Source organism: Maribacter caenipelagi (genome assembly GCF_004364175.1).
Classification (GTDB): domain Bacteria; phylum Bacteroidota; class Bacteroidia; order Flavobacteriales; family Flavobacteriaceae; genus Maribacter; species Maribacter caenipelagi.
The window spans coordinates 134,326-191,996 of sequence record NZ_SNZW01000015.1 but is presented as its reverse complement, the minus strand read 5'-3'; the positions used below and the strand labels follow the sequence as shown (position 1 = coordinate 191,996).

55 protein-coding genes and 1 tRNA gene (1 of these 56 running past the window's edge) are annotated in these 57,671 nt (G+C 35.0%); 50 read left to right on the top strand and 6 right to left on the bottom strand.

Annotation, left to right across the window (positions count from 1 at the left end; translation table 11 throughout):
- The 4 genes in view from DFQ03_RS11390 to DFQ03_RS11375 are tightly spaced (at most 23 nt apart) and all read left to right on the top strand, a layout consistent with a single transcriptional unit that may run on beyond the window.
- Nucleotides 1-180, top strand: partial view of a thioredoxin family protein gene (locus tag DFQ03_RS11390; protein WP_133673308.1) — the end only. The gene continues 261 nt to the left of window position 1, outside the view; only the last 180 of its 441 coding nucleotides appear in the window; its start codon lies off the left edge, out of view; it ends in the stop codon at nt 178-180.
- 1 nt (nt 181) lies between these two features.
- Nucleotides 182-1,162, top strand: coding sequence for an FAD:protein FMN transferase (locus DFQ03_RS11385; RefSeq protein ID WP_133673307.1), 981 nt, complete (start codon nt 182-184; stop codon nt 1,160-1,162).
- Nucleotides 1,159-1,371: a DUF4266 domain-containing protein gene (locus DFQ03_RS11380; protein WP_133673306.1), complete on the top strand. Its 213-nt coding sequence runs from the start codon at nt 1,159-1,161 to the stop codon at nt 1,369-1,371. The genes DFQ03_RS11385 and DFQ03_RS11380 overlap by 4 nt, the downstream gene beginning before the upstream one ends.
- Nucleotides 1,372-1,394: 23 nt before the next feature.
- Nucleotides 1,395-2,720, top strand: a complete 1,326-nt coding sequence (locus DFQ03_RS11375; RefSeq protein WP_133673305.1) for a DUF3570 domain-containing protein — start codon at nt 1,395-1,397, stop codon at nt 2,718-2,720.
- Nucleotides 2,721-2,815: 95 nt separating this feature from the next.
- Here DFQ03_RS11375 and DFQ03_RS11370 read toward each other — a convergent pair whose 3' ends face one another.
- Nucleotides 2,816-3,226: a hypothetical protein gene (locus DFQ03_RS11370; protein ID WP_133673304.1), complete on the bottom strand. Its 411-nt coding sequence runs from the start codon at nt 3,224-3,226 to the stop codon at nt 2,816-2,818.
- Between the two features lie 91 nt (nt 3,227-3,317).
- Between DFQ03_RS11370 and mqo the strand changes: the two genes are divergently transcribed.
- Nucleotides 3,318-4,793: a malate dehydrogenase (quinone) gene (gene mqo / locus DFQ03_RS11365; protein WP_133673303.1), complete on the top strand. Its 1,476-nt coding sequence runs from the start codon at nt 3,318-3,320 to the stop codon at nt 4,791-4,793.
- Nucleotides 4,794-4,901: 108 nt separating this feature from the next.
- On the top strand, nt 4,902-5,780 hold the full coding sequence (locus DFQ03_RS11360; RefSeq protein ID WP_133673302.1) for a DUF6268 family outer membrane beta-barrel protein: 879 nt from the start codon (nt 4,902-4,904) through the stop codon (nt 5,778-5,780).
- A 69-nt stretch (nt 5,781-5,849) separates the two neighbouring features.
- Here the strand turns inward: DFQ03_RS11360 and DFQ03_RS11355 are convergent, their stop codons facing one another.
- Together DFQ03_RS11355 and DFQ03_RS11350 are read right to left on the bottom strand one after the other, a co-directional pair.
- Complete coding sequence (locus DFQ03_RS11355; RefSeq protein WP_133673301.1) at nt 5,850-8,054, bottom strand: xanthine dehydrogenase family protein molybdopterin-binding subunit; 2,205 nt, start codon at nt 8,052-8,054, stop codon at nt 5,850-5,852.
- A gap of 48 nt (nt 8,055-8,102) precedes the next feature.
- Nucleotides 8,103-8,567, bottom strand: a complete 465-nt coding sequence (locus tag DFQ03_RS11350) for a (2Fe-2S)-binding protein (RefSeq protein ID WP_133673300.1) — start codon at nt 8,565-8,567, stop codon at nt 8,103-8,105.
- Nucleotides 8,568-8,901: 334 nt separating this feature from the next.
- On the opposite strand from DFQ03_RS11350, the gene sbnA reads away from it, so the two are divergent.
- From sbnA to hpf, 5 genes are all read left to right on the top strand, one after another.
- Nucleotides 8,902-9,906: a 2,3-diaminopropionate biosynthesis protein SbnA gene (sbnA, locus tag DFQ03_RS11345; RefSeq protein ID WP_133673299.1), complete on the top strand. Its 1,005-nt coding sequence runs from the start codon at nt 8,902-8,904 to the stop codon at nt 9,904-9,906.
- An 8-nt stretch (nt 9,907-9,914) separates the two neighbouring features.
- The gene (locus tag DFQ03_RS11340; protein WP_133673298.1) at nt 9,915-11,732 is read left to right on the top strand and encodes an FAD/NAD(P)-binding protein; all 1,818 of its coding nucleotides are present in this window, start codon (nt 9,915-9,917) and stop codon (nt 11,730-11,732) included.
- Entirely contained in the window at nt 11,689-13,176 is a 1,488-nt protein-coding gene (locus tag DFQ03_RS11335) for a type III PLP-dependent enzyme domain-containing protein (protein ID WP_243834484.1), read from the top strand. The genes DFQ03_RS11340 and DFQ03_RS11335 overlap by 44 nt, the downstream gene beginning before the upstream one ends.
- 102 nt (nt 13,177-13,278) lie before the next feature.
- A complete protein-coding gene (locus DFQ03_RS11330) occupies nt 13,279-13,677 on the top strand; it encodes a VOC family protein (RefSeq protein WP_133673297.1) in 399 nt (132 codons plus the stop codon).
- Nucleotides 13,678-13,774: 97 nt separating this feature from the next.
- On the top strand, nt 13,775-14,077 hold the full coding sequence (gene hpf / locus DFQ03_RS11325) for a ribosome hibernation-promoting factor, HPF/YfiA family (protein ID WP_133673296.1): 303 nt from the start codon (nt 13,775-13,777) through the stop codon (nt 14,075-14,077).
- 56 nt (nt 14,078-14,133) lie between these two features.
- Here hpf and DFQ03_RS11320 read toward each other — a convergent pair whose 3' ends face one another.
- Entirely contained in the window at nt 14,134-14,586 is a 453-nt protein-coding gene (locus DFQ03_RS11320; RefSeq protein ID WP_133673295.1) for a ferritin-like domain-containing protein, read from the bottom strand.
- Between the two features lie 238 nt (nt 14,587-14,824).
- Here DFQ03_RS11320 and DFQ03_RS18825 point away from each other — a divergent pair, with 238 nt between their 5' ends.
- The 7 genes from DFQ03_RS18825 to DFQ03_RS11290 all read left to right on the top strand — a co-directional run bounded on the left by DFQ03_RS18825 (nt 14,825) and on the right by DFQ03_RS11290 (nt 23,748).
- Complete coding sequence (locus tag DFQ03_RS18825; protein ID WP_157486566.1) at nt 14,825-14,968, top strand: hypothetical protein; 144 nt, start codon at nt 14,825-14,827, stop codon at nt 14,966-14,968.
- 155 nt (nt 14,969-15,123) lie between these two features.
- Nucleotides 15,124-16,350 (top strand): TolB family protein, encoded by a 1,227-nt coding sequence (locus DFQ03_RS11315; protein ID WP_133673294.1) that lies wholly within the window; start codon nt 15,124-15,126, stop codon nt 16,348-16,350.
- Nucleotides 16,351-16,415: 65 nt separating this feature from the next.
- A complete protein-coding gene (locus DFQ03_RS11310; RefSeq protein ID WP_133673293.1) occupies nt 16,416-18,200 on the top strand; it encodes a PorP/SprF family type IX secretion system membrane protein in 1,785 nt (594 codons plus the stop codon).
- A gap of 684 nt (nt 18,201-18,884) precedes the next feature.
- A complete protein-coding gene (locus DFQ03_RS11305; RefSeq protein ID WP_133673292.1) occupies nt 18,885-19,526 on the top strand; it encodes a response regulator transcription factor in 642 nt (213 codons plus the stop codon).
- A 234-nt stretch (nt 19,527-19,760) separates the two neighbouring features.
- Entirely contained in the window at nt 19,761-21,248 is a 1,488-nt protein-coding gene (locus tag DFQ03_RS11300; RefSeq protein WP_133673291.1) for a xylulokinase, read from the top strand.
- Between the two features lie 10 nt (nt 21,249-21,258).
- Nucleotides 21,259-22,575, top strand: coding sequence for a xylose isomerase (gene xylA / locus DFQ03_RS11295; RefSeq protein WP_394346267.1), 1,317 nt, complete (start codon nt 21,259-21,261; stop codon nt 22,573-22,575).
- Nucleotides 22,576-22,731: 156 nt separating this feature from the next.
- Entirely contained in the window at nt 22,732-23,748 is a 1,017-nt protein-coding gene (locus DFQ03_RS11290) for a LacI family DNA-binding transcriptional regulator (protein WP_133673289.1), read from the top strand.
- A 1-nt stretch (nt 23,749) separates the two neighbouring features.
- On the opposite strand, the gene DFQ03_RS11285 is transcribed toward DFQ03_RS11290, so the two are convergent.
- Entirely contained in the window at nt 23,750-25,123 is a 1,374-nt protein-coding gene (locus DFQ03_RS11285) for a Gfo/Idh/MocA family protein (protein ID WP_133673288.1), read from the bottom strand.
- 144 nt (nt 25,124-25,267) lie between these two features.
- Between DFQ03_RS11285 and DFQ03_RS11280 the strand changes: the two genes are divergently transcribed.
- The 4 genes from DFQ03_RS11280 (at nt 25,268) to DFQ03_RS11265 (ending at nt 30,059) form a co-directional block, all read left to right on the top strand.
- Complete coding sequence (locus tag DFQ03_RS11280) at nt 25,268-26,647, top strand: sialate O-acetylesterase (RefSeq protein WP_133673287.1); 1,380 nt, start codon at nt 25,268-25,270, stop codon at nt 26,645-26,647.
- A gap of 131 nt (nt 26,648-26,778) precedes the next feature.
- Nucleotides 26,779-28,500 (top strand): GMC family oxidoreductase, encoded by a 1,722-nt coding sequence (locus DFQ03_RS11275; protein ID WP_133673286.1) that lies wholly within the window; start codon nt 26,779-26,781, stop codon nt 28,498-28,500.
- Nucleotides 28,501-28,503: 3 nt separating this feature from the next.
- Entirely contained in the window at nt 28,504-29,226 is a 723-nt protein-coding gene (locus tag DFQ03_RS11270) for a gluconate 2-dehydrogenase subunit 3 family protein (RefSeq protein WP_133673285.1), read from the top strand.
- Nucleotides 29,227-29,237: 11 nt separating this feature from the next.
- Nucleotides 29,238-30,059: a sugar phosphate isomerase/epimerase family protein gene (locus tag DFQ03_RS11265; protein WP_133673284.1), complete on the top strand. Its 822-nt coding sequence runs from the start codon at nt 29,238-29,240 to the stop codon at nt 30,057-30,059.
- 186 nt (nt 30,060-30,245) lie between these two features.
- Here the strand turns inward: DFQ03_RS11265 and DFQ03_RS11260 are convergent, their stop codons facing one another.
- The gene (locus tag DFQ03_RS11260) at nt 30,246-31,370 is read right to left on the bottom strand and encodes a glycoside hydrolase family 130 protein (RefSeq protein WP_133673283.1); all 1,125 of its coding nucleotides are present in this window, start codon (nt 31,368-31,370) and stop codon (nt 30,246-30,248) included.
- Nucleotides 31,371-31,486: 116 nt separating this feature from the next.
- Here DFQ03_RS11260 and DFQ03_RS11255 point away from each other — a divergent pair, with 116 nt between their 5' ends.
- From DFQ03_RS11255 to DFQ03_RS11135, 28 genes are all read left to right on the top strand, one after another.
- Entirely contained in the window at nt 31,487-32,218 is a 732-nt protein-coding gene (locus DFQ03_RS11255; RefSeq protein WP_243834483.1) for a M15 family metallopeptidase, read from the top strand.
- A 15-nt stretch (nt 32,219-32,233) separates the two neighbouring features.
- Nucleotides 32,234-33,145, top strand: a complete 912-nt coding sequence (locus DFQ03_RS11250) for an alpha/beta hydrolase (protein WP_133673282.1) — start codon at nt 32,234-32,236, stop codon at nt 33,143-33,145.
- Nucleotides 33,146-33,318: 173 nt separating this feature from the next.
- Nucleotides 33,319-33,392 (top strand) — tRNA-Pro (locus DFQ03_RS11245).
- Between the two features lie 226 nt (nt 33,393-33,618).
- The gene (locus DFQ03_RS11240) at nt 33,619-34,866 is read left to right on the top strand and encodes a site-specific integrase (protein WP_133673281.1); all 1,248 of its coding nucleotides are present in this window, start codon (nt 33,619-33,621) and stop codon (nt 34,864-34,866) included.
- A gap of 373 nt (nt 34,867-35,239) precedes the next feature.
- A complete protein-coding gene (locus tag DFQ03_RS11235) occupies nt 35,240-37,027 on the top strand; it encodes a KAP family P-loop NTPase fold protein (RefSeq protein WP_133673280.1) in 1,788 nt (595 codons plus the stop codon).
- Nucleotides 37,028-37,030: 3 nt separating this feature from the next.
- Nucleotides 37,031-37,849, top strand: coding sequence for a hypothetical protein (locus DFQ03_RS11230; RefSeq protein ID WP_133673279.1), 819 nt, complete (start codon nt 37,031-37,033; stop codon nt 37,847-37,849).
- 2 nt (nt 37,850-37,851) lie between these two features.
- Nucleotides 37,852-39,174: a Qat anti-phage system QueC-like protein QatC gene (gene qatC, locus DFQ03_RS11225; protein WP_133673278.1), complete on the top strand. Its 1,323-nt coding sequence runs from the start codon at nt 37,852-37,854 to the stop codon at nt 39,172-39,174.
- A gap of 96 nt (nt 39,175-39,270) precedes the next feature.
- Nucleotides 39,271-40,215 carry a phosphoribosyltransferase-like protein gene (locus DFQ03_RS11220; protein WP_133673277.1) on the top strand — a complete coding sequence of 315 codons (945 nt, stop codon included), beginning with the start codon at nt 39,271-39,273 and terminating at the stop codon, nt 40,213-40,215.
- A gap of 6 nt (nt 40,216-40,221) precedes the next feature.
- A complete protein-coding gene (locus DFQ03_RS11215; RefSeq protein ID WP_133673276.1) occupies nt 40,222-40,548 on the top strand; it encodes a hypothetical protein in 327 nt (108 codons plus the stop codon).
- Nucleotides 40,549-40,718: 170 nt separating this feature from the next.
- Nucleotides 40,719-41,756, top strand: a complete 1,038-nt coding sequence (locus tag DFQ03_RS11210) for a reverse transcriptase family protein (RefSeq protein ID WP_133673275.1) — start codon at nt 40,719-40,721, stop codon at nt 41,754-41,756.
- A 339-nt stretch (nt 41,757-42,095) separates the two neighbouring features.
- On the top strand, nt 42,096-42,767 hold the full coding sequence (locus DFQ03_RS11205) for a hypothetical protein (RefSeq protein ID WP_133673274.1): 672 nt from the start codon (nt 42,096-42,098) through the stop codon (nt 42,765-42,767).
- 120 nt (nt 42,768-42,887) lie between these two features.
- Complete coding sequence (locus tag DFQ03_RS11200) at nt 42,888-43,178, top strand: helix-turn-helix transcriptional regulator (RefSeq protein ID WP_133673273.1); 291 nt, start codon at nt 42,888-42,890, stop codon at nt 43,176-43,178.
- A gap of 271 nt (nt 43,179-43,449) precedes the next feature.
- On the top strand, nt 43,450-43,746 hold the full coding sequence (gene mbpA, locus DFQ03_RS19200; protein WP_133673272.1) for a mobilization protein MbpA: 297 nt from the start codon (nt 43,450-43,452) through the stop codon (nt 43,744-43,746).
- A 5-nt stretch (nt 43,747-43,751) separates the two neighbouring features.
- Nucleotides 43,752-44,612, top strand: a complete 861-nt coding sequence (locus DFQ03_RS11190) for a relaxase/mobilization nuclease domain-containing protein (protein WP_317128173.1) — start codon at nt 43,752-43,754, stop codon at nt 44,610-44,612.
- A 4-nt stretch (nt 44,613-44,616) separates the two neighbouring features.
- On the top strand, nt 44,617-45,084 hold the full coding sequence (locus DFQ03_RS11185; protein WP_133673270.1) for a DUF6730 family protein: 468 nt from the start codon (nt 44,617-44,619) through the stop codon (nt 45,082-45,084).
- A gap of 200 nt (nt 45,085-45,284) precedes the next feature.
- On the top strand, nt 45,285-45,572 hold the full coding sequence (locus DFQ03_RS11180; protein WP_133673269.1) for a helix-turn-helix domain-containing protein: 288 nt from the start codon (nt 45,285-45,287) through the stop codon (nt 45,570-45,572).
- Nucleotides 45,573-45,579: 7 nt separating this feature from the next.
- Nucleotides 45,580-46,836: a type II toxin-antitoxin system HipA family toxin gene (locus DFQ03_RS11175; RefSeq protein ID WP_133673268.1), complete on the top strand. Its 1,257-nt coding sequence runs from the start codon at nt 45,580-45,582 to the stop codon at nt 46,834-46,836.
- A gap of 203 nt (nt 46,837-47,039) precedes the next feature.
- Entirely contained in the window at nt 47,040-49,856 is a 2,817-nt protein-coding gene (locus DFQ03_RS11170) for a hypothetical protein (RefSeq protein WP_133673267.1), read from the top strand.
- A gap of 27 nt (nt 49,857-49,883) precedes the next feature.
- Nucleotides 49,884-51,539: an IPT/TIG domain-containing protein gene (locus DFQ03_RS11165; RefSeq protein ID WP_133673266.1), complete on the top strand. Its 1,656-nt coding sequence runs from the start codon at nt 49,884-49,886 to the stop codon at nt 51,537-51,539.
- Nucleotides 51,526-52,887: a WD40 repeat domain-containing protein gene (locus DFQ03_RS11160; RefSeq protein ID WP_133673265.1), complete on the top strand. Its 1,362-nt coding sequence runs from the start codon at nt 51,526-51,528 to the stop codon at nt 52,885-52,887. Before DFQ03_RS11165 ends, DFQ03_RS11160 begins: the two co-directional genes overlap by 14 nt.
- A 284-nt stretch (nt 52,888-53,171) precedes the next feature.
- Nucleotides 53,172-53,741, top strand: coding sequence for an outer membrane protein (locus tag DFQ03_RS11155; protein ID WP_133673264.1), 570 nt, complete (start codon nt 53,172-53,174; stop codon nt 53,739-53,741).
- Between the two features lie 65 nt (nt 53,742-53,806).
- Complete coding sequence (locus tag DFQ03_RS11150; RefSeq protein WP_133673263.1) at nt 53,807-53,995, top strand: hypothetical protein; 189 nt, start codon at nt 53,807-53,809, stop codon at nt 53,993-53,995.
- 398 nt (nt 53,996-54,393) lie between these two features.
- Nucleotides 54,394-54,540, top strand: a complete 147-nt coding sequence (locus DFQ03_RS18945; RefSeq protein ID WP_208295912.1) for a hypothetical protein — start codon at nt 54,394-54,396, stop codon at nt 54,538-54,540.
- A 6-nt stretch (nt 54,541-54,546) separates the two neighbouring features.
- The gene (locus DFQ03_RS19260; protein ID WP_208295911.1) at nt 54,547-54,711 is read left to right on the top strand and encodes a Fic/DOC family N-terminal domain-containing protein; all 165 of its coding nucleotides are present in this window, start codon (nt 54,547-54,549) and stop codon (nt 54,709-54,711) included.
- Between the two features lie 45 nt (nt 54,712-54,756).
- Nucleotides 54,757-55,155: a Fic family protein gene (locus tag DFQ03_RS18935; RefSeq protein ID WP_208295921.1), complete on the top strand. Its 399-nt coding sequence runs from the start codon at nt 54,757-54,759 to the stop codon at nt 55,153-55,155.
- Nucleotides 55,156-55,214: 59 nt separating this feature from the next.
- Nucleotides 55,215-55,463, top strand: coding sequence for a hypothetical protein (locus tag DFQ03_RS18930; RefSeq protein WP_208295910.1), 249 nt, complete (start codon nt 55,215-55,217; stop codon nt 55,461-55,463).
- A gap of 591 nt (nt 55,464-56,054) precedes the next feature.
- Complete coding sequence (locus tag DFQ03_RS11140) at nt 56,055-56,813, top strand: phage integrase SAM-like domain and Arm DNA-binding domain-containing protein (protein WP_166637464.1); 759 nt, start codon at nt 56,055-56,057, stop codon at nt 56,811-56,813.
- 635 nt (nt 56,814-57,448) lie between these two features.
- The coding region (locus tag DFQ03_RS11135) for a DUF1905 domain-containing protein (RefSeq protein ID WP_133673527.1) at nt 57,449-57,671 on the top strand (223 nt) is incomplete at its 3' end.

The following is a 57,671-nucleotide window of genomic DNA, read 5'->3' as shown; positions in this document are numbered from 1 at the left end:
AATGCATTGCCAGAAGAACAATTGAACAAGAACAAAGCATTGGCTGAAAGTTATAACAGACAAGGAATTTTTCCTTTTGTAGTAGTTATGAATGCCCATGGTAAAGTTTATGGTGAAACTAGTTACAAGAAATTGACTCCGAAAGAGTATATCGAAGAATTAAATTCATTTATAAAATAGATTGAAGAAACTACTTCTCATATTATTAATATTTTCTGTTGGTCAACTGTATGGTCAAGAGCCTTATAAGCGTACCCTTGAATTAATGGGTAGCCGTTTCGATATTACTGTAGTGGCTAAAGATCCTGTTGAAGGCGATGAGTATATTAATTTGGCTATCAGTGAAATAACAAGAATTGAGAAACTAATTTCTTCATGGGATTCAAACTCGCAGACATCAGAAATTAACAGAAATGCCGGTATTAAGCCAGTACAAGTTGATATTGAATTGTTCAATTTAATACAACGGACAATAGGTATTTCTAAGCTGACAGATGGGGCTTTTGATATTAGTTATGCCTCTATGGACAAAATTTGGAAGTTCGATGGTAGCATGACTGATATGCCTTCAGAAGATGCCATAAGGGCATCTGTGGCTAAAGTTGGATATCAGAATATCATATTGGATAAAGAGTACCATACGGTCTTTCTAAAGTTAGAAGGAATGAAAATTGGTTTCGGAGCCATTGGTAAAGGGTATGCCGCAGATAAAGCAAAAGAGCTGTTAAAATCTAAAGGCGTGGTATCAGGTATCATAAATGCATCGGGCGATATGAATACATGGGGAAAACAGCCTGATGGCACAGAATGGAAGGTTGCCATTACCAACCCGATGAATAAGAATAAAGTATTCGCATTATTACCAATACATAATGGGGCGGTGGTAACATCGGGCAATTATGAGAAGTATGTAAACTTTAATAATATCCGGTACAGCCATATAATTGACCCTAGAAGTGGTTATCCGGCAACGGGCATTATTAGTGTTACTGTATTTGCTCACAAAGCGGAATTGGCAGATGCCTTGGCAACATCTGTATTTGTAATGGGTATAGAGGTTGGTTTAAATAGAATAGAACAGTTGCCACAAGTTGAATGTATTATCATAGACGATAAAGGAAATATTATAACATCAAAGAATATAGAAATAGAGAAATCATGATGAAGAAGTTTTTAATATTTACTCTGATAGCTGGTTCATTTAGTAGCTGTACAGTGTTGAAGGAGTATGAGAAAATAAATATTAATGATCCAGATATGGTTTTGCAAGATAAAAAGGCAGACCGAAATCTAACGACCATGCATTCGTATAGAGAAGCGGCAGTTGGCGCAAACGGAGGTAAAACTGGAGGAGGCTGCGGCTGTAATTAATATAGGATTGAATAGTACAAAAGATGAAAAATAGTAAAATATTATTTTTAATTATAGCCATACTTATGTCTTCCATAAGTTTTGCGCAACAATCGCAAGATTCTGTAAAGACCTATAAAAAGCGTGTTTTAGAAACTACTGAAGTAGATTTTTTGACAAGTTATTATTCTCAAGATGGCGACAATGCGGCTGTAAGTGGTGGTTTAGGAACAGAAGAGTTAACCGATTTTACAGGTACCTTCGTAGTTGCAATACCTTTAAACGATGATGATGTTCTTACCATAGATGCGGGTATTTCGGCATATACTTCTGCTTCTTCAAGTAATGTAGACCCTTTTGATGGTGGCGAGCCGGCAGATCCTTTTGTAGCAAGTTCTGGTGCTTCTAGTTCAGATACTTGGGCAAGTTTATCTGGTTCTTATAGTCATAGTTCAGATGATAGAAATACAATAGTTTCAGGTAAAGTATCCGTATCCAGAGAATATGATTATACCTCTTTAGGTTTCGGTGGTGGATTAACAAAGTTATTCAATGAAAAGAATACAGAAGTCAGTGTAAATGCCAATGTTTATTTAGATAATTGGACCGCTATTTACCCTCAAGAATTAAGACCTTTCGCGAGTGGAGCAAATGGTTTAGCTAATGGCTTTTTTAGCAATAAAACAATTACGGGCAATACAAATTACAATCCCATATTCAACGAGTTTTCTGATGAATCAAGAAATTCTTATTCCGTAGGATTCGGATTTTCTCAAATTCTGAGCAAAAACCTCCAGGGTTCCTTGGCATTAGATTTTATACAGCAAGATGGCTTGTTGTCTACTCCGTTTCAAAGGGTTTATTTCAGCGATGTCGCAGATTCGTTTATAGATAATTTTCAATTGGCAGATGCCATAGAGCAATTACCGGATACCAGATTTAAGGTTGCTGCTGGCGGTCGTTTAAACTGGTATATTAACGAAACAGTGGTTGTAAGAAGCTTCTATCGTTATTACTACGATGATTGGGGAATTAATTCCCATACGGCAAGTGTAGAGGTGCCAATTAAGCTTACAGATAAGTTTACCATATATCCATCGTACAGATATTATCAGCAGACCGCCGCAGATTACTTCTTTGGTTATGAAGAAGCACTTTCTACTGATACGTTTTATACCTCTGACTATGATTTATCTAAATATTCGGCAAACCAATTTGGTATGGGCGTTTCGTATACAGATATTTTTACAAAAATGCATATATGGAAACTCGGGCTTAAAAGCATTGACCTAAAATTCTACAAATATGATAGAGACACCACTTTTAGCTCTAGTATTATCACCGCAGGATTTAAGTTTGTGATGGACTAGGTTAAGTATTGGTATTTTGATTTTTACGTATTGGTAATACTCGTTTACTACTTAAAAATTTTACTTGAATTTTAGACTCAGGTCTTAAAAACACCCTATTGTTGGGAATTATTTTTGCTTTTTACAATGGCAGGGCTGGTTTTAAAAATGTACAGGTAAAATAGCGCAAATATTATATAAATAACTGTTAGAGGAATAATGATTTCTGAATAATTAGCACTGTTAGCGGCGATTTTTATTAATGCAATTGCCCCAACACCAAAATGCATTAAATTCCCCATAGTAATTGGTCTATTGTATATTCCTCCAAATAATGTTCCTCTCGCCATCCAATTTAAAATTCCAAACGCCATATACAATGCACCCAAGATTTTTATGAAGAGTATTGTTATAATATTTGATTCAATGTCTAGATAGTCAATTATTTCATTAGGTAAAAAAGAAATAGTTAGCCCCATAATTGCTGAAAACAAGGAGCTTAAAGTCATTATTATTTTTGTATTCAATTATATTTATTTTAGATTAATAACTAATTGGTCGGTTAAATAAAATTTTGTTACAAATTGTTACCAACTTAGAAGTATAAATGTAGAGATAATGGAATTGAGAAAAGAGTACGACCTTATTTGTGTAGGCGCAGGTATCATGAGTGCTACGTTAGCCTTATTGGTAAAACAGTTAAAGCCAGATCTTAATGTACTGATCGTTGAACGATTAGATAAAGTAGCACAAGAAAGCTCAGCCGCTTGGAACAATGCTGGTACAGGTCATTCTGCCTTATGCGAGCTTAATTACACACCCGAAGATGAAGAAGGGCATGTGAATATAAAAAAGGCGATAGACATTTGTACGCAATTTGAAACCTCTAAACAATATTGGTCATTTTTAGTGGCTGAAGGATTAATTAAAGATCCTAAATCATTTATTACTCCCGTGCCCCATCACAGTTGGGTAAAAGGGAAAGACAATGCCGACTATCTTGAAAAACGATTTGAAGCTTATAAAGAGCACTTTATGTTCGATACTATCGAGTTTACCAGAGAGGCTGAAAAGATGCAAGAGTGGTTTCCTTTGATGATGCATGGTAGAACTGAAGATGAGGTAATGGCAGCTTCTAGAATAGATAGGGGAACAGAAATGAATTATGGTTCGTTAACAGCGCAATTATTCGATATTCTAGAAAAGAAGTATGATACTAAGGTATTGTTCAATACCGAGGTTGAAGATATTGACCCTGATCATGATGTAGACTGGTTGGTAAAAATGGAAAATCTTACAACGGGGAAGAAAGGTACTGTAGATTCAGAGCATGTTTTTATAGGTGCTGGCGGTGGTAGTTTGTTATTATTACAAAAAGTAGAGATTGATGAAAAGGATGGTTATGGTGGTTTCCCGGTAAGCGGGGAGTGGTTGGTATGTAAAAATCCAGATATAACCAACCAACATAATGCTAAGGTATATAGCAAAGCAGGTATTGGTGATCCACCTATGTCCGTACCTCATTTAGATACGCGCTTTATCAACGGAAAAAAAGAATTGTTGTTCGGTCCGTTTGCAGGGTTTAGCCCTAAGTTTTTAAAAGAAGGTTCTTATTTAGATTTATTGAAATCTATCAATTTTGAAAATATACCATCAATGTGGGGTGTGTTTTGGCACAATTTACCGCTAACAAAATATTTGGTGGAACAGGTAGCTATGAGCTTTGAAGATAGAATGGACTCGTTAAGAGTATTTCTTAAAGATGCCAAAAACGAAGACTGGGAGATAATGGTAGCCGGTCAACGAGTACAAACGATTAAGAAAGATGAGTTTGAAGGCGGTTCGTTGGAATTTGGCACACAGCTAGTAAGTAGTAAAGATGGTAGAATTACCTGCTTGCTAGGGGCATCGCCTGGTGCATCAACATCGGTGAAGATTATGTTAGATGTACTTGAAAAGGCATTTCCAGAATTAACAACGTCTGAAAAAGGAAAAGAACAATTGAATATAATGGTCCCTTTTTACAAAAAAGAAGTATCCAAGGTTTTGTTTGAAAAAGAATTAGAGAAGGTTTCTAAAATTCTTGAATTATAGAAAGCAATTTTTATTTAAGATAGTTTTAAACTTAATAGCACTAAGTCAGTACAATAATATTAAGGATCTTGCATTATCATTCTTTACCACAGATGCAATCAATAATAAATGCGATTTATATTCCTTATATTTTTTCTTTTAATTATAAGTTTTGCCGGGCATGCACAATTAAATGATTTAACTCGTTTAGATTTTACATTCATCCCCAATAAAGGTTCAGATGTTGAGTATACGCGATCACGATTTTTAGTCAATTACCCATTAAAACTTAAAAAGGAAGGTGAATATTTACTCTTAGGAATAGATTATAGTAACGTACATCTACGTTTTAAAAATGATGAGCTTCCTTTTGATAGAGATTTATTAAATGATTTTAAATTATTGGATTTTACTTTTGGGTACACAAAACCTTTAAAAAATGAATGGCGATTGGGAGTACGATTTCAACCAGGGATTAGTACTAACCTAACTGCCAAAAGTTTAAATGCCAATGACTTTGTTTTTTCAGGAGACGTTGTGTTCATTAAAAGTTTTGAAAATGATATAGGTAGGCTATCTCGTTTAATTGTTGGATTATCATACTCACAAAATAGGGGGTATGTTTTTCCTTTACCCTTTATAAGCTATTACAAAAAATTTAGACCTGATTGGTCATATAATATAGGTATACCAAAAACTAATTTACAATATCACCTTTCTGATAAACATCGCCTTAAGCTATTCACGCAATTAGATGGGTTCACTTCTAACATACAAAACGGGGCATTGGTAAACGGTGAGGAATATGCAGAAATAATAAATATGTCTTTAATCAACGGTGGTCTACAATACGAGTATCATTTTACGGATCATTTGCAATTAGATGTTCGTGCCGCTTATAATTTCAGTTTGAGCAATAAACTAAAAGACGGAAAAAATAATACATTACTCACCATTGATAATGACTCTAGAAGTTATTTTAGAGCAGTATTAAAGTTCAAAATATAATCAACTAGTAGAAAAAAAACGCCGAAATCTTATATTTCGGCGTTTTCGTTTTACAATAGCATAAGGGCATTAGCCAATTACCGATTTTTCAGTAATAAATGGTTGATTATAATGTCTTTGACCTGTAGCTTTATATAGGGCATTTGCCAAAGCTCCGATAATAGGAGGCAAAGATGGCTCTCCCAATCCGGTTGGGTCTATTCCATTATCCACGAAAAAGCTTTCAATTTCTTTCGGTGCTTCTTTGTGTCGTATTAAGCGATACGTATCAAAATTTTTATGTTGAGGTTTACCATCTTCAAAAGTCATTTCGCTATAGGTAGCGTGACCGATGCCATCAATGATTCCGCCTTCAATTTGATTTTTAGCAGCCATTGGGTTTATGACAATTCCGCAATCTACCGCACACCATACTTTATTAACCGTTGGTGACTTTGTATCGGTAGACATATCTAAAACTTGTGCAACATAAGAGTTGTGGCAGTAGTAAGCAGAAACACCCCTTGCAGCACCGTTTTTCTCACTTCCGTCCCAACCAGATTTTTCTCTCACTAATTTAAGTACACCTGCATAACGAACAGGGTCGTAGTCATTATTTTCTGGTTCACCAACAGGGTTTTTAAAAGCCCTATCAAATAATTCTAATCTAAATTCTATCGGATCTTTACCAGCAGCTTCGGCAACTTCATCTAAGAATGCTTGTTCTGCACCGGCAATAAAATTAGAACGTGGTGCACGCCATGCACCTGTAGTAACATTTGTTTCTAGACTGAATTTTTCAGCTAGGTAATTATCTACTGCTCCTGCCGGAAATCTATTTTCAAAAAGTAAATCATCATTAGATCCCGCACCTTTAACGTGCCATGCAATTAAATTACCTTCCTTATCTAAACCTGCTTTATATTTTACTTTATAAGTTGGGCGGTAGGTACCTTGGGTCATATCATCTTCACGGGTGTACACCAATTTAATTGGTGCTTGCATGTGTTGAGAAATTACTGCAGCTTCCACACCGAAAGTTCCATACAGACGACGACCAAATCCGCCACCCATACGGCTCATTTTAATATCTATTTTCTCCACTGGCATACCTAATCTCGAAGCCAAGGTCTTTTCTAAAAATTCAGGAGTTTGTATTGGTCCGTTGAATAAAGCTCTTTCAGCAGTAACATCTGCATAAAAGTTCATCGGTTCCATCGTATTGTGTGCTAAAAAAGGAGCGCTGTATGTGCGTTCTATAACTTTATCCGCTTTTTTAAAAGCACTAGCTACATTACCATCTTTACGAGCAGGTTGTTTAGAAGAAGTGTTCAATAACTTTGTCAATGCTACATTATGACCTTCTGTACTTTCTAAAGCCGAAGATTCTTCCCACTCTACATTTAAAGCTTTTTTAGCCTGCATACATTGCCAAGTACTCTCGCCAACAATAGCAACTAGTTTATCGATACCACCTGCATCAGACCATTGTTTTTCCGTTTCATCTTTATATACATCAATAGGAAAAACATCTTTAATACCTGGCATAGATTTTACAGCATCGGCATTCATAGATTTAAAAGTCATGCCAAACGCAGGAGGGTGTACGATCATGGCAATCATCATTCCTTCTTCTTGAATATCAATTCCGAATAAAGGCTTTCCGGTTATAATATTTGGACCGTCAACATTTAGTCTATCAGTTCCAATAATATCAAAATCATTTGTTTCTTTAAGTTTCACTTCTTCAGGAACTGGCATCGTTGCTGCTTTCGAAGCCATATCCCCAAATCCGGCTGAGTTATTTGATGCGGCGTGACTTATAACACCGGCATCAACTGTAATTTCAGATGCATCAACCTGCCAAGCATCTGCAGCTGCGGCAACTAGCATATGTCTAGCAGTAGCACCTGCCATTCTTAAGCCTGACCAACCAACACGAATAGATTGACTACCACCTGCCAATTGTCTTTGAAAAATATCGGTATTTAAAGGCGCTTGTTCAACGATTACATTTTTCCAATCGACATCTAATTCATCTGCCACGATCATGGGCATAGAGGTTTTTACATTCTGTCCAATTTCTGGGTTAGGCGACATAATAGTTACCATACCATTATCTCCAATTTTAAGAAAGCTATTAATATCGAACCATTCTTTTGGTATGTTGCTTACCTGCTCTGGGGTGGGCTTGCATGATGCTAGCCAACTGAATCCTAAAATCATACCACCACCGGCAAGCGAACCGCTTTTTAAGAAAGAACGTCTATTATATGTTGTTTTAATAAGTGTCATCTGTGTTTTTTTTGAAGGTTAATATCCCAAAACTGTGGGGCAAAGTGTTTACGCGTTAGAAATACTTGAAGCATTTTTAATTGCTTTCTTAATTCGCGTATATGTGCCACAACGACAGATATTACCGTTCATAGCATCTTCAATTTCTGTATCTGTAGGGTTAGGGTTTCGTTTTAAAAATGCACTAGCATTCATAATTTGACCTGCTTGACAATAGCCACATTGGTAGACATCTTCTTCTAACCAAGCCTTTTGAACCGGATGGTCTCCGTTTTCAGAAAGTCCCTCAATTGTTGTAATTGATTGCTCTCCAACGGCAGAAACCGGCAGTTGGCAAGAGCGTACAGCATTATCGCCTAAGTGAACGGTACAAGCACCACATTGTGCAATACCACAACCAAATTTTGTACCTACCAATTTTAAATTATCTCGTAATACCCAAAGTATTGGTGTAGTGGGATCTACATCTACTTCTTGAGTTTTTCCATTTACTTTTAAACTGAAATTTGCCATTCGTTTATCCTATTTATTTGAGTCCCTTGAAATTAGGAATTTTTTTAGAGTAAAACGGAGCAATGAATCATAAATTATCAAATTTTTATTTTTCCTACTTTTTAATCCAACGTTATAAAATCATAAAAGCGCAGTTTTTATTTTCGAGAATCGGTTTTAGTAAGTGGTAGTTCGTTCTTTCAGTCGCCTTATTAGAGCATATTCTAGAGCGTAAAACGAAAAGAGCTATTTAAAAATTCTATTGTGATATTCCTTTACTGTTGACCTAAGTACTTTTAACATGCATAATTACATAATGCTTATTTCTGGGCATTTTAGTTAAAAATATTAGACGATGATCACGCAACATATTTCAGACACTGTTTCTGAATCCATTATACATACCATAGGCGATACGCCTTTGGTACAACTAAATAGAATTTTCAAACAAAATAAATTTAACCTTTTTGGAAAGTTAGAAGCAGCAAACCCTGGCGGAAGCATAAAAGATAGAACGTCACTTTTTATAGTACAACAAGCACTTGCCAATGGTAGAATTAAAAAAGGAGATACGGTAGTGGAATCAAGCTCAGGTAATATGGCGGTTGGCTTGGCGCAGGCATGCTTGTATTATGGTCTTAAATTGATTGTAGTAGTAGATCCGAAATTGAATTCGCACACTGAAAAAATTCTAAAAACATATGGTGCTCGCATAGAAAAAATTACAGAACCAAAAAAGGATGGTGGTTTTCTAGCGGCAAGATTAGAACGTGTGCAAAATCTGTTAATCAGTATCCCTAATAGTTTTTGGTCGAACCAATATGGTAATCAAGACAATCCATTAACGCATCATAAAACGATGACAGAGATGATGGACTCTCTACAAGGAAAGTTAGATTACCTATTTGTGGCAACCAGTACATGCGGAACTTTAATGGGCTGTGCAGATTATATTTATGAAAACAATCTTGATACTAAAATTATTGCGGTAGATGCCGTTGGCAGTGTGCTTTTTGGTGGTCCGCCATTGAAAAGATTAATTCCTGGCCATGGGGCAGGCGTACCGTCACAATTTTTAGATACCGATAGAATTCACGACCACATGTATGTTGATGATGTTGATTGTGCTAGAGGATGTTGGTCATTATTAGAAAGCGAATCTATTTTATGTGGAGGTTCTTCAGGTGGCATGATCAGTGCGGTAAAAAAATATAGTAAGCATATCGAAGAAGGTAGTAATTGTGCACTGTTTTTATGTGATCGCGGTGAACGTTATTTAGATACTATTTATAACAAAGAGTGGTTGTTGAAGAAACTTCCAGAAAGTAGAAACGCCTTTACACCGATTGGTGGGTGGTAAGTAAGTTTATGAACTGCGATACAGCATACAAAATAGGAATTATAGGTTTTGGACCTAAGGGTTTTTATGGTTTTGAACGATTGGCTGCATTTTTACATGAAGCTTCTATTTTTCAATCTATAGAGATTCATCTATTCAACACAACACGTTTTTTTGCGGCAGGTGATGTATACCGTACAGATCAACCTGATTTTTTAATTATGAATTATGCGAATAGGAATATTAATAGTTGGACATTAAGAGAACCCTTACCTATTGTAAAAAATCCGAAAGATTTTATCTCATGGCTAAAGCAAAATGATATACCTAATGCTGGACCTGGAGACTATGCTCCCAGAAAAACTGTTGGTCAATATCTAATCCACTGTTTTGAATCTGTCATTGAAAGTTTACCAAAGAATATTAAAGTAGTTACACACATTGGTTCGGTAATAAATGTTTATAAAAATAATGGTGATTACCATGTTTCAGGTAAGTACAAAGATTTAGGTAACGAGTTTAATGTAGTATGCCAAAAGGTATTGTTCACCACTGGTCATGTTTCATTTAAATCTCAGATAAACAATACTATAAGTCTTGAAAAAAAGATAGATTTTATTTATCCGACGAACGAAAAATTGAGTTTGGTAACACCTAAGTCACAAGTGGCTGTCAAAGGATTTGGACTAACCGCTATTGATGCAATTTTAGCTTTAACCGAGGGTAGAGGAGGTATCTTTAAAAAGAATGATAAAGGAATTTTAAAATATATTACTTCAGAAAAAGAGCCCTATAAAATATATCCTTTTTCAAGAACTGGGTTGCCCATGGTACCCAGAAATGGATCACCAATTTCAGAATTAGCACTTCAGTTTTTTACAGACGAAGTAGTTCAAAACTTGAAATCTAAAAAACCAATTAGTTTTAATAGCACCCTTTTACCATTGATAAAAAAGGAATTTTACTACGCATTTTATAGTGTTTTGTTCAATAATAACGGACATAAATTTTACTGCGATGATGACTTTACGGTAATGGAAAATCAGGTTCAATATTTTCACGAAGATTATCCTGAGAGTCCTGTTTTTAATTGGGAAGCTATTGTTAATCCGTTCAAAGATGAGCCTATTTTATCGTCTATGGTACAACAAGTTTATGTCGAGATTTTAATAGATGAAGCAAAACTGGGCGAAGATAATAGTCCGTTTATGGCTGCAGTCGCTATGTGGCGAAAAATAAGTCCCATTTTCAATGAAATATATAGTTTTGGAGGTCTAGATGCAGAATCACATAAAGAGTTCGATACCTATTATTTCGGACTCTTCAATAGATTATCTTACGGTCCACCAGTTAAGAACATGCAAAAAATGTTAGCGTTGTGCAAAGCAGGAATTTTAGATTTCTCGTATACAAAATCGGCACGTATTGCACCAAATGACGTCAATGATAATTTTACTTTAGAGATTGAAAGTGGGCAGGCAACTGAAATAAATTACCTGATAAACGCCACTATATCACGAGCCAAACAAAATGGTTTCGAAAACGAATTATATCAAAATTTACATAAAAACGGACTCATACGTGAGTATGAGAATATTACGAATACAAGGTATATACCGGGCTGTCTAGAGATAAATTCCAAGGGAAATCCGGTTTCAAAAACAGGAATCGTAAATAACAATATTACTTTTTATGGCACACCAACAGAAGGTATTACCTGCGATAATGATACATTATCAAGAACTAGAAATGATTTTGCAACAGATTGGGCAAAAGAAACGTGCACTGCAATTTTAAAAAGAGATGGAAGAACAGAAAACTATGATAGAACAGAAAATGTACTATAAAGGAAAACCAAAGAATGAATTAACACCGATTACTTCGAATTGGATGCATGAACTGTTCAATGATCAAACAGTGGTAAGAGGTTTAGTTGAACGATATGGTTCACCAATAAACATACATCATTTACCATCTTTTAATCAAAATTGCGAGAGCTACAAACAGGTTTTTGAATCATACGGATTAAAATATAGAATTTTCTATGCTAGAAAAGCAAACAAATCAAAAGGCTTGGTCAAGCAGGCATTTGCATCGGGTATAGGTGTAGATACTGCAAGTTTTAAAGAATTGGAGCAATCTTTATCATTAGGTGGAAATAGCGAAAATTTAGTATTGACAGCGGCCATAAAAACCGAGGCGCAAATTGAGTTGGCAATACAAACAGGTGTGCCAATTATTTTAGATAATGAAGATGAGTGTAGGTTAACCCAAGCCGTTGCTATAAGAATAGGTAAAAAAGCGAATGTAGGTTTCCGCATTAGCGGATTTAGCGTTAACGGAGAAAAATTATACAGTCGATTTGGCTTTGACGTAGATGAGGTCATTGATTTTATAGGTTCTTATGTCGGTGAGAATAAAGCGTTCAATCTATTAGAAGTAACAGGATTACATTTTCATTTAGATGGGTATTCAACTCACCAACGAAGCGTTAGTTTAATTTCGAGTATACATATTGCGGCAGCTTTAAAAGACAAAGGTCATGAGGTATCTTTTATCGATATAGGTGGCGGAATTCTAATGAACTATTTAGAAGATGAAGAAGAGTGGTCGAGTTTCAATGAAAATTTAAAGAAAGCAGTTACTGATCAAAGCAATGATATTACGTTTAACAATAATGGTCTTGGTTTTAGACTAGAAAATGGTGAACTAAGAGGTAGGTTAAATACCTATCCGTTTTTCAATAAAATAAATAAAGGCACTTTTCTAAAAGAAGTATTAGACTTTATGGATGAAGAATCCGGCTTGTCGGTTGCATCATTGTTACTTCAGAATAATATTGAAATCCGCATTGAACCAGGGCGTTCTTTACTGGACCAAGTAGGTATGACGGTTGCGAAGGTCATCCATAGAAAAAAGGATGCCAAAGGTCAATGGCTAGTTGGCTTAGAAATGAATATGAGCCAGATGATGAGTTCTAGCGCCGATTTTCTTTTGGATCCCTATATGATGTATAATTCAGAAGTAGAGGAAGACGAATCTGTTGATTTATTTTTTACCGGAGCCTATTGTTTAGAAAGAGATGTGCTTTTAAAACGTAAAACAAGATTGCCGAGATTGCCAGAAATAGGGGAGTATGTAGCCTTTGTAAACACAGCTGGTTACATGATGCACTTTTTTGAAACCGAAGCGCACCTTTTCGAACTATCTACAAATTTAATATTTACGGGTTCTAATGAGAAGCTATCATTTTTTCAGTTTATCGATGATACTAAAATAGTACTTGAATAATTTCGTCTGGATAATTTCGGATTGCGAAATGCATCAATAACTAAGTGTTTTAAGACAAGGGGAATTTAGCGTATTGGGTAAATTGTATAAAAACAATATATCATGAAAATACAAGCATATTTAGCCTTTAACGGTAACTGTCAAGAAGCATTGAACTTCTACGCATATCTGTTCAACGCAGAAATAAAAAATAGACAAACGTACGAGGAAAAGAAAATTGATGTCCCGTCATCATTCCGTCAAAAATTACAGCACGCAGAGTTAAAAGGTAAAGGCGTACACTTTATGGCATACGATGCCTCGCCAGATACACCATTGAACAATGGTAACCAAATTAATATGAGTGTTGATTTATATGATTTGGATGAAGGAAAACAATTATTCAAAGAATTATCGAGTGGCGGTCAAGTACATCACGAGTTTAGAGAACGAGAATGGGGTCATTTTGGTAGATGTACAGATAGTTTCGGTATCGGATGGATGGTAAACGTAGATAAGTAAATTATTTATAAATGAACTAATAATAAAAATTAAGTAAGAACTATCGAGATGAACCTCATTTTAAGGTTTATCTCGATTATTATATAAAAAGAAAATTATGGATATTATATATGAATATGACGGCGTAACCGCTAGTCAAAGATTAGAAAGTTTTGCAGAAGAAAAATTAAATAAGCTTCACAAAAAGTTTGATGACATTATTCGAGCAGACGTATTCTTGAAACAAGAAAATACTGCATCAGATGAAACAGGTATGATTTGTAACATACGTTTAAGTCTACCAGGACCACGAATTTTTGCAGAAGCCAGTAATCAAAATTTTGAAGAATCGGTTATCGAGTCGGTTAGCGAATTAGAACGCCAACTAAAAAAGCGCAAAGATAAAATGAAGGCTTATTAACAAGCATAAAAAAGCCCTTGCAATTGCAAGGGCTTTTAACTTTATAGGAGATTATATTATTTGTGATGTTCTAAGATTTCAGTAGTTTCTAAATCATTTTGTAAAAATTCTTTTTGTGCTCTTATAATTTCTTTTAAGCGGTGTGGCATCATAGTTTCTGCCAATGCTTTATCATAATCATTAATTGCAGCTTTATCACCTCTAACAGCTTCTTCTAGCATTGCTTCATCATTATCTTCTGCGAAAAAGGCTTTAACATCCATCCAAGTTCTATGTAAAGTACCTGCTGCACTACCTTCAATTTCTACGCTACCTAAATCTAGTTCTGGTACCGATGCTCTAAGTTCTCTTAAGAACTGCATGCGATCGACAATTTTTTTCTCAAAGTAACTTTTAATTCCTACTTGTTTAGAATTTTCAGAAGCTTTTTCAAATCCTTTAATGGCATCTTCATTTTTACTTACCAAGTCTTTTAAATGGTCCTCAATTTTTGCTATATCAGTATTCATATTTTAAATTTTATAAGGCTGTTATGCCTTTGATTAAATAAATTTTCTATCACTAAGATACAGGCATTATACAAGTAAGCTTAGCTATAAAAAATAGTACTTTTGCTCTATTCAATAATTTGTAAACTACCGGAATCATTAATGTTGCTTGTAGTTTTTAGAATATATTTTCTATGGATAGAGTTAAGCTTAAATAAGCATTAATACTATTTTGGGCTTGAACAATAAAAAGAAGACTATGGGATTATCACCACTATTTGGAGTAGCGAAATTATTAGTAAGAAGTAGAAAATTGAAAATGGCAGCTGTAGGCTTACAATTGGCATATTTAGGTTATACCTACATTTCAGACAAAAGAAAAAATAAACAGGTTAGAAAATAAGTCAATATTTTTTTTAAATACCTGATTATTATATAATTATGAACTTTTTTCGATTTGATAGTTTATCAAATTTTTGAAAACCTATGAATTTTTATTAATAATCAATTGAATGAGTTACAAGACCTTTGGAGTATTAATCCCCAAAATCTAGTAACATGAACAATTCAATTAAAATCAGCCTTTTGTTTGCTTGCATGGCAACCATGGGTTATGGCCAAGATTTGGCCTACAATGACAACGGTAAAAGTTTTCAGCAAAGAAAGGTTGAAGAAGTAACCAACCGTACAGAGAATTATAATAAGCTAAAGACGCTTGGTTTTTCTGATGCAGAAATCTTTGAAGATTTAGGTAATGCCAATTTCCTGACCAAAAAATATGCAAATGCATTATACTGGTATGGTAGATTGATGGAAATTTCTGAAGATGGAACATTAAAAAGAAGCTATCAGAAAAGATTTGACCATGCCGTTTCTCAATTAGGTAAAGAAGTTCAGAATGAGTTAGCAGATGAAAACTGGACGGAGTTAGTTAAAGACGATTACAAAATGACACGTGCAGTTGTGCCATCTCGTCTTACCTCTAATAATAGAAGAAATTTTTTACCTTGGGATAGTCAAGGTACTACTAAAGAGTTTGCATCGAACAATGCTGTTCCGGTAAAAACTACTGGTGAGTATGCCCCACCGGTAGCATTGACAAATGGTGGTAATACTGCATATTACAGTAAAACAACATACCGAAAACCTACAACGGGTATGTTCTCAAAAAAGAAGGAAATACATAAAATTTACAAAGCCGATAAAGTTGGTGGTGAGTGGAAAAAAATTACTGAAGTAGCTGTATGCCCTGGTGATTATTCTGCAAAGCATCCAGCAATTTCACCAGATGGTAGTCGATTATTTTTTGCATCTAACATGCCAGGTACTTTTGGTGAGTATGATATATATGTAGCCACAATTCAAAAAAACGGAATGTTGGGTCAAGCTAAAAACCTGGGTTTAAAAGTAAATACGGCAAAAAACGACGTACTACCAAATCCTATCTCAAACGGTAGTTTGGTATTTGCATCAGACGGTAGAGAAGGTTATGGTGGTTTAGATGTCTATATGGTAGAAGTAGGGCAACGTAGTGTTGGTCTTGCCGTAAACATGGGTAACACCATTAATAGTTCATATGATGAGTACTCTGTAAATCTTTTACAAAGCGATGGTTCTGGTTATGTAGTATCTAACCGAATGGCACAAGGTAAGCATACACAAAATGTAGCTTTCAATTTAAGTGATAAGCCTATAAATGATAAAGATAGAGACGATCGCTTCTTAGAAGCCTTTAACTCAGATAGACGAACGCAGTATTCAAGTTCTGTTTTCGAAGATGAATAACCACCCATTATTCATTTCCCCCAATTCATTTGACAAATTCAATTCTAATCACAAAATCAATCGTTATGGAAAGTCCTTATAAAATCAATAGTTTTCTTATTGCTTTATTCTTATTGGCTCTTGTCCAAACAGTAAAAGGTCAAGAAACCAATGCAAATTTAGGATCAAGTAGTACGTACCACAACCAATTATTCTTCAACAGGTTTTTTATAAACCCAACGTTCTCTTTGGTACGTGAGAACAAATCATATTTAAACATTTTACATAGAAATCAATATGCAACCTTCGATGATAATAGTCAAAACTATTTTCTAGGGTTTAGCAACAAATTAAATGATCATACTGCAGTAGGTATTGGTGTTTACAGCCAATGGTCTGGTGTTGTACAGGAATTCGGATTCAATGCCAACTACGCATCGGCAGTAAGATTAGGAGAAAAATCTGTGCTAACCTTTGGTACGAACGTTACCTATTTTAATCAAGGTTTAGACAAAAACAGGATTGTCGTTGGTGAAGACGATCCAAAATTGGCAGATGCAAGAAAAGAGAGTAAAATTGCCATACAACCAGGTATGAACTTATCATTAGGTAAGTTCGATTTCGGGTTCTACGCAGAAGATCTTTTTAAATACAATCAAACAACGAACGAATTTTTAACCGAATTGTCTACCAAAAGTGTGAAGGCATCGGTACAGTATACACATTCATTTGAGCATTCGAGAGGTCTTTTTACAGATGCTCGTTTAATGCCAATGGCACAAGTGGGTCAGAATTATGACGGTAGCCTGTATTACTTTGGGTCGTTATTATTAGACATGCCGAATTACGGATGGTTGCAGGCAACGGTCGATGAGGAGTATGGAGTAGCTGCAGGTGTTGGTTTTAACTTAAGTGAAAAGATGTCTTTAGGGTATTTAATGGAGAAAGACTTATCAAGTGAAGATGCAAATCTAGGTTGGAATCATGAAATAACGTTAGCATATAAATTTAAAGATGATGATTTGGCGATATCGGTAGCAGATAATTCATCAGACAATCAAATAGATAACATAGTACGTAATTATGAAGAGCAGATAGCTCATCTAATCGAAGAACGCGATAACGCTAGAAAATCAGGTCGCAAAAGACAAGATGCATCTTCGAATACAGCTTCAACGGCTTCGGAAAGTAGTTTAGCATATGAGAATAAAATTATATTAGATGAGTTGATTCTACGTCAAGACTCTATAGAAATCGAGAGAATAGCAGCATTTGAAGAACGATTTGAATTAATTGTTAGAATGTTACGTAATGATATCGACACAACGATCAAGAGCTCTTTACAAGACTTTAGCGTAGAGGAAAACACATCTTATGCGTCTAATGATTTAAATGATGATGCAATTGACTTTATCACAGAGCCTGCAGATGCATTTGCAACAGCGTCGGTATCGACAGCTACTTCCACAGCTGCAGCAGAAAAAGCTTCAAGAAGAGCTAACTTTAAGGAATTACCGTCTACAAGAGATAATTTTAAAGAGTTACCGGTAAAGATGTTGGTAGATTCTGATGTTATTGATATGAATTCTGGATACTATGTAATTGCTAATGTATACAGTCAAACAAAGTATATGAATGCGTTTATGAAAGATTTACGTCAGAAGGGTTTAAATCCAAAACAATTTTACAATAAAGAAAATGGTCTGTATTATGTGTACTTAGCAGATTACGATTATAAGAACGATGCTCAAATGGCAGCCAGTACAAATTTAAATGGAAAATACAATCAAGAGAAATGGATCATGCAGGTAAACGAAACTACGGCTACTGCATCTAATACTTTTGAAGATGATGATATAAGTAGAGAGTAATATTTAAAATCTATAAACCTTTACGGTTATATGGTTGATTTGAATTGTCAAAATAAGGAGGGGTGTTGTCCGGGGGGATAACTGGGTCCCCTCCTTTATTTTTTGGTTTACAATTGTGGTGATTCTCGGTTTTAACTTTATGTTAACTATCGACGAATTACCTTATTTTTTATAAAAAGATGGTATTTGAACGAAAAATCTGATGTTTTTAACGGGTATATTGTATTAATATATATATTTCGATCACCAATAAGATTCAAACCCAATTGTATAACCCCAAATCCCCCCCACAACCATGAATGAATTTTACCTACTAAATTCCGGTTTCAAAACACATTTTTTTCTACACAAGATTTCTATCATTTTAGAGCTTCGAAATCTCATTAGTCCAAAGTTTGGCAAACGCCTCAGTTTTCAGAATTGACTCACTAGCGGTAATCCGTCCGTATTTGATTTAATTATTACTGAACAATTGCGAAGTACGATCTAAATATCTTGATCGTTTTTCAGGGCATTATTTGTCATTTTGTATGTAAAAGTGAACATATAGCATACGCTAATGGTTCATACTACATGTCTGTTGTTTAGTTATTCAAACCTTGCAAAAGGTACTTGAAATTACTCAAAACTAACTTTAGTTATTGTTCAGTATTTAGAACGATAGCTTCAAAAACTATGGAGATTATGAAAAATTCAAGCATTAGAATAATAGTATTAGAAAAAGATAGTTCATTACACTCTGTGTACAAAAATCATTTTGAAGATATAGATGGCTATGAAGTAGTAGGCAGCTATACATCTGCCAAAGATGCCATTAAAGATTACAAGTTTACTAAACCTCAAATTGTACTTTCAGAAATTGATTTAGATGATATGAATGGAGTAGATGCCATTAAATTATTTAAAAAGAAAGACTGGGAAGTGAAGATTATAATGTTTAGCGAAATCAATGATTTCGACGTTATAAAAAATGCCTTTAAGAAAGGTGCGAACGGTTATTTGACTAAGCCATTGACCTTAGATAAATTAGAGCACGCCTTACGTAGTATGGAAAAAGAAGGTGCAGCTATGAGCAATGATATCGTTAAGAAAATCATTAGCAATTTTCACAGAAAGACCTTTGCTTTCTTCTCTGAAAGAGAAAATCAAATAGTTGACTTTCTATGTCAAGGCGCAACCTATAAAATGATTGCTAAAAAGTTATTTGTAACGCCAAGCGCGGTCAATTTTCATATTCAGAATATCTATTTAAAGCTAGATGTAAATTCAAAATCAGAGGCGCTTTCTAAAATAGAACAACTTCAAAATCAGTTAGAACAGTATTAAAAATAAGCTGCTTACGTATTGATTCTAAGGCTAGTACGAAAACCTTTTCGAAGAAATATTATTTTTAAAAATACTCATAAGTAACTGATATAAAGTAAATTATATTTTTTTATTATTATAATTTAGGTAGGATAAAATATGTTTACGATAATATTTCGTGACGTAAATATTGAATGGTCGGTATAGTAACTATTTTTGGTTTAACTTATTACAGCAAACCAATTTATACTATTTATGTACCATTTAGGATTAGATATCGGAAGTTCATCTATTAAGATTGCTTTGGTAAATGCTTCAACCGGTAAGAGCGTTGGGGTAGTTACAGAACCTGAGGCAGAAATGTCTATGGAAGCTGTAAAGAATGGCTGGGCTGAGCAAAGTCCAGAAGATTGGTGGCGTTATGTCTGTAGCGGTATTGAGAAATTATGCGTACAAGAAAGTATTAGTAAGACCGATATTTCAGGTATCGGAATATCATATCAAATGCACGGTCTAGTGCTAATTGATAAAGAAGGAAATCCTTTAAGAAAATCTATAATTTGGTGCGATAGTAGGGCAGTAGGCATTGGTCAAAAAGCCTATGAAGAAATAGGGGCAGAAATATGTGATACCCATCTACTAAATTCACCTTCAAATTTCACGGCATCTAAGCTAAAATGGGTCAAAGAAAATGAGCCCGAAACTTATGCCAAGATATATAAAATGATGCTTCCGGGCGATTACATTGCTTATAAATTATCGGGAGTGGTAAATACAACCGTATCTGGTTTATCAGAAGGCATTTTTTGGGATTTCAAAAAAGATGCAATTGCTGATTTGGTATTAGATCAATACGGATTAGACAAAGAAATGATTCCCGATATCGTGGATACTTTTTCAGTACAGTCTAAAGTAGATGAAAAAGGAGCATCAGAAAGCGGATTATCAACCGGTACACCCATATTATATAGAGCAGGTGATCAGCCAAACAATGCTTTGACATTAAATGTTTTTAACCCTGGTGAAGTAGCGGCAACTGGTGGTACATCTGGTGTAGTATATGCCGTTACCGATAACCTTTCGGTAAAAGAAAGCTCTCGTGTAAACAACTTTGCACACGTAAATTATTCCCCTGGAAAACCAGCCAGAATTGGTAAACTTCTTTGCATTAATGGTGCAGGTATACAATATCGGTGGTTGTTGAATAACCTTGATGTTGCCTCTTATGACGAGATGAATACATTGGCAAATGAGGTTCCGGTTGGTTCAGACGGTGTAGCTATAATTCCGTTTGGTAATGGTGCGGAAAGAATGCTGAAAAGTAAAGAAGTTGGAACTAGAATTGTAAATCTTAATCTCAATAATCACGGAAAAGGACATCTGTGCCGTGCAGCTTTAGAAGGTATAGCTTTTTCATTCGTTTATGGTATGGAAATTATGGAGTCAGACGGTATAAAAGTGAATGTTATGCGTGCAGGTAACGACAATCTTTTTCGTTCAGAAATATTTTCGAATACTGTGGCAACCTTAATAGGGTATGACATTGAAATTTATGATACTACTGGGGCAATTGGTGCGGCAAGAGCTGCGAATCTTTATAAAGGTGACTTTGAGGCATTCGGCAAGGCAATTTTAGATAATGATTACGTAATGACTTTCAATCCGAAGAAAGATAAATCGGCATACCAAGAAGCTTATGCAACTTGGAAAAATGAATTAGAATTAATATTGAACAACTTATAAAATCAACATAATGGCAAACAAGGAATATTTTAAAGGAATAGACAAAATTAAATTTGAAGGAAAGGAATCTGACAATCCTTTAGCTTTTAAATATTACAATCCGGATCAAGTAGTGGCGGGTAAAACCATGCGTGATCACTTTAAGTTTTCAACGGCTTACTGGCATACGTTCTGTGGTCAAGGTTCAGATCCATTTGGTCCAGGTACGCAGAGTTTTGAATGGGATAAATCTTCAGATGCCATTCAAGCAGCAAAAGACAAGGCAGATGCTGCTTTTGAATTTTTTGATAAAATAGGATTTGATTATTACTGTTTTCATGATTTCGATTTAATTCAAGAGGGGGCAACGTTTGCAGAATCTGAAAAAAGATTGGCAACGATTACCGATTATTTAAAAGAGAAGCAAAAAGAATCTGGTAAGAAATTGTTGTGGGGTACTGCCAACTGTTTTTCAAACCCAAGGTATATGAACGGTGCCGCTACCAACCCAGATTTTAATGTTGTAGCAAGAGCAGGTGGTCAAATAAAATTGGCATTAGATGCAACCATAGCCTTAGGTGGTGAGAATTATGTTTTCTGGGGAGGTAGAGAAGGTTATATGTCTTTATTGAATACCGATTTAGGTCGCGAAGTCGATCACATGGGGCAGTTCTTGACTATGGCAAGAGATTATGCACGTGCTCAAGGGTTTAAGGGTAACTTTTTTATTGAGCCAAAACCAATGGAGCCAATGAAGCATCAGTATGATTTTGATTGTGCTACGGCAATTGGGTTTTTGAAAGAATACGGTTTAGAGAACGATTTTAAAATGAATATTGAGGTTAACCATGCAACGTTGGCACAGCATACTTTTCAGCATGAAATTGCAGTAGCTGCAAAAGCTGGTATGTTAGGTAGTATGGATGCGAACCGTGGAGATTATCAAAATGGCTGGGATACAGATCAATTCCCGAACAACATTCAAGAAACAACAGAAGCAATGTTGGTATTCTTGGCCGCTGGAGGATTACAAGGTGGCGGAGTGAACTTTGATGCCAAAATTAGAAGAAATAGTACGGACTTAGAAGACGTGTTCCACGCACATATTGGTGGTGCAGACACCTTTGCAAGAGCTTTGATAACTGCAGATAAAATTATCGAATCATCTTCATATAACAAGTTACGTGAAAATAGATATAGTTCTTTTGATTCTGGTAAAGGAAAAGATTTTGAAAACGGTAAGTTAGATATGAAAGATCTTTACAATATCGCCAAAGAAAATGGCGAGTTAGAATTACAGAGTGGTAAGCAAGAATTGTTTGAGAACATCATCAATCAATACATTTAAATAAAGCAGCCCACTATAACCAATATTCATTGTTGGTTAGGTTATGCAATTTGTAAATTATGAAAATAACTGTCCCTTGGTCTTACCATTAGGGACAGTTTGCTTTTACGAATAATTTATATGTCAATTTAAATCTGTTCTTTTGCAGTATTAATTATGAAAAAAGTAACTCTAAAAGATATTGCCGGGCATTTTGGTGTTTCTATCTCTACCGTTTCTAAAGCGATAAATGATAGTCACGAAATTAGTAATGACCTAAAGATAAAGATTCAGGCATACGCTAAAGAGAAGCATTATAAGCCAAACAGGTTAGCACTTAACTTATTGAATAAGAGCACCAAGACCATTGGTGTAATCGTACCCAATATTTTAAATTACTTTTTTGTTCAGGTGTTATATGGTATTGAAAAAGTAGCAAATGAAAGTGGCTATAATATCATAAGTTGCATTAGCAACGAGTCTAGTGCCAAAGAAACGAAAACACTTGAGTTCTTTGACGCGGGTACGGTAGATGGTGTTATTATGTCGTTGGCAGAAGAAAGTCAGAACGAAGACACGCACGAAGCACTGATAGATGTTATTAATAATGATATTCCTGTAGTACTTTTTGATAGGGTTTCAGAAAATGTACAATGCGATAAGGTCGTTGTTGACGATTTAGAGGCAGGTTATAAAATAACCAAACATTTAATAAATATAGGTTGTAAAAATATAGCGGTTGTTAATCCTATATCTAGTTCAAGCGTAGGTAAATTAAGACTTTTAGGATATAAAAAAGCGTTAAAAGAATTAGGTATTCCGTTTGATCCTAAGTTAATTATCAATCTTACCATAAAAGATGATTTAGATTTATTGATGTCTTTTTTGCTGAATTATAAAACCATAGATGGTATTATAGGTATCGATGAATTAATTGCCGTTCAAGTCTTAGAAGTTGTCAAGGCAAGAGGATATAACGTACCAAATGATATTTCAATAATTGGTTTTACAAACGGACAGTTATCTAAATACGTAACACCATCATTGACTATGGTAAGTCAGCATGGTAAGTATATTGGCGAGCAAACTGCTAAATTATTGATCAATAGAATTAAAAACCCTGGTTTGCCTTACGAAACTAAGATTGTAAAAACTAGTTTACTGGTAAGAGACTCTACCAAAAAATTACAATAATCTATACCGTATCTGGGTGTGGGTGTTCCCATTTCCCACGATAATTGCGTTGTAATAATGCAGTAGCTTCGGGGTCGTTTATGACTGTTTTACTTTGTGGATCATACACTAAAGGTCTTTTTAAATCCATCGATAAATTTGCCAAAATACAACTAGCGGTAGAAATATGTCCATTTTCAATATCAGCTACAGGTTTGGTATTGTTTTGTATGGCATTCAAAAAATCTGTCATATGTCTTCTTGTAGCGGGTGCAGCATGTAACTCAATATCTTTTTCAGATAAATCTTCAGGGTATTTCTCTTTTTCATAAACTACGTCAAATCGAATAGTTTCACCACCATCTACTGGTATAAATTCAGCCTTCATCACATCACCCTTTAAAACACCTTTTTCTCCATAGATTTTAAAAGCCCAAGGGTAATCAGTATCATCTGGATTACCCCATGTTCTATGCTGCCAATTACAGTTATGATCATCATACTCGAATATGGCAGATTGCGTGTCTGATATGTTCGACTTTCCATTCTTCTGAACAAAAATTCCACCTTCAGAACTAATACGCTTTGGCCATCCTAAGTCAAGCATCCAACGAACGGTATCTAGCATGTGAACACACATATCGCCCGTAATTCCGTTTCCATATTCTCGAAACGTACGCCACCATCTTTTATGAGGTAAACCATCGTAAGGTCTCATAGGCGCAGGACCTGTCCACATGTCATAATCAAAGAAATCAGGTACGTCTTGTTCTTGCGGATTTCCATTGGCACGCATATGGTAATAGCAACTCATATCAACATGACCAATAGTTCCAAGCAAATCGGTATCAATAATTTGTTTTTTAGCTGCTACGAGATGCGGCGTACTTTTTCGCTGTGTACCCACTTGAACCACTCTGTTGTATTTTTTAGCGGCAGTGACCATAGCCTCACCTTCGATAACATCAACGCTAATAGGTTTTTGAACATATACGTGGGCTCCAGATTTTAGCGCTTCAATACAGGTTAATGCATGCCAATGATCAGGTGTGCCTATAAGTACAATATCTAATTTCTCTTTTTTTAACATGATTCTGTAATCGGTAAATAGTTTTGGTTTTTTACCGTTTTTTTGTCGCTCAGAAACTAATTGTGCCGCGGTATTTAATTGATTTGTATCAACATCGCAAAGTGAGACCACTTCTACATTTGCTACCTGAATAAGACGCAATAAATCGCCGGTACCATACCAGCCAGTCCCAATAAGTGCTACTTTTTTTGGCTTTTCGTTCCCGAAAAACTCAAATCCGTATGAGTTAAATGAAGTAAGTAGTAATGATGCCGAGGCAGCTTTAATAAAATTTCGGCGCTTTAGTAATGTTGGTTGGTTAGACATGACGAGTTGATTTTTATTAGCTTACGAATATCAAAATTATAAGAGTCAATATAACAAATCCTATAAAAATAATATTCAATGATTAAGAATTTGTCAATGTTTAGCATATTTAGGTATATTTAAATCAAAATTTTATCAAATACAATGAACTTACGTTTTACCCTGATGATGTTGTGCCTGTTGGTAACCACTTTTGCTAAGGCTGAAATTACTTTACCAAAAATTTTCTCAAATGATATGGTCTTGCAACGTGAGAGTGATGTATTGCTATATGGCTGGGCAGAACCAAATGAAGAATTCTCCATTTATACAAGTTGGAACGATAAAACCGTTAAGGTTAAAACAGGTAATGATGCAAAATGGGAGCTTACCGTAAAAACACCTGAAGCAGGCGGACCGTTTAAAATAATCTTTAAGGGAAAAATTAACGAAATTGCCTTGAAAGATGTTTTAATAGGCGAGGTATGGCTTTGTTCTGGGCAAAGCAATATGGAATGGAGTGCAAACAGTAAAATAGACAACAGAGATGTTGAAGTTGAAAATGCTAACTACCCAAAAATTCGACTTTTTACGGTAGCGAAGAGAACAGCAAAATATCCGCAAGAAGATGTGGCAGGTACTTGGGTACCTTGTTCACCTGAAACTATGCAAGATTTTAGCGCAGTTGCTTATTTCTTTGCTAGAAAGCTTCAAAAAGAATTGAATATTCCTATCGGATTAATAGATAACGCTTGGGGAGCATCAAGTTCCGAAGTGTGGACACCAGAGTCTGTTTTTGAAGCACACCCTGAATTGGTAGAAGCACATGAAAAAATAGAGCCTAACAAATGGGTAACGGTAGAGAAGTCATCTTTGTATAACGGTATGGTAGCCCCGTTGACGAAGTTTAAAATAGGCGGCACGATTTGGTATCAAGGAGAATCAAATACTGCGAATGCCGAAAGCTACCAAAAGCTTTTTACCAAAATGATTACTTCTTGGCGAGCAGAATGGAAAGATGACTTTCCATTTTATTATGTTCAAATAGCGCCATTTAATTATGATCAAGAATTTGCTGGCGGTATAGTTCGAGATCAGCAACGAAGGGCAATGTCACTAGAAAATACAGCCATGGCAATGACGAGTGATATCTGTACTATCGAAGATATTCACCCTTTAAACAAGCAAGATGTAGGCTTACGGTTAGCCAATATTGCGCTTAAAAATCACTATGGTTTATTAGAAGATACAGAAGTATATGGTCCGCTATACGATTCTTTTACAAAAGATGGCAATCAGTTAATAGTGAAGTTCAGCAACGCTGACGGATTATATTCTAAAGGAAAGAAAATAACACTTTTTGAAGTTTCTAATGCTGCGGGAAAATGGTTTCCTGCGAAGGCAAAATTAAAGAATGAACAAGTGGTATTAAGCTCAAAAGAAGTAAAAAATCCAACAGGGGTACGATATGCGTTTAGAAGTACAGATATAGGTACTTTATTCAATGCCGTTGGTTTACCTGCTTCTACCTTTGTAAGCGAATAACAAAATTGTCTAAAAAGGACCAATGTGCTTAAAAAATATCCGTCCGTCCAGTAACGATGGTTATTCAGCTAAAAACACAGGTTCTTATTTTATTAAATAGTTAAATTGTAATCAATAACTAATTTCAAATTATGCAGATAAAAGAATCCTCAGAAATCTTTGATGTTATCATCGTAGGTTCAGGAGCTGGTGGTGGTATGGCTACCAAACAATTGGCAGATGCAGGTTTAAATGTAGCTGTTGTAGAAGCGGGTCCTTTTTTTGACCCAGCTGATCCAAAGACCATGACACAATTAAAACAGCCATATGATTCTCCAAGAAGGGGAGCTGGTACAACAAGAGCTTTTGGCGAATGGGATATGTCATGGGGAGATTGGGAAGTGGAAGGAGAGCCATATACGCATGCAGAAGGAACTGAATTTAAATGGTGGCGCGCAAGAATGCTCGGAGGACGAACCAATCACTGGGGACGTATTTCATTACGTTTCGGACCTAAAGATTTTAAAGGGAAGACCCGTGATGGCCATGGAGATGACTGGCCAATAGGATACGAAGATGTTAAGCCTTATTATGATAAATTAGACAAGTTAATTGGTGTATTTGGCACCAATGAAGGTAGAGAAAACGATCCTGACGGATTCTTTCTTCCTCCCCCGAAACCAAGACTGCACGAATTATTTTACATCAACGGCGCAAAAAAGTCAAATATACCGGTGATACCAGGTAGGCTTTCTATGTTGACCAAAAGAATCAACGAAGATCGCGGAGTTTGTTTTTATTGTGGACAATGTGGTAGATCATGTCAAATATATGCCGATTTCTCAGCAGGTAGTTGCTTGATTTTTCCGGCTCAAAAGAGTGGCGGTCAAGTAAAATTGTTTGTGAATTCAATGGTACGCGAGGTTCTTACCAATGAAGAAGGTAAGGCTACAGGTGTGTCTTACATCAACAAAGAAGATAGAAAAGAATATACGCTTAGAGGTAAAGTGGTAGTATTGGCTGCATCTGCATGTAGTTCTGCACGTATACTTTTAAACTCTAAGAGTAAGCAACACCCTAATGGATTAGGTAATAGTAGTAACCTTGTTGGTAGATATTTACACGATTCAACAGGTTCAAGTGCATCGGGAGTTATACCAGGTTTATTGAATAGAAAGACTTCATATAATGAAGATGGTGTTGGTGGTATGCATGTTTATTCACCTTGGTGGGGCGATAATTCTAAATTGAACTTCCCTAGAGGTTATCATATTGAAGTTTGGGGCGGTATGGGGCAGCCTAATTACGGTTTTGGTTGGAATCCAAATGCTATGAACCAATACTTCGGATTAAAATCTGGAGGATATGGCGATAGCCTGCGTGACGATGTAAAGAAATACTACGGTGCCGTAATAGGTTTTGGCGGTCGTGGAGAAGCAATCGCTTACAAAGACAATTACTGTGAAATTGACCCTACAACGGTAGATCAATTTGGTATTCCTGTTTTGAAGTTTAACTATAAGCACTCAGAATACGAGGTAAATCAGGCGAAACATATGCAAGACACCTTTGAAGAGATTATTCATAACATGGGTGGCCATTACTTAGGGGACAAGCCAGGTAAGGATAAAGATTACGGATTGAACAAACCAGGTGAGATTATTCACGAGGTAGGTACAACAAGAATGGGAGATGACCCAAAAACATCTGTTACTAATAAGTTTCAACAGTTACATGATGCAGATAACGTATTTATTGTAGACGCAGGGGTTTTTGTGTCTCAAGCAGATAAAAACTGTACTTGGACGATTATGGCGCTATCGTGGAGAGCATCTGATTATATCATTGAACAATTAAAGGCACAAAATATTTAGATCATGGATAGAAGAAAGAGTTTACAAACTTTAATACTCGGTGGTGCTGCGGCAACTTCTGGGCTGGTCTTCAATTCTTGTAAGACTGAAAATGGCGAATCTGTAGATCAAGATATTGCAGCCAGTAGCGAAAAATATTTCGGTAGAACACCGGCTGAACTAGAGCGCATAGAAAAGCTAAATGCAGAAAAATTGTTCAATGCTCATGAGATGGAAACTATTGCAGCTTTAAGTGTTGTAATACTTCCGCCAAAAGAGCCACATGGTGGTCCTATAGAGGCAGAAGTACCGGCGCTTGTAGAATTTATGGGTAAAGATATTCCAGAAATGGCTCCAACACTATTAGGTGGCTTAATGTGGTTAGATCATAAGAGCAATACTGAATTTGGTGCCGAATTTAAGTCTGCTACTTTAGAGCAGAAAAAGCAGATTTGCGATGAAATTTGCTGGCATGATACAGAGAAACCGTTAAGCGAACAACCTTTAGAAATTCAGTTTTTCTATACTATGCGCGGTTTAACCGTAACAGGTTATTATACTTCTAAAGTAGGTATTGCCGATTTAGGATATAAAGGAAATTCACCTAATGTTTGGGATGGCGTACCGCAAGATGTACTAGACCAACACGGTGTTGCTTATGACCCAGAATGGATTGCAAAATGTGTAGACCAAAGCCAGCGTAACGTTATGGCAGAATGGGATGACGAAGGAAATTTACTTACGTAAACAACATCATAATGATTAAAAAAGTAATTATCACCACTGTCCTTTTGGGTAGTGGTTTTTTAGCACAGGCTCAAGAAGTAGGTTTACAGTTATATAGCCTTCGAAATCAATTTAACATGGATGTTTCTAACACCCTAGGATTGATTAATGAATGGGGAATAACGAAGATTGAAGGTGGTGAAACCTATGATATGCCATTGAATGATTTTAAAACCTTACTAGCAGAGAATGATTTAGAGATGGTTAGCGTAGGTGCCGGGTTTAGTGACTTGGAGAATGATGTTGAAAAAGTCATTAAAAATGCCAAAGATTTTGGAGCTAAATATGTAATGTGTGCATGGGTGCCTCACGATGATAACAAATGGGATCTAGAAGAAACAAAACACGCGACAGAAGTGTTCAATAAAGCAGGAAAGATTTTGAAGAATAACGGACTCGTATTGGCGTATCATCCACACGGGTATGAATTTAGGCCTTATAAAAATGGTACCTTATTTGATTACATGGCTAAAAATGCAACAGACTTTACTTTTGAATTAGATGTGTTCTGGGCGCAACATGGTGGTGCTGATCCGTTGGCATTAATGAAAAAATATCCGAAGAAATTTACCCTTTTACACTTAAAGGATATGGAAAAAGGTATTGAAGGTAATAATACCGGTCACGAAGATGATGATACCAATGTTGTTTTAGGTACCGGGCAAATAGATATTGCAGGGGTAGTTACCGAGGCTAAAAAATTAGGCATAGAATACATGTTCATAGAAGATGAATCTAAGAACGTAGTTACACAAGTACCAAAAAGCTTAGTGTATTTAAAAAGTTTGAAGTAAACCAACAACCAAAAGTGCAATGCAACCTTCTATTTTTAATTAAATAGGAGGTTTTTTTTCTCTTTAATAGTATGAAATATCTATTCAGAAATATTGCCAAAGAATACACATTTTGAAGTCAAAGCTGAACGTATAGGCTATCGAGATAGACAAATGTTTGGTATGGGAAAAACAAATTTCATGTGTTTACTCTTTAATTGCCAAACCAACCATAGAGTCGGCAGTTCCATAATATAAAAACCACTTGTCATTAAAATACACTAAACCTTGAATAAAGGTAGTACCTGCTTTATATTGTCCGCTGATTTCGTGAGGTAAGCTTGGGCAAATAAAAGGAACCTCCATTCTTTGAAGCATTTTAGTCGGATTATTTTTATCGAACAAGACTTGCCCGCCACAATAAGTACCCTCTGGGTATTTAGTAGTAGCACCATCTCCACTTAAGTTTTTACCATTGTATAATAAAAGAATACCGGCATCTGTATACAGGGCAGGTGGTCCTGGTTCAGTTAAATGGCTGTCAAATTCATTTAAAGTTGGTTTAAAACTATGAAATAAATCACCTTTATCATTTAAGCTAGGCTGCCAATCAACTCCATTTTCAGAAATAGCAAGGTTAACGAACAGCTCTCCCCAATACATCAGGTACTTACCATTTATTTTTTTTGCAATTAATCGCCCATTTACTAATTCGGTAACAATTGAACCAGATTTGCTCCATTCATTTAAAAATTTTCCTTCATAGGCATTTTCAAAAACTGGTCCTGCTTTTATCCATGTTTTTAAATCTTTAGATGTAGCACTAGAAAGTCGAGCAACATCATTGTTCCAACTTGTATAGAGCATAATGTAAGTGCCTTCGGGTGTTTCAACAATTCTAGGGTCTTCCACACCACCAGGTTGGTCCCACTTTGCAAATTCATCGTTATCGGGAAAAAGTACAGGTTTTTCATATTTTGAAAAGTGTATTCCGTCAGTACTAAACGCTAACCCGATGCGAGAGGTTCTTTCTCCTAAAATAGCATCCGGATTATCTTCTGCCCTAAACAATAAAAATACCGTATCGTTTTTTACGATAGCTCCCGGATTAAAAACATCAGCCTTTTGCCACCGGACTTCATTCTTAGAAATCGGATCTAAAAATGTATAGGTAGAATCTGGTTGCATTATTGGGTTAAGCTCAGTTTTCTGAAAACCCAAGAGCCATGAAGATGCCGGTTTTTCTAAATCCTTGTTCAATAGCTTCTTATCATTCTTACATGAGAAACTTAAAAGCGCTAGGCTCAAAAATAGAAATATGTGGTTGTTCATGGTTTTTGTTTAAATACATTCGATAATGATAATTGGTCATTATGAATTGAAACTACTTTAAAGATAAAGCACCTCTAGTAAAAATCTGTATATTGAAACACAAATAAAATTAAAACATGTTTAAGAATAGAGTTTGGGCATTGTTAGCGATGGCAATTTTTGTGTTTACGACCGGTTGTAAAGACGAGTCTAAAAGTATAAATACAGCTGCTAATGCAAAACAAGCAGTAGAAACTGTAATAGATTCAATAATAGAACCTAAAGTGGAGCAACCTGTATTAAAAAGCTTGGAAGATGTCGCAGATAGTACATTCGTACGATTATCAGACTATAGCGACGGCTTTGCGTATGACTTAAGATATGCTACAGATAATAACTTTTTGAAAGAGCAGGTATATGATTGTGGTGAATGTTACACTAGAGCAAAAACGGTAAAGGCATTATTAAAAGCAAATGAAGAATTTAACAAACACGGAGTAAAAATTAAATTTTACGATTGTTACAGACCTAATTCAGTACAGTATAAAATGTGGAAAATAGTCCCTAATCCGCAATACGTGGCGAACCCTGTTAAAGGCTCCATTCATAACAAAGGTGGCGCAGTAGATATTACATTGGTGACTTTAGAGGGTGAGGAATTGAATATGCCTTCGGATTTTGATTTTTTCGGAAAACGTGCTTATCACGATAATTTTGACTTACCTCAAGACATTCTTGATAATAGAAAGCTACTCAAGGAAACTATGGAAAAACATGGGTTTTGGTCAACAAGAACAGAATGGTGGCATTATAATTTACAAGGAGCATCGCATGACCCGATTGCAAATTTTAAATGGGATTGTGAATAGTATAAATTATAAGATATGAAAATCAAACTAATGTTGTTATTGTTGCTAATGGTGAACGGTATTTTTGCTCAAGATACCATAATGCCTTTATGGCCTAAAGATAAAATTCCCAATCATGTTAAGAGTTCAGAAAGAGAAATCCATGAGCAAAATGAAATTTTACGAATCAGTAAAGTTCAGGTACCCACTATTGAGGTGTATTTACCATCAAAACGAGATGCAACCGGAGAGGCGGTTTTAATTTTTCCGGGAGGAGGGTATGGAATACTAGCTTATGATTGGGAAGGTACAGATATAGCAAAATTCTTGAACAGTAAAGGTATTGCAGGTATAGTATTAAAATATCGTTTGCCATCAGATGTTTCGCAGACCGATAAAAAGTTCGTGCCACTGATAGATGCTCAAAGAGCGGTTAAACTAGTTCGTAGTAAAGCAGAACAGTTTAATGTTAAGACTAATAAAATAGGAATTATTGGGTTTTCAGCAGGTGGGCATTTAGCATCCACTTTAGGAACGCATTTTGATGAAAAGGTTTATAAAGATGTTGATGATATTGATGAAGAAAGTGCACGTCCAGATTTTATGGCATTGGGTTACCCGGTAATTTCTTTTGGACCTCATACTCATAGTGGATCTAAGACTAATTTAATAGGCGAAGAAGCACCTAGTGAATTGTCTGATTATTTTTCAAATGAAAAACAGGTTACCAAGTTAACTCCACCTACATTTCTACTTCACGCTACAGATGACACCGTAGTACCGGTAGAAAATAGTTTGTTATTCTATAAAGCAGTAAAGAATAAAGGGGTTTCTGCAACGATGCACATTTACCCAAAAGGCGGTCACGGGTTCGGATTAGGTTTACATGATGAGCATTTGAAAGATTGGGGTGAGGGAATGATAGACTGGATAATTTCTTTGAGATAGTATTTCAAGTTTTGATAAAAGATCGATTCTAATCTTCAAAACTTCTCTATTTTTGCAATCAGAATTTTCGGGATGTAGCCCTTCGACTTCACTCAGGATAAACTGCACTACAGTTCATTTTAAGGTGTTGAAAAACTACGTAATATTTTGGAGATTAATTTCCATTTAAATTTCGGGATGTAGCGCAGTCCGGTAGCGCACTCGGCTGGGGGTCGAGTGGTCGCAGGTTCAAATCCTGTCATCCCGACTTAACTATTTTCAAATAGTTGCATGACGTTGCAAATCACCTGATTTGCAACGTTTTATGTTTTTAGGGGTATCAAATGAAACCTCATGAAACCATATAAAAACACCGCGTTGGTGTCTTAATCGGGAATTGCACACCACAGTATTTTTTGTACATTGAAGTAGCTTTTGAAGGTAATTGACCTTGTGTTTTTTATCGTCATTTTATTAATTTAAAGCTATGTAATATGTTAGAAAACAGTAGATTATCAGTCGTATTTGTCATTAGAAAATTTACTTCAAAAGTAGATACTATTAAGGTCTATGCTCGGGTCACCGTCGACGGTAAAAGAGCCGAATTCAGTTTAAATCGGGAATTGCAGGTGTCCCTTTGGGACGAAAAACGTAAAAGAGGTAAAGGATTTTCTAAGTACGTTATCTCGCTGAACAAGTATTTAGACCAAGTTTTTACAGGACTGCATGAAGCGCATCGCCAACTTTTACAAGAGGAAGTTGACATTACTTCTGCGGGAATAAAAGCAAGATATTTAGGGGAAGATGAAAAGGGCAAGACACTACTCGATTTGATTACGTATCACAATACTTCTATGGATACTGTTCTACGAAAAGGTACGATGAAGAACTACCACACTACAGAACGTTGCCTCAAAGAATTCATGGAAGAAGAAAAGGGTATTAAGGATATACCTCTTAAAAAATTAAACTACGCATTTATTGTTGATTACGAACAGTACATAAGAAAGTACAAGCCGGCCACGAGAATGGGTTGTGCGAATAACGGGACTATGAAGCATATGGAGCGGCTAAAAAAGATGTCAAGATTGGCCGTAAAGTTGGAGTGGTTAGAGAAAGACCCTTTTATCAATTTCAAATTGCGATTTGAAAAAACAGAACGCCAGTTTTTGACAGAGAGAGAATTGCAGCTCATTGAAGAAACCACGTTTAAACTGCTAAGTACCCAGCGTATAAAAGACCTGTTCGTTTTTGCCTGTTATACAGGCTTGTCTTATATCGACGTTCGCGAATTAAAAGCCGACCATTTGGTAAAAGGCATGGACGGTAACGATTGGTTGTACACTAAAAGAACAAAGACAGACGAGCCCTTGAAGATTCCTTTGTTACCAAAGGCCAAGGAAATTATAGATAAATATAACGACAATGTTAATCTGTTTGAAAACGGAAGGTTACTACCTATTTACAGCAATCAAATGATTAACCGCACTTTAAGAGATATTGTCGCCGCCTGCGGCATTCGTAAAAAGGTAACCTTTCATGTAGCGCGGCACACCTTTGCTACTGCCATTACACTATCAAATGGTGTGCCGATTGAGACTGTTTCAAAACTTTTGGGGCATACTAAACTTTCGACCACTCAAATCTATGCAAGGGTTGTGGAGAAGAAGGTGGGGGAGGATATGCAGAATTTGATGATGCATATGAAACATAAGAATTATAGAGCTGAGGAAGTTTCTTAGGTTGTACTATAAAGTTTTGAGTTATTTAACTTGAGCTTTGATTACGACATAAAATAAAAAGGTCTGTGAGACCTATTTATTTTTGAGCGAGATTTAGCGCCGGCAAAGTAATTACAATCTTCATTGATTTTTTTCTTTCTAAAAACTTTCTTCTCAAAAGGTAATGGAACGCTTATTAACTGACCGAAAATAGGAGGGAAGGCAATGTGTGTGGAATGGGATTTTACTACAATTATTAACTCTATTACGGTTTTCCGTAATTGATTACTTGTTAAATTTTATTACTTTTAGAAATCCTCATTCCTTTAGAAATATAGCAACAAGGTTTAACCTACACCTTGTGCCTAACCCTTTATAATTAGTATTCCAAATTATGTGGAACGATAACGAAACTAATCAAGACTTAATTGATTACAAATATTTAACTGATTCAATTAATCTTATAATTAATAATGACAATTTAGTCCCTTCGACTATAGGAGTGTATGGAGATTGGGGAAGCGGAAAATCAAGTTTGATGAAGATGATTGAAATTGAAAACACAAAGGAGGACAACTTAATAATAAAATTTAATGGTTGGCTATTTGAAGGTTATGAAGATGCAAAAATAGCATTATTAAGTACTCTTGTCGATGAATTAATTAAGAGTAGAACTTGGGACAATAAAGCCTTAAAGTATATTGGGCGTTTAGTTAAAAAAGTTAAATGGCTTAAGGTATTGACAAAAACTGGTCAAATAGGATTTAATACTTATATGGCAAGTAATACGGATTTTGACTATGCAAATGCATTAAAAGAGATATCTGATTTGAATATAGAAGATTATGTAAAAGAAATACAAGATGAAAATCAAGATATAATTGAAAAAGGAATAAGAGAGTTTCATAATGATTTTGAAACTTTGATAAAAGAAACGAATATCAATAGAGTAATAGTATTAATTGATGATTTAGACAGATGCAATCCGGACACAATAATATCCACACTTGAAGCCATTAAATTATTTCTTTTTGTAGACAAAAGTATATTTATAATATCTGCAGATGAGCGCCTAATTAATTACGCTGTCAAAAAGAAGTTTCCTGAATTACCTTCAACTGATTATGATGTCAGTAAGGATTATATTGAAAAATTGATTCATTTCCCTATTCGAATTCCGTCGATGAGTGAGCCTGAATTCGAAACATATACAAATTTTCTTTTCTCAAAATTACATCTTAAATCTACCGAATTCGAAGAATTAATCTATAAAGCATTTAATAATTCATCGGATGATATTATTACTTCAAAATTAAATTCAGAAAATATTTCCGATTACTTAAGTATTGTGCCTGAAGGTTTAAAACAAGATTTAATTCTTTCTAAACAAATAAATTCAATATTGGTTTCAATATTAAGCGGCAATCCAAGACAATGCAAGCGATTTTTGAATATGTTGATGATTAGACTAAATATGGCTAAATCAAAAGGGATAGACTTGAAGAAGAATGTTCTTGCGAAATTGATGTTACTGGAATATTTTAAAACGGAATCTTTTAACCAACTTGTGAAGGCTTCATATGAGAAAGATAAAAATGTCCTTAAAAGTGTTGAAAATATTGATGAAGCAAAAGAAAATATTGATAGTTCATTTGATGTATGGATGAGTGATACGTGGTTGAAAAAATGGGTTATCACAGAACCAAAGCTTGGTGAGATTGACCTTAAAAACTACTTTTATTTTACAAGAGGAAATTTGAATTTTGAATTATTATCCAATAAAAGAATCTCGCTAGAAGCTAGAGAAATACTTGAAAACTTACTAAAAGGAGGTGCGTTGCAAACTAAAGCATTAAAGGGTAGCTTAAACCTGTCATCAACTGATATAACGTCAATTTTTTCAGAGATATCGAATAGAATTAGTATTGAAGAGGTTATCAAAGAAAGAGGAAAACTTAACATACTTCTTTTAAAGTTTTGTCAAAAACATCCAATATTAATATCAGAATATTGTGCTTTTATGGATAATGCCTCCGAAAGTATAATTATGCCTGCTAATGTGCCAAATTTACTTTTATTAACTGATGGAACTCCATTTGAGCCGACAGCAAAGAAAATTATTTTCAAATGGTCAAATTCTAACATTTCTATGTTGTCCAAAATAGCCAAGTCAAAATTATAATATATGGGAACATCCAAACCAAATAGAGGGCCGAAAGGGACTCCAAATCCAATTCCAGAATGGGTAAGTGATTCTAATTTTGATGGACCATCTCCAGCAGCAAATTCTGATAATAATGACCAGGAGGAAAATGGTGACGAAAATGCAAAAGATGAGGAGCACTCAGATAAAATGAATTGGAGTGATGTTAGACGAAGCTTTACAGCCTTTACAAAAGAAACAAGTAAAAGTAATTTTAAAAAATTCACATCAAAATATCGAAAGGCTTCGGGAGGAAAAAAAAGTTTAGCTAATTCTGCTCAAAGTGGAAAAAAGGGAGCTATAATTTTAGTAGATTTTCTTGAATCTATTTCGAAAAAAGGGTTTGAAGAGACATTAGAAAAATATAATATCGGTGATATTTCTTCATTAAATGCTGAAGGTTCAATAAATAAGCTTACGGAGATTTTTATTGATTTAGATGGTACGGACGAAGGAAGTGCTGCATCTTATGCTGCTGTTGAAACAATAAATAAGCTGTATAATGATTACACCGATAATCCAGATGAAATAAATGCTTTGGATGACAATAAGATTTCTGAATATTTAGAATTTTATATTTCTAAATATATTTTTGAAAGGATTTCAATAGAAATTACAACGGCTTTAGAAGAAAAAGATTTATCATCTAATGAAGTTAAAGGAATTGAGACACAAATTGAATATTTTATCGATGCTGAAGTAAATTTAAAGTTCTCAGAATCAAATTTTTCAAATATGAATTTGAAGAAAAAAAACAGAATTATTAACAAAATATTTGAAGACGCTTATTCCCTTATCTAAATATGAAAGTATCAGTTATTTTAAAAGAAAATAAATCAGATAAATATTCAATTGCTAATGAACATTGTTTTTATCTAGATTCTATTATTACTAATCCGAAAGATTCAAAATTAAGGGAATCTATTGTTAGACATAATATTTTTAATTTTCTTTCCAGTAAAGAGAATTTTAAATTATGTCCAAATAGTTTAGCAATCGACTTTGCTAATATCTCAATGGCTGCCTATGCAATAGACCAAGCTGCAAATAGAGAAAAATTTGGGCATTATGGTTGGAGCAGATATATCGAATTGAATATTCCCGTCTATAACCTAGAAAAATGGAATAGCTCTAAACAGCAGTTTGAGAGAACACTTTCTTTTTTAAGTGGAGATAAATGGATATTAAATTTTAGAAAGTGTAAAAAGCCGTTTCCAAGTTTTACAATATCAGAATTTCGTACTGATAAAGTTTGTTTATTTTCTGGAGGAATGGACTCATTTATTGGTATTTCTGATATAATGTCAAATAAAAATAGCTTAGCCACTATATCACATCATAAGGGAGGAAATTCAGGAGAATTGACTACTCAAAAAGAGCTGGTAAATTTATTACAGAATGAAGTAGTAGATAAAGAAATTTTACCTTATTATTTCTTTGTACAAGCTCGCAAAAATGATGTTCTTTTAGGAGAAAGAACTCAAAGAGCGCGCTCAATACTATTTCTTTCTTTAGCTCTTCTTGTAGCGAACTCCTCAAGTGATAAGACAGAAGTGATTATCCCCGAAAACGGATTAATTTCATTGAATTTACCTTTAACTCCAGCAAGAGGAGGTAGTCACAGCACAAAAACTACGCATCCAAAATATATATCTTCTCTAAATGAAATATTTGAAATGGTAGGAATCAATAATAGGATTATTAATCCTTATAGATTTATGACCAAAGGAGAGATGTTTGCAAAAACTAAAATGCCAAAATTTGTTTCTGAAAACATTAACAAAACACTTTCTTGTTCAAAGCCAGGATACTACCAACAATGGAAAGGTGAAAAAGAAAGACAATGTGGTCATTGCGTACCGTGTATAATTAGAAGGTCTTCTATGTATTTAATAAATAAAGATGATGCTACAAATTATGTCAAGAATGTTATTGGCTCAAATCATAGGTATGATGATTTTAATGCATTTAAGATTGCAATTAAGAGATATTCTAAAAAAGATAAAATAAGATTAGCTTTTCAAAAATCTGGTTATATGGATATTTCAGAATTCGAAATAAGAAAATATGTCAATATGTATAAAAGGGGGTTAAAAGAGGTTAGGAACTTTATGAATCAATCCTAAGAAGTTGTTATAAAAATAATTTGTGATAGAAGTGTCTAGCATATTGAATGTATTATAAACTATGATTATATTAGTTTAGCAATAAAAGTATTATGAATGCAATTTAAAAAATTAAGTGCATCCTATATTTTAAAGGTGGATGAGCTTTTTGAAGGTAAGGGCTGGGAGGTTGAGCCAGAAAAAAAGATGAAGACGTCACTTTATAATAAATATATTGATAGACTTACAAGAATACCAGATAGTACAAGACCCCTTTTTCTGGAACTCTCGGATAGGTTTGATAGAATTGGAATAACCGAGATTTATAAGCTGTTTAGCGAGGCATATGACAAAGTAGATAAGGCATATCTTACCAATGCAAAAAAAATTTATATTATTCCCCTAGTTGAACTAGAGATTCGACCCAAACAGGAATATAGGGGTGAAAATGTTCTTAAGAAGCTTTGGTCTTACTTAAAATTTATATTTAAAAAGCCTAAGGCAGTTAGGCCTAAGAACAAAAGTGGTGAAAGGGTTCTTTCTATAGTCGAGATTGAGTACAGGGATTTAGAGCATAGTGATAAATTTATTTTTCCCGAAAATTATGCTCGATTTAAAAGTATTTTTAATTCAAAAAAGGATTTGTTAATTTTAGTTGATGATTTTATTGGTTCAGGAGATACTGCGAATAACATACTAAGCCAATATTTTAAAACTAAAAAATTCAACTCCAAGAATACAATACTAATATCACTTATTTCTCAAAAAATTGGTGTAGAAGCTATTAGAAAAAAACATAAGGTAAATGTTTTTCAATCTATTTTAAGAGAAAGATGTATTAGCGACTATTACCCGATAGCTTTGGCAAATGAGAATATTAAAAAAGTGGAGATGATGGAAGAATCAATTAAATGTGTGACTGATTTAAGTTTAGGTTATAAAAAGTCAGAAGCTCTGGTCTCAATTATGAATAAATCTCCGAATAATACATTACCTATTTTTTGGCATGAAACAAGAAGTCTTGCAGCGCCTTTTCCTAGAAGAAAAGCCTATAATAAATAGACAAATATGGAGGAAATATCTAATCAAGTAAGGTTTTTATTGTTGACCATTATTGAAAATGATGGAGATATAGACGAATTCCGTAGATTAGGCTATAGTTATTTTCAAATAAAAGACTTCATAAAAGGTGAAATAAAAAATGGTAATGCAGAATTTGCAGATAGCATTTTAGGTCTTACTGAACAAGGGTTGGAAGTAAGAAATAAACTAAGTGAAGAATTAAACTACAAACATAGTGGCAAAGTAGTTAGTCCTAAATTATCAAGTAAAATCCAAGAAATCTTTAATTCTGATACCATATTTATACCTTCTGAAAACGAACTGAATTTTTGAATTCAATTAAAAAAAGCTTAAATTTACGATGGATGTACGAGTCGTACCATCTGTATAGGGAATTTAATTTCAGAGCAGTTCCGAATCAAATACTCCTCCAGAGTCGTCGCATTTGATTCGGCCTTCCAAAATACTGGGACCTTCGGGTCCCATTTGAGATTTAAGTAGTTATGAGTTTTGAGGTGTATGCGAAAAAATTTAGGGTTAACGCGGAAAATTTGGGTTACTCCGAAGAGAACGTTGTTAAATGTATAAATTATGCAAGGCCTATATACGAAAATGGTTTACCTATTATCTACAATTTAACCCATTTAAGTAAGTTGGTTGGGTTTGAGAAAAATTATATCATTCAAGCCGCTGTAGTTTCTAAACATTCGGAGGCGTACTATAGATATCATAAGGTATTGAAAAAGAATGGTGATTTCCGAAAAATAAAGGAACCTCTTCCTAATCTAAAGGCAATTCAACATTGGATTCTTGCAAACATACTGGAAGAAATAGAGCCAAGTGTATATGCAAAAGCTTATGTCAAAAAAAGAGGGTTAAAACAAAATATAAGATTCCATAAAGCCCAGAAAAAAGTTTTTACAATCGATATTAAGAACTTTTTCCCATCTATTAATATCAACCAAATTGAAAAAATTTTTATAGAAACAGGCTATTCTATTGAGTTATCAAATTACTTAGCTAAATTATGTTGTCTTAAAAATACCTTACCTCAGGGAGCTCCAACCAGTCCATATATCTCTAATTTAATTTTAAAAGATATTGATAATTCAATTGCCATTTTCTGCAAAGAATTAAAGGTGAGATATACTAGGTATGCAGACGACTTGACTTTTTCAGGTGATTTTGAGGAAGAATCATTATATGAGTTTGTGAATGCTTTATTAGAGAAAAATGGCTTTGAACTAAATAAAGAAAAAACTAGGTTGATGCTATCTAGTCAAAGGCAAATTGTAACTGGTATAATAGTAAATTCCAAACCTCAATTGGATAAAGAAACTAGAAAACTGATAAGACAAGAAATTTATTACATCAAAAAATTTGGTTTGGAATCGCATATGGAAAGGGCTAAATTGAGTGGGAGTTTGTATTTAAACCAACTGATGGGAAAGATTAGCTTTGGTCTTTATTTGAACCCATCTGACATGAAATTAAGAAGTTATATCAAATATCTTGCTGGTTTGTATAAGGAGCTTTACTAGTTGATGGCTGAGGCCTAAGAGAATTTAGGCAAAACAATATGCGAGTGAAGCGGGCACATTCATAATCCTGCCAAGCCCCTGCGGAAGTCGGCAATCCCTTCCACTCAAATCCTCCCCCTGCAGACACGCTTCGCTGGTCCGCAAGAGAAGTCTTTCCGTTCCGGTTTTTCCGACCTCCTCGTAGCCGCACAAAAGCACAAGCGGCGAAAGACCGCTTGACCTTTCTTCTCCCTACCCACAAAAACCTTAGCTATTTCTATCCAATTAATAATCCACCACATCGAAAATGTAAAAATGTCTAAAATCTTTTAACTATCTTGAAATCAAGAGCTAGCTGAATTGAAAAAGATAATCGACACTATTGCGAATTGGTTGTTCGCCCTTAATGAAAGGAAGGAAAGAGTCGGACATGACTTTACCACTTTTATGAAAAGGGGAAACAACAGTATGATTTTCGGACTTATATTGTTCGGCTTGTTTGTCGGTTATGTTGCGTTTGACCTTTTCGCCAACTATGGAAGTTTATGGATTGCCCTGATTCCAATAGTTCTTTTTGTTGTTTTCATCTTTGCGGCTTTGATAACCAATTCCTACAAGGACAAATTAAAAAAACACAATCGCAACCCGCGAATGAAACTGGTGGGTCTGAACCTTGACTTCAACAAACGTGTCTTCAAAAGAATATATATATCATTGACCCAATATGAATACTTGGACGAAAACATGACCAGTTTCCAAGATTTTTATAATGTATTCGTATTGGATTTTCAGGATCATGATTCGTCACTGCATTTCATCTGTACCCAACCCCAGTTAAAATACATCCTTAAGAAGTTCAAGGAACTAAAAACCGGAATCAGTTATGTATCCTTTGAACGTTCCGAGAAAGTCTACCACAAAGGAAATCTGATTTCCGCAGAAACATTATCAAAAAAGTACAATGAGTTTCCGCCAGACCACGAATTTGAAGATCGCATCGATTCATTTTTCGATTTCTTGGGGGATATTTAGAAATTTTAAGGGGTAGACTTCCCCTTTTTGACCTTCCAGCCGCTTTCATCCAGTTACATTGCATTGCACATTTGTAACACAAGTATCCGCTTCTTAGGATACTTTTTAAAGCATGTAACTATGGAAACTGAAAACGACATGATTGAACTCCTAAAGGATATAAGGGGGCTTCTTTCCCATCAAAAGAAAGTAATGAACGTAGATGACCTTGTAGCCTATACTGGTCTCTCAAAAAGCAAGATTTATAAGCTGACCCAATTGCGTTTGATACCCATGGGAGGTAACAAACACATCCGCCAGAAATTCTTCGACAAGGATATAATCGATGCCTGGCTATTGGGCGAACCTAATCTATCGGATAATTATTTGGAACGGGAATTTGACAATCAACTTTCTCAAAATAAAAAATAATAGTTTACTAAAAACATTCTTATTAGTGATAGTAAAATGAAACTAGGAAGTATGTGGATAGGGAGAAAAATAAGCAAAACGGAATACAGCGTAATAATGCGTATGAGTGGGAATTCAAGATGTGTCATTGTCATGACAAATCTTGCTTTTGCTCCCGAAGGTCGCAAAAGGATAGGAATTAACAATTGAGTTTTTGATTTGCGATTTAATCAAGGGTATTGTTATTGAAATTGATTAAAAAAATGTTCCGCTATAGAAATTAAAACCAAGAATGAAAAAGGAGTTCGTACAATTTCGATGTTCCATTTATGAAAAGAAACTGCTCAGGGTCAAGGCCCACAAGAGCGGACTTTCCATTAGTGAATATTGCCGTCGTGCTGCTTTCAATGACCGGATAATCGAACGGCTTTCGGAGGAACAGATAACCACGTATAAAATGCTGGCCAAGTATCAGAACAATTTTAAACTCATCGGCAATATGTTCCGAAAACGTGATCCGAAATTGGCCGATGAAGTCACTCAATTGGCAACTGAAATACGACAACATCTTTTAAATTTCAGAAAATGATAGGCATGGGAAAATCGATATCACATACGGGAGCTTCAATGGGTTACGGATGGGATGCCGAAAAAGAAGCAAAAGTGGTCTATCGAGAACATCTCGCAGGAGATAACCCAAAGGAGATTACACAAGAGTTCAGCATCATACAAGCACAAAATCACAGATGTAAAAAGAACACCTTGAGTTTTGTGCTTAGTCCCACGATTGAAGATGGTCGCGATTTAAAGGACAAACAGCTAGCTGAAATTACCCTAAGATTCGTCAAGGAAATGAAATTACAGGAGCGACAGGCGATTGCATTTGTGCATCATGACAAAGTACATATTCATATCCATTTATATGTCAATCGCATCGGGTTTGATGGAAAAGCCTATAAAGACAATTATGTTGGAAAACGAAGCCAACAGGCAGCCGAAAAAGTGGCTCAGCAAATGGGTCTGACTACAGTTAGAGAGGTGCAACAAGAAAAGTTAAATGAAGTCAAAAATATACGTGAGGAAATCAAACAAATCCATGAAACGGTAATCTCCGAAATGAAGCCCAAGGATTTTGACCAATATCTAAAATACATGAAACAGAATAAGGTAGAAGTGATTCCCAGCATCAACAAGTCAAATCAGTTGCAAGGTTTCCGCTTTGAATATAAAGGACATAATCTGAAGGGGAGTGAAGTACACCGTTCCATGTCGATGGGAAGAATAGCGCAACGAATCGAATTCGATAAAGCGGTTACACAACGAATAGTGAAGGAGAACACATTGGATCTTTTAGGCAAGACCGTAAGCGTAGCACCAAACTTGGCAGTGACCCTCGCTAAGAAGGTCATTAAAATCAGCATCAAAAAAACAATAGGATTAGGAATGGAACTATAGGATTATGGCAAAAATGGACGAAATTATGGAAGTGCTTACCCAAGAAATAGTTGGGTTCAACAATTCCATCGGTAAACTGGAAGAACTTTCAGAACGGTTTAACAAGCAAAAAATACAGACGGATACCACAAGGTTGGAGTCCCTTCTAGAGGATTTCTTCAATGCGCAAAAGGGAACCTTGACATCCTATGAAAAACGAACGGAGGAAGTCTTGAAGAAGATTGAAAAGTCTAGATGGACTCCTAAATGGGAAGTTGCATTGCTTTATATCTACTTAAGTATTAACACCATTGCTTTTGGTTATCTAGGCTATTATTTTATCAATTACGAGTTGAAAATACAGGATGCGGTTAAGGAGGCTAGGGTAGAAGGCTTTGGTAGGGCAAGACAGTATTTTAATGACCATCCTATAATCTATAAGGATTTTGAAAGGTGGGCCAAACGGCAGGATAGCGTTCCAAATCAAATGTAGGGCGGCGCCCTATCGGATTTCTTCTTTACGCTTATCTACCGGAACGCTAAAGAAATGCAACAGGATCCGTGCGCAGGTAAGTTATGGTAAGATTTGGGGAAAGCCTAGTATTTATTGAGCTCTTTATCACAGTATTAAAGATAATGATTGTTATTTCAATCAAAATAGGTATATTTGCATGAAATAACAATCATTTGGTTATGGCTAAAAGAAAACAAACGCTGTTTCCCAAGCATATAAAGGTTTTAGAGCGAATGGGAGAAAACATAAAATTAGCTCGGAAGAGAAGAAAACTTACAACGATTCAAGTTTCTGAAAGGGCTGATATTGTTAGGAGCACACTATACCTTATAGAAAAAGGCGACCCGAGCGTTGGTATTGGTTCCTACTTTAATGTATTTCGGGTTTTAGGGTTACAAGATGATTTCCTAAAACTAGCTGCCGATGATGAATTTGGAAGAAAACTACAAGATTTAGAACTGTTATAATTTGGAAATGGCAACTGGAAAATTAGACATATACGTTTATGCGCATTGGCAAGGAATGCCAGAGGCTAAGTTGATTGGCGTTCTCGCAGCTCATTATGCCAAAGGGAAGAAAGCATTTAGTTTTGAATACGATAGCAATTGGATAAAATCAGAACACCAACTGCTATTGGATCCAGATATCCAATTCTATTCTGGTCCACAATACCCCAATAATAAGGAGAACTTTGGGGTCTTCTTAGATAGTATGCCAGATACTTGGGGAAAAACCTTGATGAAAAGACGGGCGGCCCAAGAAGCAAAGGAAAAGAATGAAAGAGCATCAACCTTATACGAAATAGATTTTTTACTTGGGGTGTACGATGAAAGTCGGATGGGAGCATTGCGCTTTAAATTAAATCCAGATGGGCCATTTTTAGATGACAACGAATACTCACCAACACCACCATGGTCTTCGGTTCGGCAGTTACAGGAGGCAGCTAAGAATTTTGAGAATGATACCGATAATGAAGAAACAAAAAAATGGTTGGCCCTTCTTATGGCTCCTGGATCTTCTTTAGGTGGTGCAAGGCCTAAGGCTAATATTTTAGATGAACATGGAAATTTATGGATTGCGAAGTTTCCTTCCAAGAATGACAATATAGATAAAGGAGCATGGGAATTTCTAGTGTTTCTATTGGCGATAAATTGTGGTATTGATATGGCACCATCAAGAATTGAAAAGGTTGTTGGGAAGTACCATACGTTTTTTACGCAGCGTTTTGATAGAGTAAGAGAGGAGCGGATACACTTTTCATCCGCAATGACCATGACGGGTAATAACGAAGATACGATACGAGATAACCCTGCAAGTTACTTGGATATGGCAGAGTTTATTCAAAACAATGGTGCTAACATCGATGAAAACCTAAGTCAACTATGGCGAAGGATTATATTTAATATTGCGGTTTCCAATACCGATGACCATTTGCGGAATCATGGTTTTATTCTAACGTCTAAAGGGTGGGTGCTTTCTCCTGCATATGATATTAACCCGTCAATAGATAAAGATGGTCTAGCATTAAATATTGATATGGAAAACAATGCTTTGGATGTGGAATTAGCCATAAGCGTAGGGGAGTACTTTCGATTGAATAATGAGCAAATGGATAGTATTATCAAAGAAGTTCTAGGATCGGTGGGGCAATGGAAAAAGATTGCAGGAGAAATTGGAATTTCCAGAGGAGAACAGGAGCTGATGGCCAGTGCATTTCTAGAAAATAGATAATTTTGAATTTTTTAGGTTACTGAAAAGATTGATATTATTTATTAATACATGATTTATATTTCATAATATTTGGCTAAAGAATTCGTTTTTATTGAATTGAATAATTAGCAGAACGGGATTTTAAAGAAAATTTAAGCTCTTGAACTGAGTAATTAGAATAAAATTTCAAAATCCAGTAAGTTTGAAAGATAAATCCTACTTAAGTGCTTAAAAAAACCTTCTTATTTGCCCTAATCATCACTATTTCTATAGTAGCTTGTACCGAAGAATCTGAGGACAATGATATACCACCGAACCAACTTGACAAAATTGAAATTTCTTCGTTTAAAATTTTAGAAAACTCGGTAAATGGCATCACTACGGAAACAAAGGTTTTAGTTGAAAGTACCTCTGGGGCAACAGTTAATGACCATGGTGTTTTTGTTTTGAAAAACAATGAATTCTATGATAAAATAGTATTAGGAGAACTGAGTGAGACTACTTTTATAACTACTGTTAGTTCAGGCTTAGAAAGAGGACAGAATTATGACATTTATCCCTACATATATGCAAAGGGGACATTTTTTTACGGGGATACCTTGAATTTTGAAAGTATAGTTGAAATTGACTTTGAATTATTGGACTGGTATCCCAAGCAGGCATTTGTTAACGATACCATCAGTTTTATAGGGAAAAATTTTTGTTCTTCCTCCGAAACGATTAAAAATGGTTTTAGTCTAAATGGCGCCAACCAGAAAATCATATTTGAATCAGATAGTTTGGTGAAAGCTGTTATTCTTCCAAATATGCAAGTTTCCGAATTAGGCGCTGCTCTTGAAACCTGCGGAACAAGTACTTCATTAGAACCTAATTTTATTATGACCCCACCTGTTTTTGATTCTATTTCTCCAAAGGAAGCGTATCTCGGAGAAAGCTTTTTCATTTATGGGAAAAACTTTCATTCAGAGTTTTCAAAAGTTTGGATTGATGATTATGAATTGGTTCTCATAAACAATAATTACACAGATAAGATTGAGGTAAAAGTAGCCGAGGATTTTCCTGTGGGTTTATTGGATTTAAGGATTCAGGTTCTAGATAGAGCTATTGAAAAACAAAATTATTTTCAAAGTACTATTCCTGTGATAGATGAATTGGATAATAGAGAAACAGGCTTTTTAGATACCTTAACGGTTAAAGGTGACTATCTTTTGCAAAAAAATAAACCTTTAGAGGTATTTGTAGGGGGTAGGCAACAACACATTATAGACTCCTCTAAAACAGAAATTAAAATAGTAATAGATACTTATTTTGAAGATGAAAACCCAACACTAATTGTTAAAACAGGTGAGTTTGAGCTTTCTGAGAAAATTACAATGCTACCACCGCAAATTATATCCGTAGATAAAGACTTATATCATCTCTATGACGAGAATATAACCATAAAAACCAAATATTTTTTAGGTTTTAAATCAAATATAAAAATTGGTAGGGCCGAATGTTCAAATAATTCATATGATTTTGAGCCCATCGATTCTCAAGGCAATTTAACAATATCATTAACTAAATGGTTAGATGCCACTGCAGCCAGATATCCCAAATTTGAATTTGACGGTCAAGGAGAATTAAAGATTGAATTAACAACCGCCTATGGTGTGGCGGAAAAAAACTTTAAAATTTATTCACCAGAAATTAAAAGTATATCCAGCGATATTTATTACCACGGCAATCAAATTGGTTTAAATGGATTGGATTTTGGCTACAGGGATGTTAGCACAGTTTATGTAGATGGTGAAGAGTTTCCATTTTCCGGAAATTCAAATTATTCCTTGTATAATACAAGTATTGCATTTCCTGTTCCTAGTAATCTTCTTCCTGGAACCCATACTATTAAAGTAGTAACAGGTGGGCAAGAATCTAATGAAGTTTCTTTTGTTTTGGGAGATGTTTCCGTGACCGAAATACAATCTGGTACCGGAACAAGAAAGGATGTATATACCATGGAGGGGACTAATTTAGATCAAGTATCAAAATTTGGTTTCAAATTAAATGGCATTTCCTGTACCTTGATAAATGCCACGAAAAATCAGGCACAAATTATCCTTCCGTACTTTATTCCATTAACGGGCAATGATGAAATTATTATGAGCTATGGTGATGAGAACAGGTCTATAGGTTTCATTAACGGTATTGAGCCATATGAAAAATTAGAGGAATATCAACAGCCGTCAGAGCTCAATAAATTCAGTAAAAGTTTTGAGCATAATGGCAAGCTGTATGCATTAACCTATGGTGGCATTTATGAATTCAATCAATCAACATTAAGTTGGAGTCTTTTTGAAAGCAACATACCAAACTTAAGTAACTATACCATTGTTAACTATACTATCTCCGTAGTGGGTGAAGATATTTATGTGTTTTATTTTGATAAGTTTTTAGTCTATAACATGCAATCCAGAACATGGAAGGAGGTTGGTCTTATTATTTTAGATGGACTTTCCGCTGTAAGGGGTACCGTTTACGGAGAATATGCCTATCTATGGATGAAAAGACCAGAAAATTTCAGCGATTTAATACTCTATAAGTATGATTTAAATTTAAACACTTATGTCGTTGTAAATCAGCCTGTTTTAAAAAACACCTTACAAAGTCCTATGGCATCCAATATTTACCAAAAAGATGGTTTCTTATTTTTAGATGTACTTGATGATAATATAATGATGTACGATATGGTAAACGATTCTTGGGAAAATATAGGGTTTCCTAAAGGTTTATATACCTTTCATTATCACAGTAATCTTTATATGTATAACAATATCCTTTACTATAGCGGGGGTAGGGGTAATGAGGCACCAGAGCAGTATATTTTCGCCTATGATTTTAGCACAAGAACATGGACAGAGAAAACCCCGATGCTTCTTACACTAATAAATCATTCTGTTTACGGTTTAAATAACAAATTATATTTTGGTCTTGGTGCGGGAATATACGGTTATGACAATTATGAAATGATTAGATATGATATTGCCAATGACCCCTATTAAACAAAAATCACGTTTAGCTCATCTAAAATGAATAAAATTAGCTTATCCATAATTGTTAGTGTTCTATTACTCTTATCCTGTACTAAAGAAGAAAATTCGAACGCTATATCCAAACCTTCATTCACTAGTTTACCTAGTGCATTAATAGAAGAAGAAATCGTAATTGACGGTCAAAATTTTGAACAGGGAAAACTACAAGTCTTCTTTGATAATGAAGAGTCTTACATAAACTACTTGACGGATAAAAAAATAAAGGTCAAAGTGCCAAGAAGTATTGAGAGGTATAACCCAACAGTACGTATTGTTGACTTAAAAACCAATGAAAATATTCTCGAAGAGACTTTTATATTGAAAAAACCTGTCATTAAAGGTTACGATAAACAAGAAATCTCTTTTCAGGAAGTTTTAGTTATTCAGGGCGAGAATTTTGACAAAGATAGAGATTTTGTAAAAGTCTCAATTAATGGTGAGAGCGCTAGTGTAATCAGGGCAAGTCATAATGAGGTGGAAGTATATATACCAACCGCGCTAGCTAAAAGCAATCTTGTAGTTGAATTGACAGCACAGTTTCAAAAGGTAGTTTCAGAGGAGTCATTAAAATTAACTAAACCAATAATTACGAATGTGCCTGATGACTTTTGGGCAGGCCAAGAATTGGTTTTAGAAGGGTCTGGTTTCAACCCTGATGGTAAGTTCACATCGATACTAGTGGATGGAAAAGAATCGAGCATTTTCAGCGGTGTTACACATACTATTAGATCAAGTTATCCATCAGGTCCTTATAAAGATTTTTTTATAAACGAAGTAGTTTATAAAATGGCGGACTATGAAATTATATTGAACGGAAATTGGGAAATAAAAAATGATGGTATTATTGTAGACTATGAGCCAGGGTATATTACACATCCACCAATAGTGCACAACAATAAAGCCTATGCTTACTTTTGGAAAAATGAAGGCCTTTACGATACTAAGGTTGCACTCTATGAGTTTACACCTGATAGTCAAGAATGGGAGGAGGTGCCTGGAAGTAGTTATCTTGGTTATATAAATAATGTGGTGTATAATAATGACGGATTTCTTTATGCTTATAAGAATCCCGATGATAGCTCTAGAATATTGATACGAATAAACTTGAATACCTTAGAAGAAGAGCTTATTCCACTTCCATTTTCAGACAATAGACAAGCTACTTTTATGCTGCATTTTCAAGAAAAACTCTATGTCTTAAACGGGGAAGCCGTGGATGACAACTACAATCTCTACGATGTGGAAGAAGATTGGCGGTTCGATGAAATTACTTCAACTTGGTCTGAGTTGGTTGATGGCACTATGTCAGGGCATTTCGCTAATCGGGAAACCGGATATTGGGGTGGTTTTCTGCATGAAGGGGCTCTTTACATGAACTATAATAACACAAGTCATCGCCTTAACCCCAATCTTAGTTTAGACACCCTTGACAATGAAATCTATATGGTGTATCAAAATACTTTAATTACGTCCAATGGATCACGAGGTGGTTTCAGAGATTTCGAAGCTGACTATACAGTTTCAGGGGTTGAACATAATCTAGGTTTTGCCCGTGAATTGCGTCATTTTTTTCAGTTGAACAATGAAATTTATTTCAGAAAAGGTCAATCAACGTATAAACTAAAAAAAGAAATTTTAGATGAAATTTTATAAAGCTCCATGTTTGGTTGCCGTATTTTTAATATTGGCAGGTTGCTCTTCTAAAGATGATTCGGATTTTACAGCTCCAGAATTAACCGTAACGACTTTCAGCCCGTCTAAAGAAGCCATAGAGATTACATGGGAGCTTTCAAAGGGAGCTGATGTGATTATTGAAGACCTTTTAGTCTTTCGCGAGACCAAAACGGATGACTCTGAGCGAACATATTTTGAACTTATAGAGAGTTTACCCTCATCTGCAAAAAGCTATATAGATACTGATGTACCCTATGTGTCTAAAATCAGTTATATCATCAAAGCTAATTATCGCCTTGATACCCAAGAACTAAATGAAATCGTATTAATTGAAAGTGAAGCCCAAGTGTACTCTAGGTTATTTCCAGAATTTAACAGAGTTCCTTTTCAAGTTTCTAGAGATCCTATAGACAAAAATATCTATCATATATTAGATATATGGGACATGGCACAACTAGTTCGCTATGACGGTACATTGAACAGAGTCGTTCAAAAACGCGAATTGAGCCAAAATCATGAATACTATGATAAGTTTATCTTTTATGAAAACAAAATAGTGGCGGCGGATTTGAATGGTTCTATTTTCTTTGTAGACAAGGACACTTATGAAATCGATAAGCATTATACTGCTGAACTTAATGATGATTTCGAAAGTTTCGGTATTATCGGCGATAGGTTATATTTTGTTGATGACTTTTCATTTGATTATGTTGATTTAGTGACTGGTGAGACCATAAAAAATGGTTTGGGGCATAGCTTTGAATATTTTGAAGTATTAAATGATGAAACACTTCTTACTTTAAGTTCAGGGCCGCGTACGTCTTCCGCTTCTATTTACGAATTTCAACCGGATTTGGACCCGGGTAGTGGTTGGGATTTTTCCCTTTTAAGAACTATCAGTACCTATTCTGAACAAAATCTAGATGGCGATGACATCGATGAGTTTATGGTTACATGGAATAATGATAGATCACAGTTTGTAACAGCTATCGAAGGACGTTTTTTTAATATTGATGACTTATCTCCTGGAGCAGTTTTAGGTAATATTACAGGCAAAAAATATTTGAATTATCTGTTTGATGAAAATGGTGACATCTATGCATCCGTACAAAAAGAGAAAATAATACATGTGTTCGACGGCGAAACTTTTGAATTGAAACAAGAAATTCTAACCAAGTTGTATCCCATATATCCTATGCTTACCGATAATGGTCTTGTTTGTATTGGTGCCTACGAAAAAGTCGAATATTGGGGTTACAACTATGCATATGCAAATGGATTCGATTCTAAATGCGCCTTGGAGACTTTTCAAGTTTCAAATTTGTAAACCACCTGTAAAAAACGGTCAAAGTGAACCACTGAAAACGGATTTTTTGAACCACTTACAAAATCGTTTCACACCATGTTAGAAAAGGATTTACATTAAATATTGCGTTGCTCACTTTAATCCGGCGGGGTTGGTACACTATGTCCGTCCTTTCCACCGTATTGAGTTAACAGAGATTTGTGACTATTAAAAAGACAGTTAAAATTGCCTTAAATAAAAATGGGGGCTATAACTTTAACCAAATAAATTAAATAAAGTTATAACAACTTAGAATACTATAAATCATGAAACAAAAACTAATTTTATTTTTAACAATAATAAATATGGGTTTTCTTACCCATGCCCAAGATGAAAAGCTAAGTGTTACTGTGGCCTACCCGCTATCGGTTGGGGATAATTTTTTGGCCAATGATAATGGTATTGTTGATGCGGGATTACAATTTCGCTTTTTAGAGTCTTCCGCTTTTAACTTTGGTCTAACTGCTAACGTTGGTTTTTTTGCCAGTAGTGATAATTTAGGTCAATTTACTATAAAGAACAACGTTTTACTCCTACAACCTAGGGCCTACGGGGAGGTAAATGCTGAGACGTTAAATGGTTTTAGGCCATTTTTTGGACTGGGTTATACGATTGTTAACTCAAGTACAAAATTTAATAGTGACCAAACACCGGATAGGAGTGATAGTACAGGAGCGATAAATTTGAATCTTGGTGCCGCTTACGATATAACTAACGATTTGTTCGCTTTTGTTTCTTATGACTATCTAAATGTATCGAGAGATAATCCAAACCAAAATAATAGTTTTTTTGAAACCGCAAACGTTTTGAAAATAGGTGTAGGGCTTCGTTTCTAAATAACTTGCACTACACAATATAAATTGTATCCCAAATTTGAATAAGCTTTTTTTTTGTTTTTTTAATGAATGCTAGCCTCTTTGCCCAAAACGAGGTTACCATTTGGTATTTTGGCCAAAATGCCCGGCTTGATTTTAACTCGGGAGCACCCGTTGCATTAACAGATGTTCAACTCAATACTATTGAAGGATGCGCTGCCATTTCAGACGCTACGGACAGTTTATTTTTTTATACGGACGGTATTACCGTTTGAAACAGGAACCATGTTCCCATACCTGCAAAAAACGGTCAAAGTGAACTACTGAAAACGGATTTTTTTGAACCACTTATGAAATCGTTTCAGACTGTGTTAAAAAAGGGTTTGCAATAAACATTGCTATGCTCACTTTAATCCGATGGGGTGCTATACTATATCCCTCCTTTGAACTATACCCTCAACTATTAGCTTATTCTAATAGATCTGACATTTTTAGACAAATTCTTACAAACGTAAAACTGATAAGTTGGAAGTTTCCTAGCCAGATTTTTTTTTAAATAGTTCTATAAATTGACTATTTATCAACTTAGCAAGATTTTTTGTATTCTTCAAATTTGAACTAGATTTTCATTATGTCGATGTTATCGACATAGTTATATGCATATGTCGAAATCATGTACAACCCAAAAGAACCTTATAACAATTTACCCTTAGTACCACCAACGGTTGAGCTTGAAACCAAGAAGGTTTTAAAGCAGGCAATCGCTACCACAAGAGTTTTGGCAGAATTGAAGGGTAGGGCAGATGAAATTCCCAACTAGTCTATATTGGTCAATGCTATTACCTTACAGGAAGCAAAAGACAGTTCCGAGATTGAAAATATAGTAACTAGTCAAGATGATTTATATCAGGCGTTTTCGACAAAAACCAATACGACCAATGCACAAATTAAAAAGGTTTTAAGATGTCGACAGGCTTTATGGGACGGATAAAACAGCTTTGACAAAAGACCACTTTCAACAAATACATTTGACTCTATTGTACAGACTATCAAAGAAAACAACGCTGGAATACAAAAAACGACAGGTACTCGTATAACGAGTGATGGCCAAAATATTTATGCACCACCTGAGAGAGAAAAGATTATCAAGGACTTGTTAAAGAATTTAGAGGATTTTATGCATTCTGAGAATGGTCTAGATGATTTGGTGCGATTAGCGGTAATGGATTACCAATTCGAGGCTATACACCCATTTCCTGACGTTAACATAAGAACCGGACGTATTTTGAATATTCTCTATTTGGTCGATAAAGAATTGTTGGATACTCCGATTCTATATCTGAGTAGATATATCATAGCAAACAAAAATCAATACTATAAAAACTTAAGGGCAGTTACCGAAAAACAAGATTGGGAAGGATTATGTATATGCTAAAGGGAGTCGAAGAAACAGCAATCTATACATTACAAAAGATAAATTTCATCAATTCGCTCATGCAGGAAACAATCGCATTGGCAATGGAGAAGCTACCTACGCGCGTATATTCAAAGGAATTGATAGAATTACTTTTTGAGCAGCCCTATTGCAAGGTAAAGTTCTTTATAGATAAGGACATCGCCAAACGCCAGACCGCTGCAGAATATTTACAAGAGTTAGAAAAGATTGGCACCCTTAAATCGCAAAAGATAGGTGTGGAGAATTTGTTTTTTAACGTCAAATTATTTCAAATACTCAAAAATTAGAAGGAAGTTTAAATATGAATTTAAGTTAGTCAGATTTAATTTACCCTGACTTTGTTACAGAAAATTCACAAATTTACCCTTACTCTGTTAGAATTCACGAAATATAAGCTTCAAAGCCTGTTTGATAAACCATACGAAATCGCGCTTTTTCAAATACATATGATTAGATGAAAACGTATGAAAATATTTCTTACTTTTATACTGTAAATAACACAAAATACCTAAGTTCTTTAGCTACCATTTTTATCAAGTGTCCATATCGGGTTTTGATTTAGATAAGTGTAATTAAAATACTGATAATCAAATATTTGTAACAATAGGGTGCATGCTGTCATCCCGACAAATTATAGTATCAATCTATAGCAAAAACCTGTTAATCGTATGATTATCAGGTTTTTTCGTTTTTAGGGATATCAAAACATATCATTTAATCCTAATAGAAATGTCAACAAATCGGTCAACAAATTTAAAACTGTAAAAGTGTTGACCTATTTGTTAAAAATCCAAATGCGTTGACTAAATAAATGTATCTTTATAAGTGATTTGACTTTCGTCTGATAACAAAATAAATGTTAATTAAAAGACGAAATCGTGAAGACATCTTCAACATTCAGTATTCTCTTCTGGGTAGATTTTTCCAGAGTCAAAAACAATCAGGCCTCACTTTATGCTAGAATTACCGTAAATGGTAAACGGGCAGTCATTAGTTTAAAACGGAAAATTTTAATATCGGGCTGGGATGTGCATAAAAACCGAGCTAAAGGGACTAGCCAAAAATCGAGAATACTTAACAGCTATTTGGACGAGACCTATAATCACTTATTTCAGTGCTACCGAGATTTAAAGGCTGAAAATAAGCTAATTACCGCACAGGCAGTTAAGGCAAGATTCCTTCGGGTAGATGATGCCCATCGTTCGGTTACGGATATTATTGCTTACCATAACGAGGACATGAGGGGCAAGTTAAAATGGGGAACCCAAAAAAATTATTTCACCACACAAAAATATGTTTCCAAATTCCTACTAAAAACTTATAAGTCCTCGGATATGTACTTGAGTGAACTCGACTATGACTTTATCATAAAATTTGAAAAATTTCTAAGGTCTTACGTACCTGAAGACCATCAACAGAGAATGGGTAACAATACTGTGATGAAACATATAGCACGTTTCAGAAAATTAATCAACCTTTCTCTAAAATTGGGATGGATACAACGTGATCCCTTTATCAACTTCGAATCAAAATATAATAAAACAGAAAGAGGCTTTTTAAGACTTGACGAACTTCAAGCAATAGAAGAAAAGTCCTTTGCCACAACTAGACTTCAGCTGGTAAAGGATTTGATATGATTTCATGGTTTTCGGTATTTGATTTACTTCCCACAGAGCCGTCACTGTCACCTTTTTTTGTTGCTTAATACTTTACAATATTCAGGCTTGGTAAGACGTATAAAAAAGAGGGAGGTACGAGCCTGGTTTATGCCGTGGTGCAAGAATGAATGTTGTTTTTTTGCCGTCAAAAAAAGGGTGATAGTGGCGGTTCGGGCAGTGGGTTAAATACATTGAAGTAGTGAAATTTTAAATTCTGTTGAAGCGGAATAAAACACTATATATCAAATTCAGTTCAAGCGGACTTAATTCACGGTTTTGACTTGCAATGAAGCGTTCCTTTCCAGAGTATCGGGAAGAGTTAGCGTAATGGAAAGTTAAAAGCGGGGATTGTGTCCAAGACGAATTGGGACGAAGGTTTTTTCCCGTAATGGAGAGTAACGGAATGGAGTGGGAATATGCTGAGGAATGGTTTAACTAGAGGAGACTATAAGAATTATTATATCATATTGAACATGATCATAATACTAATGAAATAGTACTTTGTCATTTAAAACGAGAGTATCTATAAATTAAATTATCAACAAAATAAAATACTGTAAATTGGAAAGTATAGTCAATTGTTACTCGTAATACTTAAATGTAGAAATAAAAAAATGAAGAAAATTATCGATAATCAAGAGCTTGAATTAATTTATAAAAGTGGAAACGGTGCTTGGACATACCATCTTGTCATTCCCAATACAGCCGATATAGATGGAGCTTGGGGTTCGCTAAAAGTATCTGGATTGATTGATGATTACGAGTTGAAAGAAATGAATTTGGCACCAAGGAAAGAAGAGGACAAAATGATTTCAATAAACCAAAAAATCAGAAATG

Bases quoted from the DNA above. Each gene is read 5' to 3' on its own strand.
- DFQ03_RS11380 (WP_133673306.1), top strand. From the start codon at position 1,159: ATGATGAAGAAGTTTTTAATATTTACTCTGATAGCTGGTTCATTTAGT.
- DFQ03_RS11375 (WP_133673305.1), top strand. From the start codon at position 1,395: ATGAAAAATAGTAAAATATTATTTTTAATTATAGCCATACTTATGTCT.
- mqo (WP_133673303.1), top strand. From the start codon at position 3,318: ATGGAATTGAGAAAAGAGTACGACCTTATTTGTGTAGGCGCAGGTATC.
- DFQ03_RS11360 (WP_133673302.1), top strand. From the start codon at position 4,902: ATGCGATTTATATTCCTTATATTTTTTCTTTTAATTATAAGTTTTGCC.
- DFQ03_RS11355 (WP_133673301.1), bottom strand. From the start codon at position 8,054: ATGACACTTATTAAAACAACATATAATAGACGTTCTTTCTTAAAAAGC.
- DFQ03_RS11350 (WP_133673300.1), bottom strand. From the start codon at position 8,567: ATGGCAAATTTCAGTTTAAAAGTAAATGGAAAAACTCAAGAAGTAGAT.
- sbnA (WP_133673299.1), top strand. From the start codon at position 8,902: ATGATCACGCAACATATTTCAGACACTGTTTCTGAATCCATTATACAT.
- DFQ03_RS11340 (WP_133673298.1), top strand. From the start codon at position 9,915: ATGAACTGCGATACAGCATACAAAATAGGAATTATAGGTTTTGGACCT.
- DFQ03_RS11335 (WP_243834484.1), top strand. From the start codon at position 11,689: ATGGAAGAACAGAAAACTATGATAGAACAGAAAATGTACTATAAAGGA.
- DFQ03_RS11330 (WP_133673297.1), top strand. From the start codon at position 13,279: ATGAAAATACAAGCATATTTAGCCTTTAACGGTAACTGTCAAGAAGCA.
- hpf (WP_133673296.1), top strand. From the start codon at position 13,775: ATGGATATTATATATGAATATGACGGCGTAACCGCTAGTCAAAGATTA.
- DFQ03_RS11320 (WP_133673295.1), bottom strand. From the start codon at position 14,586: ATGAATACTGATATAGCAAAAATTGAGGACCATTTAAAAGACTTGGTA.
- DFQ03_RS18825 (WP_157486566.1), top strand. From the start codon at position 14,825: ATGGGATTATCACCACTATTTGGAGTAGCGAAATTATTAGTAAGAAGT.
- DFQ03_RS11315 (WP_133673294.1), top strand. From the start codon at position 15,124: ATGAACAATTCAATTAAAATCAGCCTTTTGTTTGCTTGCATGGCAACC.
- DFQ03_RS11310 (WP_133673293.1), top strand. From the start codon at position 16,416: ATGGAAAGTCCTTATAAAATCAATAGTTTTCTTATTGCTTTATTCTTA.
- DFQ03_RS11305 (WP_133673292.1), top strand. From the start codon at position 18,885: ATGAAAAATTCAAGCATTAGAATAATAGTATTAGAAAAAGATAGTTCA.
- DFQ03_RS11300 (WP_133673291.1), top strand. From the start codon at position 19,761: ATGTACCATTTAGGATTAGATATCGGAAGTTCATCTATTAAGATTGCT.
- xylA (WP_394346267.1), top strand. From the start codon at position 21,259: ATGGCAAACAAGGAATATTTTAAAGGAATAGACAAAATTAAATTTGAA.
- DFQ03_RS11290 (WP_133673289.1), top strand. From the start codon at position 22,732: ATGAAAAAAGTAACTCTAAAAGATATTGCCGGGCATTTTGGTGTTTCT.
- DFQ03_RS11285 (WP_133673288.1), bottom strand. From the start codon at position 25,123: ATGTCTAACCAACCAACATTACTAAAGCGCCGAAATTTTATTAAAGCT.
- DFQ03_RS11280 (WP_133673287.1), top strand. From the start codon at position 25,268: ATGAACTTACGTTTTACCCTGATGATGTTGTGCCTGTTGGTAACCACT.
- DFQ03_RS11275 (WP_133673286.1), top strand. From the start codon at position 26,779: ATGCAGATAAAAGAATCCTCAGAAATCTTTGATGTTATCATCGTAGGT.
- DFQ03_RS11270 (WP_133673285.1), top strand. From the start codon at position 28,504: ATGGATAGAAGAAAGAGTTTACAAACTTTAATACTCGGTGGTGCTGCG.
- DFQ03_RS11265 (WP_133673284.1), top strand. From the start codon at position 29,238: ATGATTAAAAAAGTAATTATCACCACTGTCCTTTTGGGTAGTGGTTTT.
- DFQ03_RS11260 (WP_133673283.1), bottom strand. From the start codon at position 31,370: ATGAACAACCACATATTTCTATTTTTGAGCCTAGCGCTTTTAAGTTTC.
- DFQ03_RS11255 (WP_243834483.1), top strand. From the start codon at position 31,487: ATGTTTAAGAATAGAGTTTGGGCATTGTTAGCGATGGCAATTTTTGTG.
- DFQ03_RS11250 (WP_133673282.1), top strand. From the start codon at position 32,234: ATGAAAATCAAACTAATGTTGTTATTGTTGCTAATGGTGAACGGTATT.
- DFQ03_RS11240 (WP_133673281.1), top strand. From the start codon at position 33,619: ATGTTAGAAAACAGTAGATTATCAGTCGTATTTGTCATTAGAAAATTT.
- DFQ03_RS11235 (WP_133673280.1), top strand. From the start codon at position 35,240: ATGTGGAACGATAACGAAACTAATCAAGACTTAATTGATTACAAATAT.
- DFQ03_RS11230 (WP_133673279.1), top strand. From the start codon at position 37,031: ATGGGAACATCCAAACCAAATAGAGGGCCGAAAGGGACTCCAAATCCA.
- qatC (WP_133673278.1), top strand. From the start codon at position 37,852: ATGAAAGTATCAGTTATTTTAAAAGAAAATAAATCAGATAAATATTCA.
- DFQ03_RS11220 (WP_133673277.1), top strand. From the start codon at position 39,271: ATGCAATTTAAAAAATTAAGTGCATCCTATATTTTAAAGGTGGATGAG.
- DFQ03_RS11215 (WP_133673276.1), top strand. From the start codon at position 40,222: ATGGAGGAAATATCTAATCAAGTAAGGTTTTTATTGTTGACCATTATT.
- DFQ03_RS11210 (WP_133673275.1), top strand. From the start codon at position 40,719: ATGAGTTTTGAGGTGTATGCGAAAAAATTTAGGGTTAACGCGGAAAAT.
- DFQ03_RS11200 (WP_133673273.1), top strand. From the start codon at position 42,888: ATGGAAACTGAAAACGACATGATTGAACTCCTAAAGGATATAAGGGGG.
- mbpA (WP_133673272.1), top strand. From the start codon at position 43,450: ATGAAAAAGGAGTTCGTACAATTTCGATGTTCCATTTATGAAAAGAAA.
- DFQ03_RS11190 (WP_317128173.1), top strand. From the start codon at position 43,752: ATGGGAAAATCGATATCACATACGGGAGCTTCAATGGGTTACGGATGG.
- DFQ03_RS11185 (WP_133673270.1), top strand. From the start codon at position 44,617: ATGGCAAAAATGGACGAAATTATGGAAGTGCTTACCCAAGAAATAGTT.
- DFQ03_RS11180 (WP_133673269.1), top strand. From the start codon at position 45,285: ATGGCTAAAAGAAAACAAACGCTGTTTCCCAAGCATATAAAGGTTTTA.
- DFQ03_RS11175 (WP_133673268.1), top strand. From the start codon at position 45,580: ATGGCAACTGGAAAATTAGACATATACGTTTATGCGCATTGGCAAGGA.
- DFQ03_RS11165 (WP_133673266.1), top strand. From the start codon at position 49,884: ATGAATAAAATTAGCTTATCCATAATTGTTAGTGTTCTATTACTCTTA.
- DFQ03_RS11160 (WP_133673265.1), top strand. From the start codon at position 51,526: ATGAAATTTTATAAAGCTCCATGTTTGGTTGCCGTATTTTTAATATTG.
- DFQ03_RS11155 (WP_133673264.1), top strand. From the start codon at position 53,172: ATGAAACAAAAACTAATTTTATTTTTAACAATAATAAATATGGGTTTT.
- DFQ03_RS11150 (WP_133673263.1), top strand. From the start codon at position 53,807: ATGAATGCTAGCCTCTTTGCCCAAAACGAGGTTACCATTTGGTATTTT.
- DFQ03_RS18945 (WP_208295912.1), top strand. From the start codon at position 54,394: ATGTACAACCCAAAAGAACCTTATAACAATTTACCCTTAGTACCACCA.
- DFQ03_RS18930 (WP_208295910.1), top strand. From the start codon at position 55,215: ATGCAGGAAACAATCGCATTGGCAATGGAGAAGCTACCTACGCGCGTA.